Below are 40,655 nucleotides of genomic sequence, written 5' to 3' on the forward strand. Positions count from 1 at the left end.
GCCATGATCAAACTCTTCAGTTCAATACTGCTTGGGTTTTTAAGAAACCCTAAACTTGGCTCAGCAATCTCAAATGACTATGTTATTTCTCGCATGGTCACTTGTGATGCTGATAATCTTTGTGACTATCAGTCCGTACTCACAAGCACCCACACGAATTGCTTGATTCGATTTGTTAAAGAGCGTTTGGTTAAGAGCTTTTCGTCTCAACCGAGGCGCGCATTCTACGCCTTCCTCAGAGCCTGTCAAGCGTTTATTTTGAAGTTTTTTGCGAGGAACTCGTTTAGCTTCAAACACTTGGCTCGCTGCGATCTCTCGTAGCGGGAGGCGAATAATACAGCGTTTAAAACCGCTGTCAACCTTCATCTCAACCGCTATCGATCTTTCGATCGAAGCCCCTCCAACATCACCTTAACTACCTAACTCATTGAATCTCAAGGAGTTTTTCGTTCCGATGTCGCTGGAAGTGGGGCGCATTATAAGGGGATTCGAAAGCGCGTCAACCCCTAATTTCAAAGAAACGTTCAAACCACCCTCCCCTGCCTCCGGGCAATTCTCGGAAGCACCCGCGAAACCGCTGGAACCCGCATCAACATGAGCACAGCACCAAGGCATGCATAAATAGCCCACTCCCTCAGATCCGAGCGAACGATCCACAGGAAGTGCAGCAACCCCAGGCCAAGCACTCCATACACCAGCTTGTGCAGCTTCTTCCACCGCGCGCCCAACCGCCGCTGGCTATACCGATTCGAGGTAACCGCCAGCACCAGCAACCCAAGGAAGCCGAGTGCACCGACAATAATGTAAGGTCGCTTGCGCAGTTCGACCGCCAACTGCCCCCAATCCAAGCCGAGGATAAAGAACAGATAGGCCAGGATGTGCAGCACGATATAGGCAAACACCCACAGCCCCAGCTGCCTGCGCACCACTATCCAGCCCGACCACCCGGTGAGTTTCTGCAGCGGCGTCATGCTCAAGGTAACCAGCAGGAAGGTCAGCGCCCCAAGGCCGAGGCGGTCCATCATGATCTTCCCGGGGTCCGGCCCCAACAGGCTCATCGCAGCCTCATACAACCACCACGCCGGGAACAGGCAGCCCACAACAAAGATGCCCAGGCGCAACCAGGGATAGCGCATCAGTAGTTCTTCCGCAGATCGAGCCCGGTATATAGCGACGCCACTTCATCGGCGTAGCCATTGAACATTTGTGTTTGTCGCACATTGGGACTGAACAGCCCGCTGGGCAAGCGCCGCTCGCGCGCCTGAGTCCAGCGCGGATGGTCAACGGTCGGATTCACATTGGCATAGAAGCCATACTCGTCCGGAGCCAGCCCCTGCCAGGTAGTCCCAGGCTGCTCGGCCACCAGGCTGATTCGCACGATCGATTTGATGCTTTTGAAGCCGTACTTCCAGGGCACCACCAGGCGCAACGGTGCACCATTCTGATTGGGCAGTTCGCGGCCATACATCCCGACGGCCAGAATCGCCAGCGGATGCATCGCCTCATCCAGGCGCAAGCCTTCTCTATAAGGCCAGTCGATCAAGGCAAAGCCTGAACGCTGCCCAGGCATATGCTGCGGATCCTTCAGTGTCTCGAAGCGGACATAGCGCGCCTTCGAAGTCGGCTCGACCTGCTTGAGCACCTGCGCCAAGGGGAAGCCTAGCCAAGGAATGACCATCGACCACGCCTCGACACAGCGCAGACGGTAGATGCGCTCTTCGAGCTGATACGGTTTGACGAAGTCCTCCAGCGCATAGCGCCCCGGTTTGCCCACCTCGCCGTCCACCACGACCGACCAGGGCTCGGTCTTCAGGCTGTCGCCATTGGCCGCCGGATCGCCCTTGTCGGGCCCGAACTCATAGAAGTTGTTGTAGTGGGTAGCGTCCTTGAACGGCGTGATTGCCTCGTCCTTGACCGTCACCGCCTGCCAGCGCGTGGCAGGGAGCTTGTCGGCGAACCAGCCTGGCGCAGCGCCGGGCGCCACATCGGCATAGCGCGACACATCAGCCGCGCTCGCCCCACCGGGCAACGCCCCCAGGGCCAGGCCGGCCAGCGAGCCACCCAGCAGGGTACGACGGGAAAGGTAGATGCCTTCGGGGGTGATCTCCGCTGCTTTGCAGTCAGAAGACCTGGGAAGCTTGATGAGCATGGTCGGCTCCACAGCACTGGATAACGGATGTACCAGTAAGACTATGGAGCCGGAGGGTTATTCCAGCATTAAATCTTTATCACGCTTTGCGCCGACGGCCGCGCAGCAGGAACTGGATTGGCCCCGATGCCGCATAGGCGAGGAAGATCAGCAGCAGGATGCGCGGCGGGTCACTGAACACCACGGCAAACACCAGCACCACCGCAAGGATAGCCACGAACGGCACACGCCCCTTGAGGTCCAGCTCCTTGAAACTGTTGTACTTGATGTTACTGACCATCAGCATGCCGGCAGCGGCAACCAGCAGCGCCACCAGGAACGACAGCTTGGACCCCTGGATGCCGTAGTCGCTGAATGCCCAGACGGTACCGGCAACCACACCGGCAGCAGCCGGGCTGGCCAGTCCGATGAAGTAGCGCTTGTCGGCAGTGCCGACCTGGGTATTGAAACGCGCCAGACGCAGCGCAGCACCGGCGACATAGATGAAGGCGACCATCCAGCCGACCTTGCCCATGTCACCCAGTGCCCAGCCGAAGGCCAGCAAGGCCGGGGCCACGCCGAAGGCGACCATGTCCGACAGCGAGTCGTACTCGGCACCGAAGGCGCTCTGGGTATTGGTCATGCGCGCCACACGGCCATCGAGGCCGTCGAGCACCATGGCCACGAAGATCGCAATGGCGGCGAAGGCGAAATACTTGCTCGCTTCGCGGGGGTCGCCAGCGCTCTGCGCACTCATCGAGCTGATGATGGAATAGAAACCGGCAAACAGGTTGGCCGTGGTGAACAGGTTGGGCAGCAGATAGATGCCGCGATGGCGCACCTTGCGCCCTTCGGCGTCATGCCCTTCTTCAACGTGCTCATCGACAGGTAGCAGGCTTTCGGCGTCGGAGGGCTTGTTCGGCTCTTCGGGACGTTCGCTCATGGAGGGTACCTTGCAACAGGATGGAAAATGTTCGACACGGGCCCGCGAAACAGGTTCTGACGGCGAGCCACTGGTCTGCTTTATACCAGAAGCTGACTGCCAGAACGAAAAAACGCGGCCGAAGCCGCGTTTTTCATGTTGCGATGTTACTTAGTTCTTGGCTTTGTCGACGATCTTGTTCGCCGAGATCCAAGGCATCATCGAGCGCAGTTGCTCGCCGATGATCTCGATGCCGTGCGAAGCGTTGTTACGACGCTTGGCGGTCATCGATGGGTAGTTGGTAGCACCTTCGGAGATGAACATCTTCGCGTACTCGCCGTCCTGGATGCGCTTCAGAGCATTGCGCATGGCCTTGCGGGATTCTTCGTTGATGACTTCCGGACCGGTGACGTACTCACCGTACTCGGCGTTGTTGGAGATCGAGTAGTTCATGTTGGCGATGCCGCCTTCGTACATGAGGTCTACGATCAGCTTCAGCTCGTGCAGGCACTCGAAGTAGGCCATTTCCGGCGCGTAGCCAGCTTCGACCAGGGTTTCGAAACCGGCTTTGACCAGCTCGACGGTACCGCCGCACAGAACGGCCTGCTCACCGAACAGGTCGGTCTCGGTCTCGTCCTTGAAGGTGGTTTCGATGATGCCGGTACGGCCGCCACCAACGCCAGCAGCGTAGGACAGGGCGACGTTCTTGGCATTGCCCGAAGCGTCCTGGTAGATAGCGATCAGGTCAGGGATGCCGCCGCCTTTGACGAACTCGGAGCGAACGGTGTGGCCCGGGGCTTTCGGCGCGATCATGATCACGTCGAGGTCGGCACGCGGAACAACCTGGTTGTAGTGAATCGAGAAGCCGTGGGAGAAGGCCAGGGTAGCGCCCTTCTTGATGTTCGGCTCGATCTCGTTCTTGTACAGAGCGCCCTGGAACTCGTCCGGGGTCAGGATCATCACCAGGTCGGCAGCAGCGACGGCGGTAGCCACGTCGGCAACTTTCAGGCCGTGGGCTTCAGCCTTGGCAACGGTGGCCGAACCTTTACGCAGACCGACGGTAACGTCTACACCGGAGTCCTTCAGGTTGCACGCCTGAGCGTGGCCCTGGGAACCGTAACCGATGATGGCGACTTTCTTACCCTGGATGATGGAAAGGTCGCAGTCTTTATCGTAGAAAACTTTCATGAAAATACCCCTGGTTATATCTCGGCCCCTGCGGAGCCATCGCTAATTTTTGAATTTAGATGCTGAGCACTTTGTCGCCACGGGCAATGCCGGTAACGCCGCTGCGCACGGTTTCGAGAATCGATGCAGTGCCGATCGCCTGGATGAAGCTGTCCAGTTTGTCGCTGGTGCCGCTCAGCTGCACGGTGTACACGCTGGCGGTCACATCGACGATCTGGCCACGGAAGATATCCGTGGTGCGCTTGATCTCGGCGCGCTGGGCACCGGTGGCCTTGACCTTGACCAACATCAGTTCACGCTCGATGTGAGCGCTTTCCGACAGGTCGACGAGTTTCACCACTTCGACCAGCTTGTTCAGGTTCTTGGTGATCTGCTCGATCACTTCGTCATGGCCAACGGTGGTCAGCGTCAGACGCGACAGGGTCGGGTCTTCGGTCGGCGCCACGGTCAGGCTTTCAATGTTGTAGTTGCGCTGGGAGAACAGGCCGACCACACGGGACAGAGCACCAGGTTCGTTTTCCAGCAGCAGGGAAATGATGTGCCGCATATCAGGTACGCTCCGTCTTGCTCAGCCACATGTCACGCATCGAGCCATCCTTGATCTGCATCGGATAGACGTGCTCGCTACGGTCGACCGCGATGTCGATGAACACCAGGCGGTCCTTCATCGCAAACGCTTCTTCCAGCTTCGGCTTGAGGTCCTTCAGGCTGGTGATGCGGATACCCACATGGCCATAGGCCTCGGCCAGCTTGATGAAGTCAGGCAGCGACTCGACGTACGAGTGCGAGTGACGACCGTTGTAGGCCATGTCCTGCCATTGGCGGACCATGCCCAACACACCGTTGTTCAGGTTGACGATCTTCACCGGCAGGCCGTACTGCATGCAGGTGGACAGCTCCTGGATGTTCATCTGGATGCTGCCTTCGCCGGTCACGCAGGCAACGTCCTGGTCCGGGAAGTTGAGCTTGACGCCCATCGCCGCCGGGAAGCCGAAGCCCATGGTGCCCAGGCCACCGGAGTTGATCCAGCGGTTCGGCTTGTTGAAGCGGTAGTACTGCGCCGCGAACATCTGGTGCTGGCCAACGTCGGAGGTGACGAAGGCGTCGCCATTGGTCACTTCGCACAGGGTCTCGATGACTTTTTGCGGCTTGATGACGTTGCCGTCGCCCTTGTCGTAAGGGAACAGTTCGCCATTGCCACGCCATTCGTCGATCTGCTTCCACCAGGCATCGAGCGCCGCCTTGTCAGGCTGCTCGCCGATTTCCTTGAGGATGCCGAGCATTTCGCTGAGCACGCTGTCGACCGGGCCAACGATCGGCACGTCGGCCTTGATCATCTTGGAGATCGACGCCGGGTCGATGTCGACATGGATGATCTTGGCGTTCGGGCAGAACTTGGCCGGGCCATTGACCACGCGGTCGTCGAAACGCGCACCGACGGCGAAGATCACGTCGGCATTGTGCATGGCCATGTTGGCGGTGTAGCTGCCGTGCATGCCGAGCATGCCGAGGAACTGACGGTCGGTACCCGGGAAGCCACCCAGACCCATCAGGGTATTGGTGACTGGCAGGTTCAGCGACTTGGCGATTTCGGTCAGGGCTTCGGAGCCACCGCCGAGAATCACGCCACCACCGGCGTAGACGATCGGACGCTTGGCGGCCAGGAGCATCTCGGCAGCCTTGCGGATCTGGCCGGAGTGACCACGCACAGCCGGGCTGTACGAACGCAGCTTGACCTTCTTCGGATAGACGTACTCGAACTTCTCGGCCGGATTGGTCATATCTTTTGGAATGTCGACCACGACCGGGCCTGGGCGACCGGATTGCGCCAGGTAGAAGGCTTTCTTGAGTACTTCAGGAATCTCGGTCGGGTTCTTGATCATGAAGCTGTGCTTCACGATCGGCCGCGAGATACCGATCATGTCGGTTTCCTGGAAGGCATCGGTACCGACCATGGTGCTAGGCACCTGGCCGGACAGGATGACCATCGGGATCGAATCCATGTAGGCGGTGGCAATGCCGGTGATGGCATTGGTCGCGCCCGGGCCGGAGGTTACCAGCACCACACCGGCTTTGCCGGTGGCGCGGGCGTAGCCGTCCGCCATATGGGTTGCCGCCTGCTCATGACGAACCAGGATGTGTTCCACTTCCGGCTCTTTGAACAGTGCGTCATAAACATGAAGGAGAGCACCACCAGGGTACCCGTAGATGTGCTTAACGCCTTCGTCACGCAAGAAGCGGACGACCATTTCAGCGCCGGATAAAAGCTCCACGTTGTTCACCTCTAAAACGCCAGAATACCGTCCCTAGTGGACGGGTCTTAATAGGTTTACTGCCAAGCAGAGCATGAGCGAACGTCAGCACTGACTGAGCAAGTATTGGGAGCTCCCCAGAGTGTTGCGGGGGGTTCCCACCCAGCGCGAGGTAACGCGTTGCGGGGTGTAACAGGCGGCGCGGGTATGCGCCTCATGATCTGCTTAGCGGGTCTGCTTCTGGCAGTCCCTCTACAGCGGAATCTGGATTCTTGTGATTTGGCGCCTACAAGTCAAGAAAAATTATTGCCAATTTTTCCCCAAGATGAATTCCTGCCACCACTAAAAACCAAGTCAGCAGCAGAAAAAATAAGATTTCCATAAAAAAGGGCCACAATCTGCGGCCCTTGAAGGAAAAACTGAAGAAATCAGGCGGAAGGAGCAATCAATTGATCGAATGCTGCCAACAGCCGGCGCAGCTCGCGGCTTTCTTCCGGACGATCGGTGAACACGGTTTCCGCCATCACCAGAATGCTCGAAGCATTGGGCAGCGGGTGGCCGAGCTCGATGATGATCTTCATGCGCGGCAGGAAGATCCACTGCAGCCACTGCTCGAAACTGAGCGTGTCGACCGCGAACGGTACGGTACTGGCCAGCGCTTCGTCGCTCGGCGGCTCGTCATCCCACCAGCCCTGCACCTGCAGCTCACGCTCGATGAGCAGCAGGTGGTCGGCGATATCGAGAATGCGTTGCTCAACCATTACGAGTTAATCCGCGCTTTCTGCCGCGCCAAGGCGGCACCGGCGCTGTCACCCTGCTTCTCGCGGGCCTGGGCGATGGTGTTCCACAGCTCGGACTGCAGGTCCGGGCGACCGTTGGCGTAAGTCAGCGCACGGCGAGCCAGTTGCTCGGCCTGAGGCGCGTCGCCTTGCGACAGGCGCACCTGGGCCAGGCGGAACAGTACCTGCGGCTCGCGTGGGGCGATGCGCTGGGCGCGCTCCAGGCTCGAGGCGGCACCATTGAAGTCACCGGTGCCCTGCTGCGACTGGGCGGTGGTCAGCAGTGCCAGCACCGGACCGTCGAGCTGTTCATCGGCCGAAAGCCCACCGGAAGCCGGGTTGCTGCGCGGAATGCCGGTTGGTGCACTGGAAGCCGCTGGAGCGCTGCTCATCGAAGCGATATCGAACGGTTCGTCAGCGATCGGGTTGGGGTTGGTGGTCATCGGTGCCGAACTGACCGGGCCCGAAGTAACAGGGCCCGGCGTAATCGGGCCGGTGCTGATCGGCGCCGCGCCATTGCCTGCCGGGAAAGTCTGGATGCCAGCGGCACCGGCGCCTTGCGGAATCATCACGGTCACGCCGGAGTCCTCAGGCAGCGACTGTGCCTGCGCGGTGCCGTTGCTCATGCCCGCTGCCGAACGATTGGCCTGGACACGCTCACTATTGGACACCCGGGTGCTCGAGTCCACCACCGGAATGTTGCCACGCGGCACGCTGGAGCAGCCTTGGAGCACTACCAGCGCCGTCACGGCAGGAAACAGCCACTTATTCAATTCACACCTCATCAATGCTGCTCAGGGCTCAGTTCATCCAGCCCTTGACCCAGTCCATGACCGACTCTACGGGATTCTGCTCACCGCCGCAGGTCGCACCGGCGGGCGGTTCACTGCCGCGAATATACGGCATCTGCACGGCCCCCGGACAGCTTCTGTCAGAGCCGTGGCCGCTGTACGGATCAATCCACGCCTGCACCACGTTGTCTGGCTGCGGCATGTCCAGTGGCAGCGGGTCGGCCTTCTTCATGAAGCTGGTCCAGACCTGCAAGGCGCCAGTAGCACCGGTGAATGGCGTTTTGCCGTTATCGTCACGGCCCATCCACACCACGGCCAGCAGGTCCTGGCTGAAGCCAGAGAACCAGCTGTCGCGCGAGTCGTTACTGGTACCGGTCTTGCCCGCCAGGGTCAGCGAGCTTGGCAGCACGTTGTAGACCGAGCGGCCGGTACCCTCACGCATCACCCGCTGCATGGCGTTCTGCACCAGGTAGATGGAACCCGGGTCGAAGGTCTGCTGGATCTGGAACGGGTAGCGCTTGAGCGGCTCGCCTTCGGCGGTGAGCACGCTGCGAATGCCACGCATCGGTGTATTGAAGCCACCGTTGGCGATCGTCTGGTACATGGTCGCGACCTGCATCGGCGACATGCCGCCAGCGCCCAGCAGCATTGCCGGGAAGGCTGGCCAGTCGACGTTGACGCCGAGGCGGCCGATGGTCTTGATCACGTTCGGCACACCCACTTCGAGGCCGAGTTTCGCGGTCGACAGGTTCAGCGAGTTGGCCAGGCCCTGGTACAGGTAGATCGTACCGTGCGAGCGCCGGTCATAGTTTTGCGGGCGCCATACCTGGCCGTCGGCGCCCTTCACCGAGAATGGTTCATCTTGCACCCAGGTGGTCAGGGTGTACTTGCTTGGCTGCTCCAGCGCGGTCAGGTAGACCGCCGGCTTGACCAGCGAGCCGATCGGCCGCACCGCATCGATGGCGCGGTTGAAACCGGCAAAACCAGACTGGCGGCTACCGATCAGTGCCTGCACTTCACCGGTTTCCGGGTTGGTCACGACCATCGCCGATTCCACCTCGTCGGCACCTTTGCGCCCAGCCAGGCGCTTGAAGGTTTCGGCCATGGAGGTTTCGGCCTTCATCTGCAGGATCGGGTCGAAGCTGGTGAAGATGCGTAGGCCTTCTTCGGTCAAGTCTTCGTCGCGGTAGTCCTGGCGCAGTTGGCGCTTGACCAGGTCAAGGAAAGCCGGGAACGAGCTGTCGGCAAGGCTGCCGCGCTTGGTCACGCCCAGCGGCATCTTCTTCGCCGCATCGACTTCCGCCTGGCTGGCCACGCCCTGCTCGGCCACCAGGTCGAGCACCAGGTTGCGCCGCGCCAGCGCACGGTCAGGGTAGCGCCGCGGGTTGTAATAGGACGGCCCTTTGACCATGCCGACCAGCAAGGCGATCTGATGCAGCTTCAGCTCCGACAGCGGCTGGCTGAAGAAGAACTGGCTGGCCAGGCCGAAGCCATGCACCGCGCGCTGACCATCCTGGCCGACGAACACTTCGTTCAGATAGGCCTCGAGGATTTCGCGCTTGTCGTAGTGCATCTCCAGCAGCACGGCCATCATCGCTTCGGTCAGCTTGCGGCTGAGGCTACGCTCGCTGGTCAGGTAGAAGTTCTTCACCAGCTGCTGGGTCAGGGTACTGCCGCCCTGGCGCATCGAGCCAGCTGAGGTATTCACCCACATGGCCCGGGCAATGGACTTGGGCGACACGCCGAAGTGGCTGTAGAAATCCCGGTCCTCGGTGGCCACCAAGGTCTCGAGCAGGTACGGCGGCACCTGGTCGATCTTGATCAGGATGCGGTCTTCGAGGTTCTTCGGGTAGATACCGCCGATCATCAGCGGTTCGAGGCGTACCACGTCGAGCTTCTTGCCGTTGGCGCCGGCAAGGTCTGCCACGTAGTCGCCAGAGAAGCGCACACGCACGAACTGCGCAGGCTCCATGCCCTCGTAGAACTGGAAGCCGCGGGTGTTGAGGTCGACGGTATTGCCGTTGACCGCCGCCGCGCCCGGGCCGTTGGCCGCGCTTTCACGCCGGTAGCCAAGGGCATCGAGCTCGGTGAGGAAGTCGCTCTTGCTCAGTTTCTGGCCGCTGAACAGCTCCAGCGGCCGGGCATACACCTTGGCCGGGATGGTCCAGCGCTTGCCGGAGAACTTCTCCTGAACGACAGCATCGAGGTAAACCGCGAAGCCAGCGACGATCACCAGGCCGACCAGGCTGAGCTTCAAGGCCCAGCCCAGCCAGGCGCGCGAGCGGCCGGTCGGGCGTTTCTGAGGGGTACGAGGATTTCGGGTTCGAGTCATGGCGGCGGATTATACGCACTTTATAAAGGGTAGGCAGGCGCCCTCTGGCGGTAGGCAGGGACGGCACCATTGACCATAATGGCGCTTTCGAATTCCCTGCCCCGGAAGGATTTCTAGTGAGCCAAGCCTTGATCAACGCGTTGCAGAACCCTGCCCTGTACTCTCACCCCGTGGACGGGTTCCAGCTCATCGAGACGCACATCTCCTGGGTCCTGCTCACTGGCGAGTACGCCTACAAGATCAAGAAGCCGATGAACTTCGGTTTTCTCGACTTCACCAGCCTGGACCAGCGCCAGCATTTCTGTAACGAAGAGTTGCGCCTGAACCAGCGCTTGACCGAGGGCCTGTACCTTGAAGTCCTGCCGATCACCGGCAGTGCCGAAGCGCCACAGATCGGTGGTGAAGGCGAAGCGATCGAATTTGCACTGAAGATGCGCCAGTTCCCCCAGGGCCAGATGCTCAGCACCCTGCAGGCCAATGGCGAGCTGAATACTGGCCACATCGACCAGATGGCCCGGCAGATTGCCGAATTCCACCTGCAGGCACCGAAAGTGTCGCCGGAGCATCCGCTGGGAACCCCGGAAAGCGTGATGGCGCCGGTCGAGCAGAACTTCGAGCAGATCCGCCCTTTCCTCAGCGAAAAAGCCGACCTGCTGCAACTGGACAACCTCCAGGCCTGGGCGCGCAGCAGCTTCGAACGCCTGCACGGCCTACTGCAGGCGCGCAAGGCCAATGGCTTCATCCGTGAATGCCACGGTGACATTCACCTGGGCAACGCCACCCTGATCGACGGCAAGGTGGTGATCTTCGACTGCATCGAGTTCAACGAACCGTTCCGCCTGACCGACGTCTATGCCGACGTCGGTTTCCTGGCCATGGACCTGGAAGACCGTGGCCTGAAGTGCCTGGCCCGCCGCTTCATCAGCCAGTACCTGGAGCTGACCGGCGACTACGCCGGCCTGGAACTGCTGAACTTCTACAAGGCCTACCGCGCACTGGTACGGGCCAAGGTCGCCCTGTTCAGCCTGTCGGCCGATGCCGACGCCGTGCAGCGCGCCACCACCCTGCGCACCTACCGCAACTACGCCAACCTGGCGGAAAGCTACAGTGCCATCCCTTCCCGCCTGCTGGCGATCACCCATGGTGTGTCGGCAGTGGGCAAGAGCCACGTGGCCATGCGCCTGGTCGAAGCGCTGGGCGCGGTTCGCGTGCGTTCGGATGTTGAACGCAAGCGCCTGTTCGGTGAACAGCAGGCGCCAAACGCCGGTCAACTGGCTGCCGGCATCTATGACCAGGACGCCAGTGTGGCAACCTACCAGCGCCTGCATGAGCTGGCGGCGACGATCTTGCGTGCCGGTTTCCCGGTGGTGCTCGATGCCACTTACCTCAAGGCTGAACAGCGCCAAGCCGCCGCAGCCGTAGCCAACGACACTGGCGTGCCGTTCCTGATCCTCGACTGCCATGCCCCGGAAGCGGTGATCGCCAGCTGGCTGGAGCAGCGCCAGGCCGAGAACAGCGACCCGTCGGATGCCACACTGGACGTGGTCAAAGCCCAGCAGGCCAGCCGTGAGCCACTGGATGCCCAGGAGCTGGCACTCAGCACCCGCATCGATACCCAGGAAGCCAGCGGCATGGACCAGGTGATCGACCAGATTCGCCAACGTCTGCCAGGCCTGTAAGTCCTCCGTTCTTCTGTAACGGCCATTTCGCGGGCAAGCCCGCTCCCACAAGGTCCTCTGCCGGCATCAAGTCTGGCGCAGTGCGTGTGGGAGCGGGCGTGCCCGCGAAGAGGCCGGTACAGGCTGCCACTGGCAGCTCGTCGTCCCCGATGGCAAAAGGCCGCGCATTTCCCAACCCCCGCTACACTCCTCTCAGACCTGCTCGCGATTTATCCCCTAGACCCGTTCAGCCATCGCAAGGAGGCTCGATGAACGATGAATTGCAGCACCTGAAGAATCTTGGCAAGACCTCTGCGCAGTGGTTGCACGCGGCCGGTATCCACAGTGCATCGGACTTGCGCCGGTTGGGCGCGGTAGGTGCCTACCAGGCCGTGAAAACCCGAGGATTCCGGGCGTCGAAGGTGCTGTTGTACGCCATCGAAGGTGCATTGCTGGACATGCACTGGAACGATTTGCCAGCTGAACGCAAGGAAGCGCTCAATCAACAACTCGATGCGAAATGCCCTATGCAAAAAAAAATCTGAAATTAACCCTCGAAGGGGATTGACGCTGAAATGAGAATCGTTATGATTATCACAACTGGTCGCGAGACTGGTTGGATAAGCTAAGAGCCCCTGGTTCGGACTCTCAGATTATCTCCTCATCAGGCTAATCACGGTTATTGACCCGGCATTTTGCCGGGTCTTTTTTTGCCCGCAGGTTTTCCCCGAGCAGTCGTATAACCGCTATTGGCGCAACTGGGCGCAATAGTCCTGCTCTGGCATTGCAGCCGTATACCAGACATAGTCGGCCATCCCGGGCTCGACCTGCTCGCCCACCTCGGCCAGCAGCACAACCTTGCTCTCGCCTGTCGCGCCCAGATCGGCAAGGTGCAAAGGCACTCCCAGGTCCTTGCGTGCATGGTACGCACCTGCGAACAGCAATGCCGGTTGCGGCGCCGCGAGCAGCCGTTCGGCAATCCGCCGATCCCGCTGTTGTTGCACGGCAAGCATCGCTGGCAGCTGGCTTTCCGGCAGCAGTCCACAATGTCCCTGCTTTACCTGTTCGAGCAGTGCCGCCCTCACCGCTGGCGCATTGGACCGGGTACCCGACAGCGCCGCCGGGTGCCGGTAGGCCTGGCGCATCTCGGTAGGCGACAGGTTGGCCGCCTGCAGCGGCACATGCTGTTGCAAGGCCTCTCGCACGATTGGGCCGTAGAGTTGCCAGTCCCAGCCGTCTTCCCAGGCCAGGGCCTTGGGCAGGTCCTTTGGCAATTGCGCCTGCCCCGCGAGCGCATCGACGCGGGCCTGCTGCTCGGGTTGCAGCATTTCCAGCAGCAGGCTGCCTTGCGCCCGGCGCTGCTGCAGCGCACGCATCAACCACAGCTGCAAAGCGTGATGATCGGGGTTGTCATGCTGCTCGCCGACCAACACCCGCGGCGCACCGGCCAGGGCATTGATCAGCTGTTCAGGGCTGATCACCCGCCCGCTGGCCAGATCGTGAATCTGCCCCAGCTCGGCGTTATCCCGCCCTTCGCTGCTCTGCCAGGCCGGCAACGGCGGCAGGCTGGCCTGGCAGCCACCCAGCGCGAGCGTCAGACACAGTAACGAACCGCACAGCAAAGGATGACCCATGGGCAGTGCCTCCTAGCGGGTAATGATCAGCGGGTGACCCCGTTCCGGATGCGCCTGCACCAGCACATCGATACCGAACACGGCCTTGAGTGACGCAGGCGTCAGTACCTCCGGTGGTGTGGCCAGGGCATGGCAGCGCCCGCTCTCGAGGAGCAGGATGCGATCACAGTAGCGCGCTGCCAGGTTCAGGTCATGCAGGATCACCAGCACAGCAGCGCCGCAGTCGGCGAAACGGCGCACGGCTTCCAGGGTCGTGTGCTGATGCAGTGGGTCGAGCATCGAAGTCGGCTCATCCAGCAGCAGCGTGGTGCCCTCTTCTCCCGGCCAAAGCTGAGCCAGTACGCGGGCCAGGTGCACCCTTTGCCGCTCGCCCCCCGACAAGGCCAGGTAACTGCGCCCCACCAGGTGCGCTGCATCCGCCGCCTGCAGCGCCTCTTCGACGATCTCGGCATCACGCCGTTGCCCAGTGTCGTGGGGCATGCGCCCCATGGCCACGACTTCCTCGACCTTGAACGAGAACCCCAGGCTGGACACCTGCGGCAGCACCGCCAGGCGCCTGGCGCGCTCCTGCCCTGCCCAGTCTGCCAGCGGCTGGCCTTGCAGCGTTACCTGCCCGCGATCCGGCGCCAACTCGCCGCACAAGACCCCGAGCAGGCTGCTCTTGCCCGCGCCATTGGGGCCAAGAACCCCCACAACCTGACCAGGGCTCAGATGCAGATCAATACCGTGCAACACGTCATTGCTGCCCCGCCTCAGGTGCAGCCCCTCGACTTGCAACATCAACTGCGCCCTCGTATTAACAGCACCAGAAAGAACGGCGCTCCGATAAAGGCTGTGACAATACCGATCGGCAACTCGGCAGGCGCCAGCAGCAGCCGTGCCGCGAGATCGGCGAACAGCATGAGTATGCCCCCGGCCAGTAGCGATGCGGGGAGTACCACGCGGTGATCAGGCCCAGCCAACAGACGTACCAGATGGGGTACCACCAGGCCAATGAAGCCGATCAGCCCCGCAGCCGCCACCGCGGCGCCTACGCCCAGTGCCGTGCAAAACACCAGTTCGCGCTTGAGCCGTTCCACGTCGACACCCAGGTGCCGTGCCTCCGACTCCCCCAGCAACAACGCATTCAACGCCTTTGCACGGCGTGGCAACCACATCGCCACACCGCCTGCGATCAGCAGCAAAGGCCAAAGGCGCTCGTAACTGGCACCATTGAGGCTCCCCAGGTTCCAGAAGGTCAGCGTACGCAGGGTGGCATCATCGGCCAGGTAGGAGAACAGGCCTACGGCAGCACCGCCCAGCGCCGTCATGGCCACACCGGCCAACAACATTGTGGCGACGTTGGTCTGACCGTCGCGACGCCCCAGGCGATAGACCAGCGCTGTCACGCCCAGCCCGCCGATGAAGGCACACAGCGACAAGAGATAGGGGGCAAGCGCATCCGGCATGCCACCCAGCCAGCTGCCGCCAACGATGGCCACCGCCGCGCCCATCGCTGCCCCCGCGGCAACACCCACCAGACCAGGGTCGGCCAGCGGATTGCGGAACAACCCCTGCATGGCCACGCCAGACAATGCCAGTACCGCGCCCACGGCCAACCCCAGCAGGGTGCGCGGCAGGCGGATCTGCCCAAGGATCATCTCGGCCTGCTGCAGACCGTCTGCAGCAATCGGCAGGCCCAACAGACGCAGGCCTGCACGCAGGGTATCGATCAGCGGCAGGCTGACCGGCCCCAACGCCAGCGACAGCCACACCGCCAGCAGGCACAGCAATGACAGGAAAACAAATAGCGTTCGTGGCTGAATCCGTTGCTTCATTTGGCAGCGCTTGCCGGGTAGAACGCAGTCGCCAGTGCCTGCAAGGCGGTTGGCAGGCGCGGGCCAAGGCCCCCCACCAGCAATGTCGGGTCGAGCGACACCAGGCGCTTGTCGCGCACGGCACGGGAAGCGGCCAGCGCCGGGTTTTCCTTGAGCAGCGCCTGCAAGGCCTGCTCGCCGCTCAGCGCACGATCAGAGAACACCACGACATCCGGGTCGAGCGCCGCCAGCGCCTCGTTGGAGAAGTTCTTGTAGCCTTGGTGCTCGGCCAGGTTGCGAGCCCCCGCCTGGCGCAGCACCCAGTCACCGGCGGTGCCCTGCCCGGCAATCAGCGGCTTGGCGCCGGCATGCCCGACCAGCAGCAACACACCCGGGGCCTTATGGTTCTGCTGAGCCTGCTTGATCTTCAACTGCAGCGCTTCGAGTTGCTGGTGGTAGCCCGCCGCCAGCTGTGCGGCTTTTTCCTCGGTGCCCAGCAGAGTACCCAGGTGCTTGAGGTTCTCGTCCACGGCAGCCAGCTCAGCCTGGCTGGAGAACAACTCGACCCGCACACCCGCTTTGCGCACCTGCGCCAGCACGGGTGGCGGCCCCATCTCTTCGGTGCCCACCAGCACATCCGGGCGCAGGCTGAGAATGCCCTCGGCCGACAACTGCCGCTGATAACCGACACTCGGCAAAGCCTTCAGCGATTCGGGGTGCTGGCTGGTGGTATCGACGCCCACCAGGCGTGGCTCGCCGCCCAATTCAGTGATCCATTCGCTCAGCGCCCCCCCAGCGCTGACCCAACGCTGCGGCAATTCGGCGGCCAGGGCCTGGGTTGAAGCAACGAAAGCTGCGCACAGGGCGAGCAAGGCAGCGGGACGGCGCATCATCGGATTCCTTCTGAAGGCGGGCCGCACGCCTTGTGGCGAGCGGCGGAACTGCGCACCATAGGCGGCCGGCGCAGCAAATGCGGGCAATTTGATAATTATTCGCATTGACGCGTCAAGCCATCACTTTGTTTCACGAGCCTTCCCTGCAATGCATTTTCTCTGTCCTTCCGCGGCCCTGGCCGAGGGCCACAGCCGCGCCTTCAGCGTAGACGGCATCGACCTGTTCAGTGTGCGCCGCCAAGGCCAGGTATACCTGTACCGCAACCGCTGCCCTCACCGCGGCATCCCGCTGAACTGGGCGCAAGACGCCTTTCTCGACGACAGCGCCAGCCTGATCCACTGCGCCCATCATGGCGCGCTGTTTCTCATAGACAGTGGTGAATGCGTGGCCGGCCCGTGCGAAGGCGAAATGCTGCAGGCCCTGGACTGCCATGAAGACAGCCAGGGCATCTGGCTCAAGGGGTGAGCAATACCGGCAGCGGGCGATCAATGACGATCTGCTGGTCATCCAGGCGCACGCCGTAGGCCAGCACCTCGACCCCGTCCGCCACCGCTGCGCGCAGGGCGGTGGCATAGGCGAGGTCGATCTCCGCGGCAGGGCGCACCGCCTCGATGCCGGTAAGGTTCACGCAGTACAGTTGCACCGCTCGAATGCCCTGGCGGGCCAAGGCCGCCAGCTCGCGCAGGTGCTTGGCGCCACGCTGGGTTACTGCATCCGGGAACGCCGCCACGGCAGTCTCCGGATAACCCAGGGTCACGCTCTTGACCTCGACATAGGCCGGCCCGTCGGCGAACTCCAGGCGAAAATCCACCCGGCTGCGCTCTTCGCCGTAAGCCACTTCACGCTTCAGCGCGGTAAAACCGGCCAGTTCGTGGATCACCCCGGCGTGCAGCGCCTCTTCAACCAGTGCATTGGCGCGCCCGGTATTGATGCAAGCCAGGCGGCCCTGGGGCGTTTCGCTGATTTCCCACGTGCCTGGCAGCTTGCGCTTGGGGTCGTTGGAGCGGCTGAACCACACCTGCCCACCCTCGCGCATGCAATTGAGCATGGAGCCGGTATTCGGGCAGTGGATGGTCAGTTGCTCGCCATTGGCCAGTTCGATGTCGGCCAGGAAGCGCTTGTAGCGGCGCAGCAGGCGCCCTTGCTCTAAAGGAGGAAAAAACACCCTTTACCCCTGCCAGCTTTTCAGGCCACGAGCGATACGCTCGACCGCCTGTTCCAGGCGCGGCAGGCTCTGGGTATAGGCAAAACGCACATGGTGACCCGCCAGATGGCGGCCGAAGTCCAGGCCCGGGGTGAAGGCAAGGTGCTCGGTTTCGAGGAAATGCTGGCAGAAGGCAAAGGCATCGCCGCCGAACGCGCTGATGTCGGCATACAGGTAGAACGCCCCCTGCGGCTCGACGGCAATGCGGAAGCCCAGTTCACGCAGGGCCGGCAGCAGATAGTCGCGGCGACGGGCGAATTCGGCACGGCGCTCTTCGAAAATCGCCAGTGTTTCCGGCTGGAAACAGGCCAATGCCGCATGCTGGGCCATGCTTGGTGCACTGATGTAGAGGTTCTGCGCCAGCTTCTCCAGGTCGGCCACGGCATTGGGTGGCGCTACCAGCCAACCGAGGCGCCAGCCAGTCATGCCGAAATACTTGGAAAAACTATTAAGGACGAACGCCGAGTCGTCCACTTCCAGCACACTCGGCGCGTCCATGCCGTAGGTCAGGCCGTGGTAGATCTCGTCCACCACCAGGTGGCCATGGTGCTCACGGGTGGCTTTGGACAGGCTGGCCAGCTCGTCGCGGCCCAGCACGGTGCCCGTCGGGTTGGCTGGCGAGGCGACCAGGGCGCCGACGCTGTCCTTGTCCCAGTAACGTTCGACCAGGTCGGCGGTCAGCTGGTAGTTGACCTCCGGCCCTACCGGCACCAGCTGCGCACCGCCCTCGACCAGGCGCAGGAAGTGGCGGTTGCACGGGTAACCCGGGTCGGCCAGCAGCCAGTGCTTGCCAGGGTCGACCAACAGGCTGCTGGCCAACAGCAATGCCCCGGAGCCGCCCGGGGTGACGAGAATCCGCTCAGGGTCGATCTGCAGGCCATAACGCTGGCCATAGAAACCGGCGATGGCCTCGCGCAGCGCTGGCAGCCCGCGGGCGGCTGTGTAGCGGGTATGCCCGGCGGCCAGTGCGGCCTGGCCGGCAGCGACGATCGGTGCGGCGGTGGTGAAGTCCGGCTCGCCGATTTCCAGGTGGATCACGTCATGGCCGGCCGCTTGCAGCTCGTTGGCCCGCGCCAGCAACGCCATGACGTGGAAGGGTTCGATGGCGCGGCTGCGCGCACTGTAGGGGTGGGCCATGACCTTCTCTCAATTGGGTCTAAACTGTTGATTCTACCTTTGCACGGTACCGAACGTGCGCCGCGCGCTGCGGTCAACACCTAGGATCGGGCGGGGTAGCGCACCCCCGATCTATCTGGTAAGTTCGGCGGCTCGCAGTCGCAGGGCCGGCGGGTGCCGGAGATGGAGCATCCTGCGCATTGGATCAGATGAGTGAGAGGCGGTCTATTCATGTCCACCGTAGAAAAGCAAAAAACCGGTCAGACCATGTACGGTGTCGAGCCCTATAAAGAGACCAAGGGCGAAGAGTACATGGGCGAGCCCATGCGCAAGCACTTCACCAAACTCCTCAATGCCTGGAAAGGCGAGCTGATGGTCAGTGTGGACCGTACCGTGGACCACATGAAGGACGAAGCAGCCAACTTCCCCGACCCGGCCGACCGTGCCAGCCAGGAAGAAGAATTTGCACTGGAACTGCGCAACCGCGACCGCGAGCGCAAGCTGATCAAGAAGATCGACAAGACCCTGCAGAAGATCCAGGACCAGGATTACGGCTGGTGCGATTCCTGCGGTATCGAGATCGGTCTGCGCCGTCTGGAAGCCCGCCCGACCGCCGACCTGTGCTTCGACTGCAAGGAAATCTCGGAGAAAAAGGAAAAGACCGTCGGCAAAGGCTGACCCTTCTCCCATCCGAACGGGGCGCATCTTGCGCCCCGTTTCATTTATATGCCCGGCAACGCCATGAAAGACTCCCGTTACATCGGACGCTTCGCCCCCACCCCGAGCGGCTTCCTGCACTTCGGCTCGCTGGTCGCCGCCCTCGCCTCCTGGCTCGACGCCCGCGCTGTAGACGGCCGCTGGCTGCTGCGCATGGAAGACACCGACCCGCCCCGGGAAATGCCCGGGGCCCGCGATGCAATCCTGCAGACCCTTGAGCGTTACGGCCTGGAATGGGATGGCGAGGTGGTTTTTCAGAGCCAGCGCCACGACGCCTACGCTGCGGTGGTCGACCGCCTGTTCAGCATGGGCCTGGCTTACGCCTGTACCTGCTCGCGCAAGCAACTGGAGGGCCACAACGGTGTTTACCCAGGCTTTTGCCGCAACGCCGGGCATGCCCGTGAAGGCGCAGCGATCCGGCTGCGGGTACCTGAGCTGATCTACCGCTTTACCGACCGGGTACAGGGCGAGTTCCAGCAGCACCTGGGGCGCGAAGTGGGCGATTTCGTCATTCAACGGCGTGATGGGCTGTATGCCTATCAACTGGCGGTGGTGCTGGACGATGCCTGGCAGGGCGTCACCGACATCGTGCGTGGCGCCGACCTGCTCGACAACACCCCACGCCAGCTCTACCTGCAGGAGTTACTGGGCTTTTCGCAGCCGCGTTACCTGCATATTCCGCTGATCGTGCAGCCGGATGGGCACAAGCTGGGCAAGTCGTACCGCTCGCCGCCGTTACAGGCGGAGCATGCGACGCCGCTGTTGTTGCGGGCGTTGCGGGCCTTGGGCCAGGAGGCAGACCCAGAATTGCTGCTGGCGACGCCGGCTGAAGTGCTGGCAGTGGCGCGCACGCGCTGGCGCCCGGAAGCGATTGCCCGGCAGGCTACCGTCCCAGAGGCTGAGTTGCACTAACGCGGGCCAGTACTGGCGAAATACCTCTCGAAATCAAAAGCCCAGCAAATTCAAACCCTTGGCGAACCCTATGGATTCCCGCTAGCATCCCCCCAGCCATTTGCGCCAATAATAAGTCCAAGCCCGCAGCGCCCAACCATCGAGGCCAGCATGTACATCTATCGTTTGGTCCTGCTTCTGGTCGTGGGGATCTACCTGTTCTCCCCGGCCATCATGGACTGGTGGATCGAACCGACCGGTGCCTGGTACCGCCCCTACCTGCTCTGGCTGATCCTGATCGTCGTCACCTTCATCCTGCAGAGCCAACGAGATGCCGATGAGCTTTAGCCTGACCCAGATGATCCTGATCAGCGCCGCGTACCTCATGGTGCTGTTCGGCGTGGCCTGGATCAGCGAGCGTGGGCTGATCCCGCGTTCAATCATTCGCCACCCGCTGACCTACACCCTGTCGCTGGGCGTCTACGCCAGCGCCTGGGCCTTCTATGGCTCGGTGGGCCTGGCCTACCAGTACGGCTACGGCTTCCTCGCCTGTTACCTGGGGGTGTCCGGTGCATTCCTGCTGGCGCCGGTGCTGCTGTATCCGATCCTCAAGATCACCCGCACCTACCAGCTGTCTTCGCTGGCCGACCTGCTGGCGTTCCGCTTCCGCAGTACCTGGGCCGGCGCGCTGACCACGATCATCATGCTGATCGGCGTGCTGCCCTTGCTGGCCTTGCAGATCCAGGCGGTGGCCGACTCGATCAGCATCCTCACCGGCGAGCCGGTCAAGGCCCGGGTAGCCTTTGCCTTCTGTACGCTGATCATCCTGTTCACCATCTTCTTTGGCTCGCGCCACATCGCCACACGCGAAAAACACGAGGGCCTGGTGTTCGCCATCGCCTTCGAATCGGTGATCAAGCTGCTGGCCCTGGGCGGTATCGGCCTGTATGCGCTGTATGGCGTGTTCGGTGGCCCGCATGAGCTGGAAGTGTGGCTGCTGCAGAACCAGACCGCCCTGGCGGCGCTGCACACCCCGCTGCAGGAAGGGCCCTGGCGTACCCTGCTGCTGGTGTTCTTCGCCTCGGCCATTGTCATGCCGCACATGTACCACATGGCCTTCACCGAAAACCTCAACCCACGTTCGCTGGTCAGCGCCAGCTGGGGCCTGCCGCTGTTCCTGCTGCTGATGAGCCTGGCCGTGCCGCTGGTGCTGTGGGCCGGCCTGCGTCTGGGCGCCAGCACCAACCCCGAGTACTTCACCCTGGGTCTGGGGATCGCCGCCAACAACCAGGCGCTGACCTTGCTGGCCTACGTTGGCGGGCTCGCTTCGGCCAGCGGGCTGATCATCGTCACCACCCTGGCGTTGTCGGGCATGGCCCTCAATCACCTGGTGCTGCCGCTGTACCAGCCGCCGGCCGAAGGCAATATCTACCGCTGGCTGAAATGGACCCGCCGGGCGCTGATCGTCGCCATCATCACGGCCGGTTTCGTCTTCTACCTGACCCAGAACAACCACCAGAGCCTGGCCAACCTGGGCATCGTGGCCTTCGTCGCCACCCTGCAGTTCCTGCCGGGCGTGCTGTCGGTGCTGTACTGGCCAACCGCCAACCGTCGCGGCTTCATCGCCGGGCTGCTGGCCGGGACCGTAGTGTGGCTGGTGACCATGCTACTGCCGCTGCTGGGTAACCTGCAGGGCTTCTATATTCCGCTGCTGGACATGATCTATGTGCTCGACGACACCAGCTGGCACATGGCAGCCATTGCCTCGCTGGCGGCCAACGTCCTGCTGTTCACGCTGATTTCGCTGTTCACCAATGCCAGCAGCGAAGAAGTCAGCGCTGCCGAAGCCTGCGCAGTGGACAACGTACGCCGGCCGCAGCGCCGCGAGCTGCACGCCGCCTCGCCGCAGGAGTTCGCCACCCAGCTGGCCAAGCCGCTGGGCGCCAAGGCGGCGCAGAAGGAAGTCGAACAGGCCCTGCGCGACCTCTACCTGCCGTTCGACGAGCGCCGCCCTTATGCCTTGCGCCGCCTGCGTGACCGTATCGAGGCCAACCTCTCCGGCCTGATGGGGCCAAGCGTGGCCCAGGACATGGTCGAGACCTTCCTGCCGTACAAGTCCGGTAACGAGAACTACGTCACCGAGGACATCCACTTCATCGAAAGCCGCCTGGAAGACTACCACTCGCGCCTTACCGGCCTTGCCGCCGAACTCGACGCCCTGCGCCGCTACCACCGCCAGACCCTGCAAGAGCTGCCCATGGGCGTCTGCTCGCTGGCCAAGGACCAGGAAATCCTGATGTGGAACAAGGCCATGGAAGAGCTGACCGGCATTGCCGCCAAGCACGTGGTCGGCTCGCGCCTGGTCACCATCAGCGAACCCTGGCGCGGCCTGCTGCAGGGCTTCATCAACGTGCCCGACGAACACCTGCACAAGCAGCGCCTGGCGCTGGACGGCCAGCCGCGCTGGCTGAACCTGCACAAGGCCGCCATCGACGAGCCCTTGGCGCCGGGTAACAGCGGCCTGGTGCTGCTGGTGGAGGACCTTACCGAAACCCAGGCACTCGAAGACAAGCTGGTGCACTCCGAGCGCCTGGCCAGCATCGGCCGCCTGGCCGCCGGCGTGGCCCACGAGATCGGCAACCCGATCACCGGCATCGCCTGCCTGGCGCAGAACCTGCGCGAGGAGCGCGAAGGCGATGGCGAAATCATCGAGCTGTCCAGCCAGATCCTCGAACAGACCAAGCGCGTGTCACGCATCGTCCAGTCGCTGATGAGCTTCGCCCACGCCGGTGGTAGTCATCAGAACAGCGAAGAACCGGTGTGCCTGGCCGAAGTGGCGCAAGACGCCATCGGCCTGCTGGCATTGAACCGGCGCAACTTCGAAGTCCAGTTCTTCAACCTCTGCGACCCGGACCATTGGGCCGAGGGGGATCCGCAGCGCCTCGCCCAGGTGCTGATCAACCTGCTCTCCAACGCCCGTGATGCCTCGCCGCCCGGCAGTGCCGTGCGGGTGCGCAGTGAAGTCAGCGAGCACACCGTCGACCTGATCGTCGAGGACGAAGGCAGCGGGATCCCGAAGAACATCATGGACCGCCTGTTCGAGCCATTCTTCACCACCAAGGACCCGGGCGAAGGAACCGGACTGGGGCTCGCTCTGGTCTATTCCATCGTGGAAGAGCATTATGGGCAAATCACCATCGACAGCCCGGCCGACATCGAACGGCAACGTGGCACCCGGATCCGCGTGACCCTGCCCCGGCATGTCGTAGCGACGTCCCCTGAAATTCGAGACCGTCGAGAGAATTGAATCAATGCCGCACATTCTGATCGTCGAAGACGAAACCATCATCCGCTCGGCCCTGCGTCGGCTGCTCGAACGGAACCAGTACCAGGTCAGCGAAGCCGGCTCGGTGCAGGAAGCCCAGGAACGCTTCAGCATTGCCACCTTCGACCTGATCGTCAGTGACCTGCGCCTGCCGGGCGCCCCGGGTACCGAGCTGATCAAGCTTGGCCAGGGCACCCCGGTGCTGATCATGACCAGCTACGCCAGCCTGCGCTCGGCGGTGGACTCGATGAAGATGGGCGCGGTGGACTACATCGCCAAGCCCTTCGACCACGATGAAATGCTCCAGGCCGTGGCGCGCATCCTGCGCGACCGCCAGAATGCCCCTGCCGCCGCGCCAGCCCCAGCCGCCGAGCCGCGGGCCAACGGCAAGGCCGCGCCAGCCGACAAGGCTGCCAGTGCCGCCAATGGCGAAATCGGCATCATCGGTTCGTGCCCGCCGATGCAGGACATGTACAGCAAGATCCGCAAGGTTGCGCCCACCGACTCCAACGTGCTGATCCAGGGTGAGTCGGGCACCGGTAAAGAGCTGGTCGCCCGCGCCCTGCACAACCTGTCGCGGCGCGCCAAGGCGCCGATGATTTCGGTGAACTGTGCGGCGATTCCGGAAACCCTGATCGAGTCGGAACTGTTCGGCCACGAAAAAGGCGCCTTCACCGGCGCCAGCGCCGGCCGTGCCGGCCTGGTGGAAGCCGCCGACGGCGGCACCCTGTTCCTCGACGAAATCGGTGAACTGCCGCTCGAAGCGCAGGCACGCCTGCTGCGCGTGCTGCAGGAAGGCGAGATTCGCCGGGTCGGTTCGGTACAGTCGCAAAAAGTCGACGTGCGCCTGATCGCCGCCACCCACCGCGACCTGAAGAACCTGGCCAAGGCCGGGCAGTTCCGCGAAGACCTTTATTACCGCCTGCACGTGATCGCCCTGAAGTTGCCGGCCCTGCGCGAGCGCGGCAGTGACGTCAACGAGATCGCCAATGCCTTCCTCGCCCGCCAGAGCGCACGCATCGGCCGTGACGACCTGCACTTCTCGGCCGAGGCCGAGCAAGCCATTCGTCATTACAGCTGGCCGGGTAACGTGCGTGAACTGGAAAACGCCGTGGAGCGTGCGGTGATCCTCAGCGAGAGCGCGGAAATTTCCGCCGACATGCTGGGTATCGACATCGAGCTGAGCGACCTTGAAGAGGATGACATCCTCGACAATGCCCTGGTCGCGGCCAGCGCCAGCAGTGCCAGCCATGAGCCGACCGAAGACCTTTCGCTGGAAGACTACTTCCAGCACTTCGTGCTCGAGCACCAGGACCACATGACCGAGACCGAGCTGGCACGCAAGCTCGGTGTCAGCCGCAAGTGCCTGTGGGAACGGCGCCAGCGCCTGGGCATCCCGCGGCGCAAGAGCAACGCAACCAGCGATAACTGATTCAGATCTCCGTTGGCCTTACCGGCCTCTTCGCGGGCTTGCCCGCGAATGGGCCGGCAAAGCCGATGCACACACCCCGGGTAACACCTCAGTTCCCGCACAAATCTGTTACCCAACCTTTCCGGCGTAACAGTTCCCGAGGCGTACGGTAACGAAAAATCTACATTTTCGGCCTGTCGAAATCCGCCGAATCACCTCAAGCCCTTGATTTTACTGGGTTTCGAAAAGTTGGCACGGCACCTGCTATATGTCTGGTACAAGAACAATAACAAGCACAGCAACTCAGAATAAGAACAAGACGAAACGGCTCACGCACAATAAAAACAAGACGGCGGAGGCGCAGCTAACTGATTCTTTTGGAGAGGATGCGTGTTTGGGGCTTGCCCCACGACCAGGCAGAGAACAACAAAAACTGCACTTAAAAGCAGCACCTGAACTGGTTGGATCGAAGGATCAACGTGACATCAGCGGCCAAAGCAATCCGTTTGCTCTTTACCCCTGGATTGGGGGTCGTCCACAAGCTTCGAGATTTGTGGACAGGGCACTCAACAAAAACAAGAAGCCCAGTAAAAAAACAATAAGAGCACGCAACGACTTCTTGGGGAGCTTAGGCTCCCCTTGTCGTTTCTCCCCTTCGGCAGGCTCTCCTGCTACCGCCTACACCATTCCCCGAGTAAATGCTAGAATCCCCGCCCATCATGCGGCCATTCTCCTATTCTTGGCCGAACATTCCTTCAAACAGTGCATCCCATGCTGAAGAAGCTGTTCCAGTCGTTCCGCCCTCCCGTACCGGGCCAGCACCACAGGCGCACCACGCCTGAGGTGATCAACAAGAGCCAACACTCGCTGCAGCGCCACCAGTTCAGCCGCCACGCGGTGAACATCGTCGAGCGCCTGCAGAGTGCGGGCTACCAGGCATATCTGGTCGGTGGCTGCGTCCGCGACCTGATGCTGGGCATCACGCCCAAGGACTTCGACGTCGCCACCAGCGCCACGCCCGAGCAGGTCCGTGCCGAGTTCCGCAACGCGCGCATCATTGGTCGGCGCTTCAAGCTGGTCCACGTGCATTTCGGCCGTGAGATCATCGAAGTCGCTACCTTCCGTGCGCCTCACTCGGAAGATGACCAAGGCGACAGCCACCGTTCGTCGCACAACGCCAGTGGTCGCATCCTGCGTGACAACGTGTACGGCACCTTGGAAGAAGACGCGCAACGCCGCGACTTCACCATCAACGCCCTGTACTACGATCCGGTCAGCGAGCGCATCCTCGACTACGCCAACGGCGTGCACGACATCCGCAACCGCCTGTTGCGCCTGATCGGCGACCCGACCCACCGCTACCAGGAAGACCCGGTGCGCATGCTGCGTGCCGTGCGTTTCGCTGCCAAGCTCGACTTCGGCATCGAGAAGCACACCTTCCAGCCGATCCGCAAACTGGCCCCGCTGCTGCGCGAGATCCCGCCTGCACGCCTGTTCGAGGAATGCCTCAAGCTGTTCCTCTCCGGCCAGGGTGCCATTGCCTTCGAAATGCTGGTCGACCTGGAGCTGTTCGAGCCGCTGTTCCCGGCCAGTGCCCATGCCCTGGACGAGCGCCCGACCTATACCCATACCCTGATCAGCCAGGCGCTGAACAATACCGACCTGCGCGTCAAGCAAGGCAAGCCGGTCACCCCGGCCTTCCTGTTCGCCGCCCTGCTCTGGCCAGCCCTGCCAGGCCGTGTGCTGCACCTGCAGAGCCAAGGCGTGCCGCCGATCCCGGCCATGAACGGTGCGGCCCACGACCTGATCGCCGAACAGTGCGCGCGCATCGCGATTCCGAAGCGCTTCACCCTGCCGATCCGTGAGATCTGGGACATGCAGGAACGCCTGCCGCGCCGCAGTGGCAAACGTGCCGACCTGCTGCTCGACAACCCGCGCTTCCGTGCCGGTTACGACTTCCTGCTGCTGCGCGAAAGCGCCGGCGAAGAAACCGACGACCTCGGCCAGTGGTGGACCGACTACCAGGATGCCAACGACAGCGAGCGTCGCGAGATGATCCGCGAGCTTGGCAGCCGTGACGAAGGCACCGGTGCCGGCCCGCGCAAACGCAAGCGCAGTGGCGGCAAGCGCAAGCGCAGCGGCGGCGACGAGGCGTTCGAGTGACCACGCGCGCCTTCATCGGCCTCGGCAGCAATCTGGACGCGCCCGCAGAACAACTGCGCAGCGCCCTGCAGGCGCTCGACCAGATTGCCGACAGCCGTCTGGCGGGCGCATCGGCGCTGTACACCAGCGACTCGCTGCTGCCCGGCCAACCGCGTTACACCAATGCGGTAGCAGCCCTCGACACCACCCTGGCACCGCTGGACCTGCTCGACGCGCTGCAGGCCATCGAGAATGACCAGGGCCGCGTGCGCCAGGAACGCTGGGGCCCGCGCACCCTCGACCTGGATATCCTGCTGTTCGGTGACCAGGTAATCGACGTGCCACGCCTGCAGGTGCCGCACTACCACATGCATGCACGCCCCTTCGTGCTGTACCCGTTGGCCGAACTGGTGGCGGATGACTTCTGCCTGGCCGATGGCCGCGCCCTCACCCAGTTGCTCGAAGCGTGCCCGTTCGTCGGTCTGGAACGCCTGTAAACCGGGCGTTTGAGACATTATTCAGAACACGGTAACGCCAGTAACACTCTGTTAGTAACATTGCGGTAACAGGGTGATTGACTTCCCCCACCTCGCTCACGACTATAGGCGTCCCGTGTGGCACCGAAGTGCCGCACACCCGTATTTAGGCCCGGACGGACCTGTGCCCGAACATCACGCGCGATGATGTGCCGCTCCGGAAGATGACTACACGCGTTGTATGCAGTCGTTTTTCACAGCGCCTGAACGAGGATTTTCCTACATGCCTGAAGTAACCCTGACCACCCTGCATGGCCTCAAGGCCAAGGGTGAAAAGATCACCATGCTGACCTGCTACGATGCGACCTTCGCCAAGGCCTGCAGCCAGGCCGGCGTCGACGTGTTGCTGGTGGGCGACTCCCTGGGCATGGTCCTGCAGGGCCATGACAGCACGCTACCCGTCACCACTGCCGAGATGGCCTACCACACGGCCTGCGTCAAACGCGGCAATGAGGGTGCGCTGATCCTCGCCGATCTGCCGTTCATGGCCCACGCCACACCCGAGCAGGCCTTTGCCAACTGCGCCACGCTGATGCAGGCCGGTGCCCACATGATCAAGCTCGAAGGCGCCGCCTGGCTGGCCGAAACCATCCGCCTGCTGGCCGAACGTGGCGTGCCGGTGTGCGCGCACATGGGCCTGACGCCGCAGACCGTCAACGTGCTGGGCGGTTACAAGGTCCAGGGTCGCCAGGAAGCGCAGGCGCGGCAGATGCGCGCCGACGCCATTGCCCTGGAGCAAGCCGGCGCGGCGATGCTGCTGCTCGAATGCGTACCCAGTGAACTGGCTGCGGAAATCACCCAGGCGGTGAACATTCCAGTGATCGGCATTGGTGCCGGAAGTGCCACCGATGGCCAGGTACTGGTCCTGCACGACATGCTCGGCCTGTCGCTGAGCGGTCGGGTACCGAAGTTCGTGAAGAACTTCATGGCAGGCCAGCCCGACATCCAGAGCGCCCTCACCGCCTACGTCAAGGCCGTCAAGGACGTTACCTTCCCCGCTGCCGAACACGGATTCAGCGCATGAACACAGTCAAGACCGTCCGCGAACTGCGTGCCGCCGTTGCCCGTGCTCGCGGCGAAGGCAAGCGCATCGGCTTTGTGCCGACCATGGGCAACCTGCACAGCGGCCACGCCGCGCTGGTGACCAAGGCCGCCCAACGTGCCGACTTCGTGGTCGCCAGCATCTTCGTCAACCCACTGCAGTTCGGTGCCAACGAAGACCTCGACAAATACCCGCGTACTCTCGCCGCCGATCAGGAACGCCTGCTGCAAGCCGGTTGCAACCTGCTGTTCGCGCCCACTGTGGAAGAGATGTATCCCGACGGCATGAGCGTGCAAACCCGCGTCAGCGTGCCCAACCTTTCCGAAGGCCTGTGCGGTGCCAGCCGCCCTGGGCATTTCGAAGGCGTTGCGACCGTGGTCAGCAAGCTGTTCAACATGGTCCAGCCGGATCTGGCCGTGTTTGGCGAAAAGGATTATCAGCAGCTGGCGGTGATCCGCGCCATGGTGCGCGACCTGAACATGCCGATCCAGATCATCGGTGAGCCGACCGTGCGGGCCGAAGATGGCCTGGCGCTGTCGTCGCGCAACGGTTACCTGACAACTGAGCAACGGGCCACGGCGCCGGTGGTGTATCACACCTTGCAGCAGATCGGCGAGGCGCTGGGTCGCGGCCAGGTCGATTTTGCGGCACTGATCGAGCAAGGCAAGGCGCAGCTGAGCGCTGCCGGCCTGCGTCCGGATTATCTGGAAGTGCGCCATGCACTGAACCTGCGCCCGGCGACCTTTGGCGACCGGGACCTGGTAATCCTGGTTGCTGCGTATCTGGGTAACACCCGGTTGATCGACAACCTGTATCTGCACCTGGAAGAGAAGACCGCATAACCCGCCTGGGGCCGCTTTGCGGCCCCAAAATCCTCCCTTCATACCCATTCCCTGTGCGCGGCCTTTGCCTATAATGATGGCCAGTCTGAACCCGGCAATCACTGCCCTGTCCAAGGCTCACCACGCATCAAGGAATTCCGCGCAATGGCGTATTACCGTACACCCCACGATGTGACGGCCCTGCCTGCCTGGCAGGCCCTGCAGAAACACCGCGACGCCATGCAAGGCTTCAGCATGCGCGAAGCCTTCGCCGCCGACGCCAAACGCTTCGATCAGTTCTCCCTGAGCTGCTGCGGCCTGTTCCTCGACTACTCGAAAAACCTGATCACCGACGAAAGCCGCAAGCTGCTGGTGGACCTGGCCGAACAGGTCGGCCTGCAGGATGCGATCAAGTCGATGTTCAGCGGCGAGATCATCAACGCCTCGGAAGGCCGCCCGGTGCTGCACACCGCACTGCGCCGCCCGGTAGGCGACAAGCTCAGCGTCAACGGCGTCAACGTGATGCCGGAAGTACACAAGGTCCTCAACCAGATCACCGAGCTGGTCGGCCGTATTCATGACGGCCTGTGGCGTGGCTACAGCGAAAAACCGATTACCGATGTGGTCAACATCGGTATCGGTGGCTCGTTCCTCGGCCCCGAGTTGGTCTCCGAAGCCCTGCTGCCTTATGCCCAGCGCGGCGTGCGTTGCCACTACCTGGCCAATATCGACGGCAGCGAGTTCCACGAACTGTCGGCCAACCTGCGCGCCGAAACCACCCTGTTCATCGTCTCGTCGAAGTCGTTCAACACCCTCGAGACGCTGAAGAACGCCATGGCCGCGCGCACCTGGTACCTGGCCCAGGGCGGTTCGGAAGCCGAGCTGTACCGCCACTTCATCGCGGTGTCCAGCAACAAGGCCGCCGCCGTGGCCTTCGGTATCCGTGAAGAGAACATCTTCCCGATGTGGGACTGGGTGGGCGGGCGCTACTCGCTGTGGTCGGCCATCGGCCTGCCGATCGCCCTGGCCATCGGCACTGCCAACTTCAAGGAGTTGCTGTCGGGTGCCTACACCATGGACCAGCACTTCCAGACCGCGCCGTTCGACAAGAACATGCCGGTGCTGCTGGCCCTGCTGGGCGTCTGGTATGGCAACTTCTGGGGCGCCAACAGCCACGCGATCCTGCCGTACGACCATTACCTGCGTAACATCACCAAGCACTTGCAGCAGCTGGACATGGAGTCCAACGGCAAGAGCGTGCTGCAGGATGGCACCCCGGTGAAGACCGATACCGGCCCGGTGATCTGGGGCGGCGTCGGCTGCAACGGCCAGCATGCCTACCACCAGTTGCTGCACCAGGGCACCCAGCTGATCCCGGCCGACTTCATCGTGCCAGTGGTCAGCTTCAACCCGGTGGCCGACCACCATCAGTGGCTTTACGCCAACTGCCTGTCGCAGAGCCAGGCGCTGATGCTCGGCAAGACCCGTGAAGAAGCCGAGGCCGAACTGCGCCAGAAGGGCCTGAACGAAGCGGACATCGAAAAGCTCGCGCCGCACAAGGTGATCCCGGGCAACCGCCCGAGCAACACTCTGGTGGTCGAACGCATCAGCCCGCGTCGCCTGGGGGCTCTGGTGGCGATGTACGAACACAAGGTGTTCGTGCAGAGCGTGATCTGGGGCATCAACGCCTTCGACCAGTGGGGCGTCGAGCTGGGCAAGGAGCTGGGCAAAGGTGTTTACCAGCGCCTGGTCGGCAGCCTTGAAGACAGCGCCGAAGATGGCTCCACCCAGGGCCTGATCAACTACTTCCGCGGCCGTCACCGCGGTTGATCGCCAACCTGTGCCGACCTTGGGGTCGGCACAGGTTGAACGCTCCCTCCAGCTACACTGTCCATCGAATAGCCGTTGCCGTCCCTCCGACAAGAGCAGGACCACCCGCCATGTTCGATATCAAGCAGTATCCCCAGGCCCTGGCCGTCAGCCAGTCCGCCAGCCTCTCCCCCGACGACTACCAGCGCCTCTACCGCCAGTCGGTCGATGACCCCGACACCTTCTGGGCCGAACAGGCCAAACGACTGGACTGGATCAAACCCTGGTCGAGCGTGCAGCAATGCGACCTGAAGACCGGCAAAGCCCGCTGGTTCGACGGCGCCCAACTGAACGTCAGCTACAACTGCATCGATCGTCACCTGGCCCAGCGCGGCGAGCAGACTGCCCTGCTGTGGGAAGGCGACGACCCCAAGGATTCCAAGGCCATCAGCTACCGCGAGCTGCACCGTCAGGTCTGCCGCCTGGCCAATGCCCTGAAGGCGCGCGGCGTTCACAAAGGCGACCGGGTGTGCATCTACATGCCGATGATCCCCGAAGCCGCCTATGCCATGCTCGCCTGTACGCGCATCGGTGCCATCCACTCGGTGGTATTTGGCGGTTTCTCCCCGGATGCCCTGCGTGACCGCATTCTCGATGCCGACTGCCGCACCGTGATTACCGCCGATGAAGGTGTACGCGGTGGCAAGCGCATCCCACTCAAGCAGAACGTCGACAAGGCCCTGAGCAGCTGCCCTGCGGTCAGCAGCGTGTTCGTGGTGCGCCGAACCGGCGGCGATGTCGCGTGGAACGAGGGCCGCGACCTCTGGTATCACGAAGTGACCGAAAAGGCCGGCGACGACTGCCCGCCCGAACCAATGGATGCCGAAGCCCCGCTGTTCATCCTGTATACCTCCGGCAGTACCGGCAAGCCCAAGGGCGTGCTGCATACCACCGCTGGCTACCTGCTGCAGGCGACGATGACCTTCAAGGTGGTGTTCGACTATCGCGACGGCGAGGTGTTCTGGTGCACGGCCGACGTCGGCTGGGTCACCGGCCACAGTTACATCGTCTACGGGCCACTGGCCAACGGCGCGATTTCACTGATGTTCGAAGGCGTACCCAACTACCCGGACACCTCGCGCTTCTGGCAGGTGGTGGATAAGCATCAGGTGAACATCTTCTACACCGCGCCCACTGCGCTGCGCGCGTTGATGCGTGAAGGTTCGGCACCGCTGCAGGGCACCTCGCGCAAGAGCCTGCGCCTGCTCGGCAGCGTGGGCGAGCCGATCAACCCGGAAGCCTGGGAGTGGTATTTCGAAGAGGTCGGACAAAAGCGTTGCCCCATCGTCGACACTTGGTGGCAGACCGAAACCGGCGGCATCATGCTCACGCCGCTGCCGGGGGCGCAAAGGCTCAAGCCCGGCTGCGCCACTCAGCCGATGTTCGGCGTTCAACCGGCGCTGCTGGACGAAAAAGGCCAGCTGATCGAAGGCCCCGGCGCTGGCCTGCTGGTGATCAAGGCCAGCTGGCCCGGGCAGATCCGTAGCGTCTACGGCGACCACCAGCGCATGGTCGATACCTACTTCAAACCCATGCCTGGCTACTACTTCACCGGTGACGGCGCCCGCCGCGATGCCGACGGCGACTACTGGATCACCGGCCGCATCGATGATGTGATCAACGTCTCCGGCCACCGCATCGGCACCGCCGAGGTGGAAAGTGCGCTGGTGCTGCACGACAGCGTCGCCGAGGCTGCCGTGGTGGGCTATCCCCATGACCTCAAGGGCCAAGGCGTATATGCCTTCGTTACCCCCATGAATGGCATCAATCCGGACGACGCACTCAAGGCTGAGTTGCTGGCGCTGGTCAGCAAGGAGATCGGCAGCTTCGCCAAACCAGAGCTGATTCAGTGGGCTCCGGCCCTGCCCAAGACCCGCTCGGGCAAGATCATGCGGCGTATACTGCGCAAGATTGCCTGCAACGAACTGGACAACCTCGGCGACACTTCGACCCTGGCTGACCCGAGCGTGGTGCAGGGCCTGATCGACAAACGCCTCAATCAATAACGGGCGGCCACGCTCCATGGCCGTCCTGACGCACAGGACGCCATGGAAGCCTTACGCCGACGCATCGAAACCCAGGTCATGAGCCTCACCGGGCTGGCCCTCGGCCAACTCGACCTCGAATCCCCCAAGGGCGACCCCGGCCTGTTTGGCCCGCACAGCATCAGCTGGCGGGTGCATGGCGACTTCCCAAGCATGCTGGTCGGCGGCATCAGCGCCCTGATGCTGCAGCTGCTGCACCCGCTGGCCCTGGCCGGGGTGTGGGACCACTCCAATTTCCGCGAGGACCTGCTCGGGCGCCTGCGTCGCACCAGTCAGTTCATCTCCGGCACCACGTTCGGCTCCACCCGTGACGCCGAATGGTTGATCGACAAGGTGCGCACCATCCACTTGCAGGTAACCGGTACAGCTCCCGACGGCCGCCCCTATGCCGCCAGCGACCCGGACCTGCTGACCTGGGTGCATGTGGCCGAAGTCAGCAGTTTTCTTGCTGCCCACTTGCGCTACCGCGACCCCCACCTGTCACGCGCCGATCAGGACGCCTATTACGCCGAGATCGCCCTGATTGCCGAACGCCTCGGTGCCCGTGGGGTGCCACGCTCCTGCCAGCAGGTCGAGGACTATCTGCAGCAGATGCGCCCACACCTGCAATGCAGCGCGCATAGCCTGGAAGTGCTCAGGATCCTGCTCGAAGCCCCTGCCCCGAGCCGCCTTGCCGAGCCGGTCGGCAAGCTGATGCTGCATGCCGGCATCGATCTGCTGCCAGACTGGACCCAGGCCATGCTCGGCCTGCAGCAGGGGCCGTTGCAACGGCGCATGATCCGCCTTGGCCTGCGCCGCACAGCGCCGATCCTGCGCTGGGCCATGCGTGACGGTTCGGCGCATCGGGCCAGACGGCGCATGGGTATCGAGTGACGGGAAATGGTCGCCCCAGCGGAACCGATTTAACGTGCCATACTCCAAGCATTCCTGCTTAGACAGACGAAGCGACACATGTACAAAGGATTGACTCGCGCCCTCGGCGCCCTGTTGGCTCTCGTGGCCCTCTACAGCCTGCTCGGCTTCCTCATTCTCCCAGGTTTCGCCTTGCGTATCGCCAACCAGCAGCTGGCGCAATACGCCACCGTGCCGGCGCACCTGCAACGCATCGAACTCAACCCCTTCAGCCTTGAGCTGACAGTATGGGGCCTGCAGCTCGGCGAGCCCGGCAAGGAGCAGGTCGGCTTCGAACGGCTGTACGCCAACCTGGCGCTCGACAGCCTGTGGAAACGTGCCCTGCACCTGCAGGCGATCGAGCTCGACAAGCCACGCAACGAAGTGCTGTTCGCCAAGGACGGCACGCTCAACCTGACTCAACTGTTCAAGCTGCCTGCCAGCGAACCCAAGCCGGACGAGCCGCCCAGCGACCCGTTCCCAATGCGTATCGACAGTATCAAGCTCAGTGGCGGCTACCTGCATTTTCAGGATCAGCGCCCGAGCGAGCCGATCGAGTTCGTCTACGACGACATGAACCTGGAGCTGAAGAACCTCAGTACCCTGCCGGATGACAACGCCGACATGACCTTGGTGGCGCTTGGCCCCAACGGTGGGCGGGTCGACTGGAACGGCACTCTCAGCCTGGCGCCGATTGCCTCGGAAGGCACGCTGAAGGTCACCGACGGCAAGATGAAGCTGTTCTGGCCCTATGTGCGTGATGCCGTGCCCCTAGTGCTCGAGGACGGCGTATTCAGCCTGGACACCCACTACAAGCTGAACCTGTCCAAGGAAACCGAGCTGTTGCTGGACAACACTGCGCTCAAGATCGCGCCGTTCGCGATCAAGGCCCCGGATGGCCGGCCGTTGGCACGCCTGGCCAGCCTGGAAGTGAGCGAGACATCCATCGACCTGGCCAAGCAACTGGTCACCGTCGGCAAGGTGCGCAGCGAAAAACTGGAAACCTGGGCAGCCCTGGAGAAGGACGGCCAACTCGACTGGCAGCAGCTGTTCGCCAGCCAGCCGGCCAAGGCCACACCGAAGGAAAAGGCCGAGCCAGCTGCTGCCGAGCCGACCGCAGAAGAAAAAGCCGCAAAAGCACCGAGCAAGCCCTGGCAGGTACTGCTCAAGGACGTGCAACTGCGCAACTATCAGGTCCACCTTGCCGACCGCAGCCAGAAGGAGCCGGTGGCACTGGATGTTGGCCCGCTGAACCTCGACATGCAGGGTTTCGACAGCCTCAACCAGTCGCCTTTCACGCTCAAGCTCGACACCGGCATTGGCAAGCAAGGCAAGCTGCAGGCGGCCGGCGAAGTGAACCTGGCACCGGTCACGGCCAAGCTCGATGTCAGCACCCGTGACATCGACCTGCGGGTCGCCCAGGCCTACATCAGCCCGTTCATTCGCCTTGAACTGCGCAGCGGCATGCTCGCCAGCGACCTCAAGGTCGACCTCAAGAGCACCGAGCCACTGGCCTTCAGCGTCACCGGCAAGGCGCAGGTCAACCAGCTGCACACCCTGGACACCATCAAGGGCCGAGACTTCGTCAAATGGCAGCAAGTCAACGTCGATGGCCTGTCGTATGTGCACGGTGATGCCCTGTCGATCGACAAAGTGACCCTGCTGCAGCCCTACGCGCGCTTCATCATCAACGAAGACCGCACCACCAGCGTGGACGACCTGCTCATCCCGCAACCGGCCGGCGCGCCGGCCCGCAGCCCGGCCAAGCCAGCCAGCGCCGCGGCCAGCAAACCCCTGGGCATCCACATCGGCCAGATCGACATCAACGATGGCTCGGCCAACTTCGCCGACCTGACCCTGACACCGAACTTCGCCACCGCCATCCAACAGCTCAATGGCCAGATCGGCACCATCGACAACCGCAAGCCGGCACCGGCCAAGGTCGACGTCAAAGGCAAGGTCGACCGATATGCCCCGGTCACCATCAAGGGCGCGCTCAACCCGTTCAACCCGCTGGCCAGCCTGGATATCGCCACCAGCTTCAAGCGCGTCGAACTGACCACCTTGACGCCCTACTCCGGCAAGTTCGCCGGCTTCCGCATCCGCAAGGGCCGGCTGAACCTCGACCTGCATTACCTGATCACCAACGGCCAGCTCAAGGCCGAAAACAAGGTGGTGGTCGAGCAGCTGCAGCTGGGTGAAAAGGTCGACAGCCCGGATGCAGTGGACCTGCCGATCCGCCTGGCGATTGCTCTGCTCAAGGACACCGAAGGGCGGATCTCCATCGAACTGCCGGTTTCAGGCGACCTGAACAACCCGCAATTCAGCGTCATGCCAATCGTCTGGCAGACCCTGCGCAACCTGGTGCTGCGTGCGGCCCAGGCACCGTTCAAGTTCATCGGCGGGCTGATTTCCGGTGGTGGCTCGGAAGACCTCGGTACGGTGGCGTTTGCCCCAGGCTCCAGTGAACTCAGTGGCGATGCGCAGTCGACACTGGACAAGCTCGCGTCCGCCCTCAAGGAGCGCCCGGAGCTGAGGCTGGAGATCGAAGGCACCAGCGCCCAGAGCAGCGACGGCCCATTGATCGCCCAGCAGCGCCTGGAGCGCGAGTACCAGGCGACCTGGTACAAGATCCTGCAACGCCGCGGCGACAAGGTACCGGCCAATGCCTCGATGCTGCTGGTCGATGACAGCGACAAACCGGCGATGCTCGAAGGCATCTACCGTACCCGACTGAAGCAGCAGCCACCGGCGGAATGGGAGCAGCTGAGCCGTGACGAGCGCACCGCCAAGTTGCGCGAGGCGGTGATCAAGTCCTGGGCTGAAAGCACCGCATTGCTGCGTACCCTTGGCCAGGAGCGGGCTAGCAGCATCAAGGACTACCTGGTCGACAAGGGCAAGCTCGAGGATGACCGGGTGTACTTCATCGATACCAACCTGGGGCAGGCCGAGAGTGATGGGCGGGTGATTACGCCGATGCACCTGGATGCCGAATAAACTTTGGCCTGATGTGGTCTTTGTGGGAGCGGCCTTGTGTCGCGAAAGGGCTGCGAAGCAGCCCCAGGATTTCAGCATAACTGTAGATATTGATGGGGCCGCTCTGCAGCCCTTTCGCGACACAAGGCCGCTCCCACAAGGTCCGCGTAAGGGCGGCAATCAGACTAGACGCTGGCCCGACACCGATGGGTGATACAGCGGCTGCACCTTGTTCCCCGCCGGGTCCAGCAGGTGGAAGCTGCGCGCACCATCACCATGATTGAACGGCCGGTCGAGCAAGGTCACCCCACGCGCCTTGAAGTACTGGTACCAGGCCTCCAGCTCCTCAACGCTGTCCACGATGAACCCGTAATGATCCAGGGTCTGCAGCCCATTGGCCGCACCCGCCCCACGCCCCAGCGACAGGTTGTCGTTACCGCAGGTCAGATAAACCAGGTCTTCGTTGGCCCGGTTCAGCACCTCCATGCCCATGACATCGACATAGAAACGCTCGCACTCCTCAAGGTTGGGCACCAGCAGGGCGATGTGGCGCAGACCATTCAGGCGACCGGGGCGAACAGGTAATTCGGACATTGGCGCGACTCCATTTTTGTATACAATTCAGAATAGAATTTAAAACAAAAGGAGCGCCCTGTGTATAGCCTGTTCATCAAGACCCGCGTCAAACCCGGCTGCGCCGACGACTTTCTCACCGCCATCAAGGTCAATGCCGCTGCCTCGGTCGCCACCGAGCCAGGCTGCCTGGTATTCGACGTCTCCCAGGACCGGATCGACCCGGACATCATCTACCTGTACGAAATCTACCGTGACGATGATGCGTACGAAGCGCACACCCAGACAGCCCATTTTCGCGACAGCCGCCCGCTGGTCGAGCCGCTGATCGTCGAGCAGGAATGCTTCGAAAGCGATGTTATCGCCCGCAATCCGGTGTATTGAGCGCCCATGAAAAAGCCCCGGCGCAGGCCGGGGCTTTCGGTGAAGGTGGCCAAGTCCGTTTGGCCGACGGGACATTCCTTATTCGGCTTTGAGGCCATCCGCAGAGACGGCCTTCACGCCTTTGATTTTCTTGGTGATATCAACTGCCATTTTTTTCTGCGATTCGGTGATGGCAGTGGTCGACGACAGGGAGACAACCCCTTTGTTGGTCTCGACCTTGATATCGGAGCCTGGAATGCCCTTCTCGGTCATGAGGTCCGATTTCACCTTGGTAGTGATCCAGGTGTCCGAGGTCGCTTCCTTGGCTTTGGTCACCTCACCGGCCGCGATCGTCATGGGGGCCTGGGTGGACTGTTGGGCGAACGCCGCGTTAGCCATGGTCAGGGTCAGAGCGGTAGCAGTAGCGGCAGCAATGGCGAACTTCTTCATGTGGGTCACTCCTGTTTTTTGAAAGGTCTGCGCCGTAAGTCCTGGCGACAGGTAAGAGTGTAGTTGCATGCGCTGTGCCAGCTTTTCCGCCTCGCTTGTTTCCTTATAAATCAATAACTTAGCTAATTTTCAAGTAAACGGCCGTCGTGCATTTTGCAATCAGGCCGGAAAACCTGCATGCAAGATGCAAGTACGCAAAAGGTTCCCGGCAATGTCTAGTCCTGAAATAGGTTTACACCTGTTCAGGTAGGCCGATCGTCCTCAAAACGCCCGATGCACCGCATCGGGCGTTTTATTTTTCAGGGCCATGTGAGGCCGCTCTGTGTTGTAGATCTGCACGGCCTCATCAACCATCTTCCTTGCCTGCTCCAGACTTTCTGGGCTACTCAGCAGCAGTTCTGTTTTGAGGATCCCATTGATCCGTTCGGCCAGCGCGTTCTGGTAGCAGTCGTACCCGTCAGTCATCGAGCAATGGACTCCGTGCCGCGTATGTAGCGACTGGTATAGCGCCGAGCAATATTGAATACCGCGGTCTGAGTGATGGACTAACGGCTGGCGGCGTCGTCGCTTGCGCAGGGCCTGCCTAAAGGCTTGTGCAACCGACTCGGCATGTAGGCTTTCATGTACATGATGGCCAACAATCTTTCTGGAGTAAGCATCCGTCACCAGGCTTAGGTACAGCGGGCCGCTTCTGGCGGGCAGGTAAGTAATATCCGCCACCCAGACGTGCTCCGGCCCTGATGGGACAACCTGATTTGGGCCTGGCTTGAGTAGGTTGGGATGACGATAGAAGCGATGATAGCTTTGGGTTGTCTTGTGATACGCCCTTTTGGGCAGCACAAGCAAGCGGCGCTCTCCCAAAACCTCAAACAGTCGGTCTCGACCAACTTGGACTCGCTTATCAGGCTGGCAATGCAGCAGATAGTGCAGTTTACGTGTACCCAGTCGTGGCTGACGTATCCGGACTTTCTGAACAAACTCGACAACCCGATCTGCCTGGTGCGCTTTGCTGTCGGCGGCTCGATTGCGCTTGTAGTAAGCCTGTCGGCTAATGCCTAGAAACTGACAAGCCCTGGCAATGCTCAGTCCTGCGACTTGACCTTGCGAGAGGACTTGCCGGATCGCTTTTTTACGACCGATACACCGTAGTCATTCTTCAGGACATCAACGACGGTCTCAAAGAACTGAGCCTTCTGGCTCATCAACTCAAGCTGCTGCTCAAGCTCTTTGATCCGTTGCTCTGGAGTGAGCGTTTTAGGGTCGGACATCGCGTAGTTCCTCTCGGCCCGGATCGACGCCCCTTGGCTCCAATCCTGCCTACCATACTTACGCAACCATACCAGAACCGTAGATTTTCCTTGGATGCCGTACCGCTCCCGGGCCTGAGTGCAGGTCAACTCACCTTTTTCGACCTGGTCCACTACCGCCATTTTAAAAGTCAGCGAGTAATCACGCTGTGTTCGTTTCACACCATGCACCATCGAGGTCTCCAGATTCTCGGGGGGGAAAGGTGTAAACCTTATTCAGGACGGGACACAACCATAAAAAAAGGGCCCCGAGGGGTAATGCCAGTCAGTTAAGCTGACTGGCATTTTCATTTTCGGGTCGGGTATTTTGCTGGTCGTTGCTTCACTGCTCTGGGGAACCAACGATCAGGTCGCCGATGAGGTAGGACATACTGCGCTGCTGATGCCTGCAAGTCCGCCAGAAATCCTGGCAGGTTGCCGGGATGATTCAGTGATGTGCCATGCAGCAAGCCCAAGATTGCCCAGCTGCAGGCGGTAAAACTCATTTCGCAGGGATAAACACCTGGGCACTGCCTCGACATCTGAACCATCTGATAGCGCAGCAGGTTGTAGCCCAGCAGCACGCCCCAAAGTTCTTGCGCAATCATCTCTGGTGTCTTGCT

Annotated in this window: 35 protein-coding genes and 1 pseudogene; 17 read left to right on the forward strand and 19 right to left on the reverse strand. The window is 62.1% G+C overall.

What is annotated here, in order from left to right:
* Nucleotides 1-524: 524 nt before the first annotated feature.
* From msrQ to mrcB, 9 genes are all read right to left on the reverse strand, one after another.
* Nucleotides 525-1,136 (reverse strand): protein-methionine-sulfoxide reductase heme-binding subunit MsrQ, encoded by a 612-nt coding sequence (gene msrQ / locus N430_RS27435; protein WP_110639820.1) that lies wholly within the window; start codon nucleotides 1,134-1,136, stop codon nucleotides 525-527.
* Nucleotides 1,136-2,149, reverse strand: a complete 1,014-nt coding sequence (msrP, locus tag N430_RS27440) for a protein-methionine-sulfoxide reductase catalytic subunit MsrP (RefSeq protein WP_110639821.1) — start codon at nucleotides 2,147-2,149, stop codon at nucleotides 1,136-1,138. Before msrP ends, msrQ begins: the two co-directional genes overlap by 1 nt.
* A gap of 79 nt (nucleotides 2,150-2,228) precedes the next feature.
* Nucleotides 2,229-3,071 carry a CDP-diacylglycerol--serine O-phosphatidyltransferase gene (gene pssA / locus N430_RS27445; protein WP_027917652.1) on the reverse strand — a complete coding sequence of 281 codons (843 nt, stop codon included), beginning with the start codon at nucleotides 3,069-3,071 and terminating at the stop codon, nucleotides 2,229-2,231.
* Nucleotides 3,072-3,221: 150 nt separating this feature from the next.
* Nucleotides 3,222-4,238, reverse strand: coding sequence for a ketol-acid reductoisomerase (gene ilvC / locus N430_RS27450; RefSeq protein ID WP_056795202.1), 1,017 nt, complete (start codon nucleotides 4,236-4,238; stop codon nucleotides 3,222-3,224).
* Nucleotides 4,239-4,293: 55 nt separating this feature from the next.
* The gene (gene ilvN / locus N430_RS27455; RefSeq protein ID WP_003250040.1) at nucleotides 4,294-4,785 is read right to left on the reverse strand and encodes an acetolactate synthase small subunit; all 492 of its coding nucleotides are present in this window, start codon (nucleotides 4,783-4,785) and stop codon (nucleotides 4,294-4,296) included.
* Nucleotide 4,786: 1 nt separating this feature from the next.
* The gene (locus N430_RS27460; RefSeq protein WP_110639846.1) at nucleotides 4,787-6,511 is read right to left on the reverse strand and encodes an acetolactate synthase 3 large subunit; all 1,725 of its coding nucleotides are present in this window, start codon (nucleotides 6,509-6,511) and stop codon (nucleotides 4,787-4,789) included.
* Between the two features lie 407 nt (nucleotides 6,512-6,918).
* Nucleotides 6,919-7,251: a YqcC family protein gene (locus N430_RS27465; protein WP_085677240.1), complete on the reverse strand. Its 333-nt coding sequence runs from the start codon at nucleotides 7,249-7,251 to the stop codon at nucleotides 6,919-6,921.
* Nucleotides 7,251-8,054 (reverse strand): tetratricopeptide repeat protein, encoded by an 804-nt coding sequence (locus tag N430_RS27470; RefSeq protein WP_110639822.1) that lies wholly within the window; start codon nucleotides 8,052-8,054, stop codon nucleotides 7,251-7,253. The genes N430_RS27465 and N430_RS27470 overlap by 1 nt, the downstream gene beginning before the upstream one ends.
* Nucleotides 8,055-8,070: 16 nt before the next feature.
* Nucleotides 8,071-10,392, reverse strand: a complete 2,322-nt coding sequence (gene mrcB, locus N430_RS27475; protein ID WP_110639823.1) for a penicillin-binding protein 1B — start codon at nucleotides 10,390-10,392, stop codon at nucleotides 8,071-8,073.
* Nucleotides 10,393-10,508: 116 nt separating this feature from the next.
* Between mrcB and N430_RS27480 the strand changes: the two genes are divergently transcribed.
* Both N430_RS27480 and N430_RS27485 read left to right on the forward strand, forming a co-directional pair.
* On the forward strand, nucleotides 10,509-12,071 hold the full coding sequence (locus N430_RS27480) for a bifunctional aminoglycoside phosphotransferase/ATP-binding protein (protein WP_110639824.1): 1,563 nt from the start codon (nucleotides 10,509-10,511) through the stop codon (nucleotides 12,069-12,071).
* Between the two features lie 248 nt (nucleotides 12,072-12,319).
* Nucleotides 12,320-12,595: a TfoX/Sxy family protein gene (locus N430_RS27485; protein ID WP_110639825.1), complete on the forward strand. Its 276-nt coding sequence runs from the start codon at nucleotides 12,320-12,322 to the stop codon at nucleotides 12,593-12,595.
* A 201-nt stretch (nucleotides 12,596-12,796) separates the two neighbouring features.
* Here the strand turns inward: N430_RS27485 and N430_RS27490 are convergent, their stop codons facing one another.
* Genes N430_RS27490 through N430_RS27505 form a run of 4 tightly spaced genes read right to left on the reverse strand, consistent with a single transcriptional unit; the run spans nucleotide 12,797 to nucleotide 16,373 of the window.
* Nucleotides 12,797-13,684 (reverse strand): ChaN family lipoprotein, encoded by an 888-nt coding sequence (locus N430_RS27490; RefSeq protein ID WP_110639826.1) that lies wholly within the window; start codon nucleotides 13,682-13,684, stop codon nucleotides 12,797-12,799.
* 12 nt (nucleotides 13,685-13,696) lie between these two features.
* The gene (locus N430_RS27495; RefSeq protein ID WP_110639827.1) at nucleotides 13,697-14,464 is read right to left on the reverse strand and encodes a heme ABC transporter ATP-binding protein; all 768 of its coding nucleotides are present in this window, start codon (nucleotides 14,462-14,464) and stop codon (nucleotides 13,697-13,699) included.
* Nucleotides 14,464-15,447 (reverse strand): iron ABC transporter permease, encoded by a 984-nt coding sequence (locus tag N430_RS27500; RefSeq protein ID WP_178083412.1) that lies wholly within the window; start codon nucleotides 15,445-15,447, stop codon nucleotides 14,464-14,466. Before N430_RS27500 ends, N430_RS27495 begins: the two co-directional genes overlap by 1 nt.
* A 50-nt stretch (nucleotides 15,448-15,497) precedes the next feature.
* Nucleotides 15,498-16,373 (reverse strand): hemin ABC transporter substrate-binding protein, encoded by an 876-nt coding sequence (locus tag N430_RS27505; protein ID WP_110639829.1) that lies wholly within the window; start codon nucleotides 16,371-16,373, stop codon nucleotides 15,498-15,500.
* A gap of 148 nt (nucleotides 16,374-16,521) precedes the next feature.
* Between N430_RS27505 and N430_RS27510 the strand changes: the two genes are divergently transcribed.
* Nucleotides 16,522-16,839 carry a Rieske (2Fe-2S) protein gene (locus N430_RS27510; protein WP_110639830.1) on the forward strand — a complete coding sequence of 106 codons (318 nt, stop codon included), beginning with the start codon at nucleotides 16,522-16,524 and terminating at the stop codon, nucleotides 16,837-16,839.
* Here the strand turns inward: N430_RS27510 and sfsA are convergent.
* Both sfsA and N430_RS27520 read right to left on the reverse strand, forming a co-directional pair.
* Nucleotides 16,829-17,539 (reverse strand): DNA/RNA nuclease SfsA, encoded by a 711-nt coding sequence (gene sfsA, locus N430_RS27515; RefSeq protein WP_110639831.1) that lies wholly within the window; start codon nucleotides 17,537-17,539, stop codon nucleotides 16,829-16,831. The two genes, N430_RS27510 and sfsA, sit on opposite strands and share 11 nt — an antisense overlap.
* A 3-nt stretch (nucleotides 17,540-17,542) precedes the next feature.
* The gene (locus tag N430_RS27520; RefSeq protein ID WP_110639832.1) at nucleotides 17,543-18,715 is read right to left on the reverse strand and encodes a pyridoxal phosphate-dependent aminotransferase; all 1,173 of its coding nucleotides are present in this window, start codon (nucleotides 18,713-18,715) and stop codon (nucleotides 17,543-17,545) included.
* Between the two features lie 210 nt (nucleotides 18,716-18,925).
* Here N430_RS27520 and dksA point away from each other — a divergent pair, with 210 nt between their 5' ends.
* The 13 genes from dksA to N430_RS27590 all read left to right on the forward strand — a co-directional run bounded on the left by dksA (nucleotide 18,926) and on the right by N430_RS27590 (nucleotide 37,381).
* Entirely contained in the window at nucleotides 18,926-19,372 is a 447-nt protein-coding gene (dksA, locus tag N430_RS27525) for an RNA polymerase-binding protein DksA (RefSeq protein ID WP_103448934.1), read from the forward strand.
* 63 nt (nucleotides 19,373-19,435) lie between these two features.
* Nucleotides 19,436-20,323: a tRNA glutamyl-Q(34) synthetase GluQRS gene (gene gluQRS / locus N430_RS27530; protein WP_110639833.1), complete on the forward strand. Its 888-nt coding sequence runs from the start codon at nucleotides 19,436-19,438 to the stop codon at nucleotides 20,321-20,323.
* A gap of 150 nt (nucleotides 20,324-20,473) precedes the next feature.
* A complete protein-coding gene (locus N430_RS27535; RefSeq protein ID WP_003250005.1) occupies nucleotides 20,474-20,650 on the forward strand; it encodes a hypothetical protein in 177 nt (58 codons plus the stop codon).
* The gene (locus N430_RS27540) at nucleotides 20,634-23,609 is read left to right on the forward strand and encodes a sensor histidine kinase (protein ID WP_165837393.1); all 2,976 of its coding nucleotides are present in this window, start codon (nucleotides 20,634-20,636) and stop codon (nucleotides 23,607-23,609) included. The genes N430_RS27535 and N430_RS27540 overlap by 17 nt, the downstream gene beginning before the upstream one ends.
* A 4-nt stretch (nucleotides 23,610-23,613) precedes the next feature.
* On the forward strand, nucleotides 23,614-25,059 hold the full coding sequence (locus N430_RS27545; protein ID WP_110639835.1) for a sigma-54 dependent transcriptional regulator: 1,446 nt from the start codon (nucleotides 23,614-23,616) through the stop codon (nucleotides 25,057-25,059).
* A gap of 750 nt (nucleotides 25,060-25,809) precedes the next feature.
* Nucleotides 25,810-27,201 (forward strand): polynucleotide adenylyltransferase PcnB, encoded by a 1,392-nt coding sequence (locus N430_RS27555; RefSeq protein ID WP_110639836.1) that lies wholly within the window; start codon nucleotides 25,810-25,812, stop codon nucleotides 27,199-27,201.
* The gene (gene folK, locus N430_RS27560; protein ID WP_103448925.1) at nucleotides 27,198-27,677 is read left to right on the forward strand and encodes a 2-amino-4-hydroxy-6-hydroxymethyldihydropteridine diphosphokinase; all 480 of its coding nucleotides are present in this window, start codon (nucleotides 27,198-27,200) and stop codon (nucleotides 27,675-27,677) included. The genes N430_RS27555 and folK overlap by 4 nt, the downstream gene beginning before the upstream one ends.
* 262 nt (nucleotides 27,678-27,939) lie before the next feature.
* Nucleotides 27,940-28,740 carry a 3-methyl-2-oxobutanoate hydroxymethyltransferase gene (gene panB / locus N430_RS27565; RefSeq protein WP_110639837.1) on the forward strand — a complete coding sequence of 267 codons (801 nt, stop codon included), beginning with the start codon at nucleotides 27,940-27,942 and terminating at the stop codon, nucleotides 28,738-28,740.
* Nucleotides 28,737-29,600: a pantoate--beta-alanine ligase gene (gene panC / locus N430_RS27570; protein ID WP_110639838.1), complete on the forward strand. Its 864-nt coding sequence runs from the start codon at nucleotides 28,737-28,739 to the stop codon at nucleotides 29,598-29,600. The genes panB and panC overlap by 4 nt, the downstream gene beginning before the upstream one ends.
* Before the next feature lie 144 nt (nucleotides 29,601-29,744).
* A complete protein-coding gene (gene pgi, locus N430_RS27575; RefSeq protein WP_110639839.1) occupies nucleotides 29,745-31,409 on the forward strand; it encodes a glucose-6-phosphate isomerase in 1,665 nt (554 codons plus the stop codon).
* Nucleotides 31,410-31,519: 110 nt separating this feature from the next.
* Nucleotides 31,520-33,454, forward strand: a complete 1,935-nt coding sequence (gene acs, locus N430_RS27580; RefSeq protein ID WP_110639840.1) for an acetate--CoA ligase — start codon at nucleotides 31,520-31,522, stop codon at nucleotides 33,452-33,454.
* 42 nt (nucleotides 33,455-33,496) lie between these two features.
* The gene (locus tag N430_RS27585; protein WP_110639841.1) at nucleotides 33,497-34,366 is read left to right on the forward strand and encodes an oxygenase MpaB family protein; all 870 of its coding nucleotides are present in this window, start codon (nucleotides 33,497-33,499) and stop codon (nucleotides 34,364-34,366) included.
* A 78-nt stretch (nucleotides 34,367-34,444) separates the two neighbouring features.
* Nucleotides 34,445-37,381, forward strand: coding sequence for a DUF748 domain-containing protein (locus tag N430_RS27590; RefSeq protein ID WP_110639842.1), 2,937 nt, complete (start codon nucleotides 34,445-34,447; stop codon nucleotides 37,379-37,381).
* A gap of 159 nt (nucleotides 37,382-37,540) precedes the next feature.
* On the opposite strand, the gene N430_RS27595 is transcribed toward N430_RS27590, so the two are convergent.
* Nucleotides 37,541-37,954 carry a VOC family protein gene (locus N430_RS27595; RefSeq protein ID WP_110639843.1) on the reverse strand — a complete coding sequence of 138 codons (414 nt, stop codon included), beginning with the start codon at nucleotides 37,952-37,954 and terminating at the stop codon, nucleotides 37,541-37,543.
* Between the two features lie 60 nt (nucleotides 37,955-38,014).
* Between N430_RS27595 and N430_RS27600 the strand changes: the two genes are divergently transcribed.
* Complete coding sequence (locus N430_RS27600) at nucleotides 38,015-38,317, forward strand: putative quinol monooxygenase (RefSeq protein WP_110639844.1); 303 nt, start codon at nucleotides 38,015-38,017, stop codon at nucleotides 38,315-38,317.
* Between the two features lie 78 nt (nucleotides 38,318-38,395).
* Here the strand turns inward: N430_RS27600 and N430_RS27605 are convergent, their stop codons facing one another.
* The 3 genes and pseudogenes from N430_RS27605 to N430_RS27615 all read right to left on the reverse strand — a co-directional run.
* Entirely contained in the window at nucleotides 38,396-38,746 is a 351-nt protein-coding gene (locus N430_RS27605; protein WP_079226478.1) for a BON domain-containing protein, read from the reverse strand.
* Between the two features lie 261 nt (nucleotides 38,747-39,007).
* Nucleotides 39,008-40,227, reverse strand: a protein-coding gene (locus N430_RS27610; protein ID WP_116583665.1) for an IS3 family transposase whose coding sequence is annotated in 2 segments (ribosomal slippage) — nucleotides 39,008-39,879 and nucleotides 39,879-40,227 — 1,221 coding nt in all. Because the reading frame shifts where the segments join, the coding sequence is not laid out codon by codon here.
* A 113-nt stretch (nucleotides 40,228-40,340) separates the two neighbouring features.
* A pseudogene (locus tag N430_RS27615) lies at nucleotides 40,341-40,655 on the reverse strand (IS4 family transposase); the annotation flags it as partial.

Origin of the sequence: Pseudomonas sp. CC120222-01a (genome assembly GCF_003097235.1) — a bacterium.
GTDB lineage: Bacteria > Pseudomonadota > Gammaproteobacteria > Pseudomonadales > Pseudomonadaceae > Aquipseudomonas.

What these genes read in the sequence shown, in the direction of transcription:
- msrQ (WP_110639820.1), bottom strand. Translation starts at nt 1,136, where the DNA reads ATGCGCTATCCCTGGTTGCGCCTGGGCATCTTTGTTGTGGGCTGCCTG.
- msrP (WP_110639821.1), bottom strand. Translation starts at nt 2,149, where the DNA reads ATGCTCATCAAGCTTCCCAGGTCTTCTGACTGCAAAGCAGCGGAGATC.
- pssA (WP_027917652.1), bottom strand. Translation starts at nt 3,071, where the DNA reads ATGAGCGAACGTCCCGAAGAGCCGAACAAGCCCTCCGACGCCGAAAGC.
- ilvC (WP_056795202.1), bottom strand. Translation starts at nt 4,238, where the DNA reads ATGAAAGTTTTCTACGATAAAGACTGCGACCTTTCCATCATCCAGGGT.
- ilvN (WP_003250040.1), bottom strand. Translation starts at nt 4,785, where the DNA reads ATGCGGCACATCATTTCCCTGCTGCTGGAAAACGAACCTGGTGCTCTG.
- N430_RS27465 (WP_085677240.1), bottom strand. Translation starts at nt 7,251, where the DNA reads ATGGTTGAGCAACGCATTCTCGATATCGCCGACCACCTGCTGCTCATC.
- N430_RS27470 (WP_110639822.1), bottom strand. Translation starts at nt 8,054, where the DNA reads ATGAGGTGTGAATTGAATAAGTGGCTGTTTCCTGCCGTGACGGCGCTG.
- mrcB (WP_110639823.1), bottom strand. Translation starts at nt 10,392, where the DNA reads ATGACTCGAACCCGAAATCCTCGTACCCCTCAGAAACGCCCGACCGGC.
- N430_RS27485 (WP_110639825.1), top strand. Translation starts at nt 12,320, where the DNA reads ATGAACGATGAATTGCAGCACCTGAAGAATCTTGGCAAGACCTCTGCG.
- N430_RS27490 (WP_110639826.1), bottom strand. Translation starts at nt 13,684, where the DNA reads ATGGGTCATCCTTTGCTGTGCGGTTCGTTACTGTGTCTGACGCTCGCG.
- N430_RS27495 (WP_110639827.1), bottom strand. Translation starts at nt 14,464, where the DNA reads ATGTTGCAAGTCGAGGGGCTGCACCTGAGGCGGGGCAGCAATGACGTG.
- N430_RS27505 (WP_110639829.1), bottom strand. Translation starts at nt 16,373, where the DNA reads ATGATGCGCCGTCCCGCTGCCTTGCTCGCCCTGTGCGCAGCTTTCGTT.
- N430_RS27510 (WP_110639830.1), top strand. Translation starts at nt 16,522, where the DNA reads ATGCATTTTCTCTGTCCTTCCGCGGCCCTGGCCGAGGGCCACAGCCGC.
- N430_RS27520 (WP_110639832.1), bottom strand. Translation starts at nt 18,715, where the DNA reads ATGGCCCACCCCTACAGTGCGCGCAGCCGCGCCATCGAACCCTTCCAC.
- dksA (WP_103448934.1), top strand. Translation starts at nt 18,926, where the DNA reads ATGTCCACCGTAGAAAAGCAAAAAACCGGTCAGACCATGTACGGTGTC.
- gluQRS (WP_110639833.1), top strand. Translation starts at nt 19,436, where the DNA reads ATGAAAGACTCCCGTTACATCGGACGCTTCGCCCCCACCCCGAGCGGC.
- N430_RS27535 (WP_003250005.1), top strand. Translation starts at nt 20,474, where the DNA reads ATGTACATCTATCGTTTGGTCCTGCTTCTGGTCGTGGGGATCTACCTG.
- N430_RS27540 (WP_165837393.1), top strand. Translation starts at nt 20,634, where the DNA reads ATGCCGATGAGCTTTAGCCTGACCCAGATGATCCTGATCAGCGCCGCG.
- N430_RS27545 (WP_110639835.1), top strand. Translation starts at nt 23,614, where the DNA reads ATGCCGCACATTCTGATCGTCGAAGACGAAACCATCATCCGCTCGGCC.
- N430_RS27555 (WP_110639836.1), top strand. Translation starts at nt 25,810, where the DNA reads ATGCTGAAGAAGCTGTTCCAGTCGTTCCGCCCTCCCGTACCGGGCCAG.
- panB (WP_110639837.1), top strand. Translation starts at nt 27,940, where the DNA reads ATGCCTGAAGTAACCCTGACCACCCTGCATGGCCTCAAGGCCAAGGGT.
- panC (WP_110639838.1), top strand. Translation starts at nt 28,737, where the DNA reads ATGAACACAGTCAAGACCGTCCGCGAACTGCGTGCCGCCGTTGCCCGT.
- pgi (WP_110639839.1), top strand. Translation starts at nt 29,745, where the DNA reads ATGGCGTATTACCGTACACCCCACGATGTGACGGCCCTGCCTGCCTGG.
- acs (WP_110639840.1), top strand. Translation starts at nt 31,520, where the DNA reads ATGTTCGATATCAAGCAGTATCCCCAGGCCCTGGCCGTCAGCCAGTCC.
- N430_RS27585 (WP_110639841.1), top strand. Translation starts at nt 33,497, where the DNA reads ATGGAAGCCTTACGCCGACGCATCGAAACCCAGGTCATGAGCCTCACC.
- N430_RS27590 (WP_110639842.1), top strand. Translation starts at nt 34,445, where the DNA reads ATGTACAAAGGATTGACTCGCGCCCTCGGCGCCCTGTTGGCTCTCGTG.
- N430_RS27595 (WP_110639843.1), bottom strand. Translation starts at nt 37,954, where the DNA reads ATGTCCGAATTACCTGTTCGCCCCGGTCGCCTGAATGGTCTGCGCCAC.
- N430_RS27605 (WP_079226478.1), bottom strand. Translation starts at nt 38,746, where the DNA reads ATGAAGAAGTTCGCCATTGCTGCCGCTACTGCTACCGCTCTGACCCTG.